The following is a 56,990-nucleotide window of genomic DNA, read 5'->3' as shown; positions in this document are numbered from 1 at the left end:
CAATGTCGTTCTGAATAATCAAGACGGGTCTTACTCCACCTTGTTCAGAACCTACAACAGGAGAAAGGTCAGCAAAATACACATCACCTCGTTTGACAATCAAGCCACTACACCCCGCTTACTAAGCGGTCCACGGTGTGCTCTGCTTCCTCCTCAACAAGAAAGGCTTCTGCTGCAAGGTTCAAATTAATCTTAGCCATCTCCATGTATCCCTGGCGCATGGCGTCACGAATTTGTCGCTTCTTTCGTTCGCGAATATACATTGTCGTGGCCTGTGATATGAACTCGTTACGATCAAGCTGTTCCTGTTGAATAATACCATCCACCTCATTTAAAATATGTTGTGGGAGAGTTACAACAATCGATTTTTTGTTTGCCTCTGACACAAACATACACCTCCGAAGCACTGCTACTCATATTGTATTCCACCATTAATCTTACCATTGCGCGAGACGCATTGCAAAACAACTTTCCACAAGACTATTTCATCATATTCTTGCAAAATCCTTCTTTTATTTTACTATTTTTTTATAATTGTATTCATTACGCCTTTTTTTTCTCCATTTTCGAGAAAAAGTCTCGGAACACGCGGTCCAATCATACAAGGAATTTCATAGTTTATCGTCTCAAGTCGCTCAGCAATGTCATCTATTGTAATTTCTTCTGCACCCTCTGTTCCTATCAGTGTCACCTTCGTACCAACCTCTACTTGCGAAGGCAAGCGAACCATGAATTGATCCATACAAATACGCCCAACGATCGGAGCACGCTCACCGTTTACGAGCACATACGCTTTACCTAGCTTACGTATCCATCCATCAGCATATCCAATCGGAATCGTTCCAATCCATTCACCTTCAGCCGTGTGATACGTAGAACCATAGCTAATCGGTTCTCCAGCCTTCATTTTCTTTACGTGCACAAGCTGACTATAGAGACAAAACGCAGGCTTTAATGCAAAAGGTAGTATTGGCTTCATTTCTTGAGAAGGACTTAGCCCATACATCGAAATGCCTAGACGAATCAGATTGCCAACTCGTTCGGGAACCCGTAACGATCCAGCACTATTTCCAAGATGGATCCACTTTGGTTGCAAACCATTCTCCTTAAGAAAGGAAGTAATGTCTTCAAATTTCTTTATCTGTGTTTCAATAAACGAATTACTAGGCTCATCTGCTGTTGCAAAATGAGTATAAAAACCTTCTATATGAAATGAGGCAAATTTATTCAAACACTCAATGATTTGCTTGGCTTCCTTTTTTCCCTTAATGCCAAGTCGTCCCATACCCGTGTCTATTTTCAGATGAACGTTCAGCAACATTCCGTCCAACACTGCAAAAGCTTCCTCTAACCACTTTTCTTGAAAAACAGTAAGGGTGATCTCATTCACAGCCGCTACTTTAGCATAAATAGGCGGTACCCACCCCAATACTAGAATAGGAGCTTGAATGCCTGCTTCTCGTAGAGCAATCGCTTCGTCTAAAATCGCTACTGCTAAATATTCAGCCCCAGCATGTAAAGCCTTCTCGGCAACTGCAACCGCTCCATGTCCATATCCGTTGGCTTTCACAACAGCCATTATTCCAACCTCATCCGATACGTATCGTTTATAAGACTTCACATTCTCTTCGATAGCATCGAGGTTTACCTCAGCCCATGTCCCACGATAAAACACTTGATTGTCCATTCCAACTTCCTCCCACAACAATACACTCTGCCCTCTATTTTAGGAGATTTTAAGAAAAGCGCAAGCGTATTGTTTATCCCCGACAAGCGCTGGAAGCTTTTGAACGGAACACGTTCTTTGTGTTCTGATCAAAAGTTGAAGCGACTCGAGGGGATAGACGCTGAAGCTAGACAAGAAAAGCGCAAGCGTCTTGTTTAGTTCCGACAAGCTTAAGGCGGATCTCAATGTGGTGGGTTGAGTACTTCCTATTTCCAAAAAAGGTCCAGCCATGTGTCATAGCTGAACCTCATTGAAGTATTATTTAATTTCCGTCATGCCGTACACAGACCTCGCTACGGCAGCCATTTCTTCTTGAGATAAATCATTTGACGCAAGGAAAAAATCAACTCCATTGTGATGCCATGAGACAGTCGTATCAGTCATAACTCCCATCGTGAAACCTAAATCAATGGGTTGCCCGTCACTTACATTAACAGGAGCACTCGTTTCAACAGCAGCCTCGCTTTTCTCTTCAATTAACGTGAAAGATTTTTCTCCAGTAAAACTTAGCATAACTTTGTTGGTTGCCACTTCTTTCTCATCAGTTAAACCAGTTCCTTGCGGCTCATACATCGGATACACAACTTCAAAAGGCTCATTCGTAGTTGCAAGCACCGGCACTTCCAGTTGAGCAGCCGTCATGTTTCGCTCCATATCAAAAGCACCTTTATCAAAAGAAGCATTGAATTTCATATCCGAAAATTCAATATCAACAAGAGGCTTTTGATCTTGATTCATAATGGTGACTTTTTCTGGTGCAAGGTCCTTTTTATTTAATTGAATCGATTGGGTTGATAAGTTCTTGTTTTGGTAATTCGTTTTCGTTGTAAACACATAATCATTTTCTTTCGCTTCGAATTGAGCTCCCGAATCATTTAAAATATCCTGCACGAGCGTATTATACAGATAGGCCTGGCTTCCATTTTCAGGCCAATCACTTTGGAATCGAAAACTTTTATTCAATGCGGGGGTGAGAACAAAAACACCTTCATCATTTCGCAAGATAATTTGACTTTGCTCTTTTGATTCGTTTTTCAATTCAACTCGATAATAAGATGGCTTTTGGTACCAAATCTCTACATCGTAACGCTGTGGTTCTTCTCCTGTTTCAAGCGTCATTTTTGCGTTAACTTTGTACCCTTCCATTTCGTTCAATTTCTTATCAAGAGCATTAACCACGTCTTCCTGACTTTTTTGTCCGCAACCTGCAAGCACCGCAATCAATATCCCAATTAATAAAACTGCACCGAACTTTTTCACTCTATCCCCAACTCCTTTGCCTCATTTAAAACGACAAAGAAGGTTCCTGTATGGTGAAAAACCTATCCGTGGTGTTGCTCGAGAAATGAATGCAGAACGGTTGGTATTGTAGCAATGACGTCAGTTGCCAGTACATCAAGAGTAGAATGAGCGGTTTGCACGAGAGTATCTGCTGATTGACCGTGTATATAAACGGCATTGCTTATCCCCTCTTGAACAGACGCACTGTGCATGACAAACGCAAGAATCATGCCAGTTAAAACGTCACCAGATCCACCCTTAGCGAGCGCAGGATTACCTGTTGTATTCACATATTGACTTCCATCAGGAGCAGTTACAATCGTATAAGGGCCTTTTAAAACAAGATAAACACCGAACTCTTTAGCAAATGCTCGCGAGATATTGAATCGCTTCCTTTGCACTTCCTTGATCGACAGCCCAGTTAACCTCGCCATCTCACCAGGATGAGGTGTCAAAACAGTTGGTGCTTCTCTTGCCTTAAGTCGCTCTTTCAATTCAGCTAAGTGATACAAGGCATCTGCGTCCAAAATGAGGAGCGAATCTGTCGCTAACATCGTTTCAACGATTTGCTTGCACCCTGGTTGTCTTCCAAGACCTGGACCAACCGCGATTCCGTCAAATGAAGCGAGATCGTCGTCAGGCACCTCACCAGAGAAAAATCCATTACGAGATGGATACCCCTGGAAAATCGCTTCAACTACGGCACCAGCTGTCATCGACAGGATTTCCTCTGGAACAGAAACTTGTATTAAACCGGCTCCGCTTCGATAGGCTGCTTTTGCTGTCATAATTGGTGCGCCAACCATTCCTCTTGATCCGCCAATTACCAGACCTTTTCCATGGCTTCCTTTATGAGAGGATGCCGATCGATCAGAAAGCGTGCGATATACGTCTGATTTTTGCCAGAGTGCTCTATCACTTGATGAAAAAGCGGCTTGTGGAAGACCGATATCAACAATCTCCAATTCTCCATAATATTCAGCGTCAGGGTAAAGATAAGCTCCAAGCTTTGGACATTGAATAGTATACGTATAATCAGCACGAATAGGCTCGCACTCTTCTTCGTAACCACCATTTGCCTGTAAACCACTTGGAAGATCAACTGACAAAACAGTCGCACTAGTTTGATTCACTAGCCTAATGACATCATCATATGGTTGACGAACAGCACCAGATAAACCGAGTCCTAGTAAGCAATCAATGATAACACCATACTCGGGAAGTGAGCCTACAAATGCTTTGCCATCTTCATACGCTTTCCACGTGTAGGTCAGATTTTGAAAGATGGCTAGATGGGTTTTAGCATCTCCCTTTACTTTTGAATATGAGGGAATTAACCAAAGATCAACATCATACCCATGCTCTTTCAAATACCTTCCAAGCACAAAACCGTCGCCTCCATTATTCCCTGTGCCGATTAACAGCGCCATACGCTCATTCTTATGAAGTTTGCTTTTCATCGCTTCAAATAGAGATTTTCCTGCGTTCTCCATTAACATCGCACCAGCTATTCCAATCTCCTCCATGGCAAACCGGTCCGCTTCATACATTTCTTCTCCGGATACGATTCTCACAACAGGTCCCTCCTGACCGTGGTAAATTATATGAGGCAAGTCTCCATCATATGCAGACTAGCTTGACGAGCACTCAATAATGATCTGTGCAACAGCATGTTGCTTTGTATGTGAAATAGATATATGTACGATCTCATTTTCCTCTTTTGTTTCGATATAAGGAGCACCTTCAGTTGATTTCTGTACACAAATATCTTGCCAGCTCAGTTTCCCGATACCAGTTCCTCTTGCTTTTGCGTATGCTTCTTTTACAGCAAAACGGCCAGCCAAAAATTCAACACTTCGATGACCATTAAGTAAGTAATAAGTACTTAATTCACTTTCTGTTAGAATGCGCTCTGCAAACGAAGCATTTCGTTGCATGACTTTTTTTATTCGATCAAGCTCAATCATATCAATCCCAATACCTTTAATCATGAGACAACCCCTTCGTACTAAATCATTAAAAGTTAGCATAGTGTTTTCAATAGTGATTTTTCCTATGGCTATGCTAAACTTATAAGCAATAACCATTTCGATTTTATATAAAGCGAGCAGTCAATTCTAACATTTACACTTTGGTTTCCAAGAAAGGTGGTCAACAAATGTTCGTGCGAAATGAAGATTTCCGCTCATTTATTCGTTATTATCCTATCATCTCCATACTTATTGGTATACATATCCTCCTCTTCGTTCTAGTAAACCTATTTGGAATGTTCTCAATACTGAGGTTGGGGGTAGGTTACAACAGAGCGATTGAACTAGGAGAATACTGGAGACTCATCACTCCAATCTTCCTTCATGGTGGATTTGCCCACGTTCTCTTTAATTCCTTTTCACTTTACCTCTTTGGACCTGCTCTCGAGCAAATGCTCGGTAAAGCAAAGTTCTTGATTGGATATTTTGGGGCTGGGATTATTGCGAACATCGCTACATTCTATTTGCAGGATAGTAACTTTAGTCATGTCGGTGCCTCAGGTGCTATTTTTGGATTGTTTGGCATCTATTTTTACATGGCTTTCTATCGTAAAGAATTAATCGACCAGGCAAATTCCCAACTCATACTAATGATCCTCGGAATTGGACTTGTCATGACGTTCATTAGTCCAAATATTAATATTCTTGGACACCTCTTTGGCTTCATTGGAGGAGCGGCACTTGCACCTATTCTTTTAATTGGTGCGAAGCCTTTTATTAATCGAGGGATCGTTCGCGTAAGACGAACAGCTGATAGTGGAGAAATTCGCTTTAAGCCAAATCGATGGCAGCGAAGAAAAATCCGAACTGGACCTTCTGGTGGTGGGAAAATTATCTGGGGGATTTTTATCGGTCTTGTGATACTTGGTTTTATAGCAAGATATTTATAATGAAAATGATAGTATTAAAGACCAGTGATCTCATCACTGGTCTTTTACATGAAAGACTCATTTAAATAGTAGCTAACGGCGTTTTTTAAATTTCCTGTTATATCAAAATGTTGGTGTAACGTAAAGTCATGATTCGCTAGATGTCGGGCATGGCTTGGATTAATCCCACATAAAATCGGAGAAACCCCGACTACTTCGAGCATACTACAAAACGAAATCAGTGCAAGCACACCACTAGCGTGTACTTCACCAATCCCACTAAAATCTAGAATGACACGTTCATAATCGCCATTCTGAAGCGTTTGTAACAGCTGATGCTCATTAACTCGAAACAGGTTTTCCTCAAGCTCGCCAAACAATGGAATAATGCCAAGTGACGTTGAAATGGGGAGGAAAGGGCTAGAAAGCTTTTTCACTTTCACTAAAGCTGCTTCAAGCTCTTCTTTTTTATCCAACAAATCAAAATTTGTATCCGCAAGTCTTTCCTGCTGTTTTTGAAGCGCATTTGATAGTTTTTCCAATCGTTCATCTTGCCTTACACACACAAGCTGTCCTCCACCATTATTGGACCACTTTGCATAAACATGAAAGAGAGAATAAGGAGACTGGGCAGTACCCATAACTAATTCAACCTCTGTTTCTTTCAAAAGCGGATTCAGCATTTTTGCAGCTTTCGTTCGACTATCGATGTCAACTAACTCTAAAAAAGAAGAACGAGGAGAAAAAGCTTCCGTTGCAAGCTTTGATTGCGAAAGAATGTTTAGTTCCTCATCAACTAAAAAAGCAGGGAGTGGATGATCATTTATATCGAACATTATTCATACTCCCTTTCCGCTCATCCAACCATTCACGAACACGATGTAAATCCGGAACCAACGTTGTATGTTCAGAACAATATTTAGACAAGTTGTACTGTGAGGTAAGCCTCCCTCCAACTAAGACTTCAGGAGGATTTTCCAACGCTTCAAGCTCCGTGACATAACGATTTAATCGCTCAGCATGGTACAAGATTGCAACCGAAATACCAACAACTGATGCTCCCCATTTCTCTGTTTTTTCTAAGGCATATTCTAGAGGTAAATTGGCTCCAAACAACTTTGTTTGCCAACCATATTCTTGAAAGAGTAACGATATCATTTTTAAGCCTAAATAATGCTGTTCTTGTTCAATACAAAGAAAAAGGGCTTTCGGGCCACCTTCGTTCTTATTCGTAATTTTCCTAAAATGGGCATATCGTGAAAGAACATAATCACACGTAGTCGTAGCTAAGTGCTCGTCCGCAACTGATATCTCGTTTTCTTCCCATAGCTTACCAATGCGCTGCATGGCTTTCGTAAGAGCTTCAAAAGTTAAATGGCTATTTGCCATCAATTCGTCCTGCTCTGTTATTCTTTCCCACGCTTGATCTTGATCACCTTCAAGAAAATCATCTGTTAACCCTTTTATATCTATCGACACATGCTCACCTCTTTGTATACGAAGAACTATCAACTGTTAATTCTTCCAGCTCTGCAAGACCTATTTTTAACGTTTTAAGATAATCTTCCTTCTCCTCGAACGACTCAGATGCACGCAATTCATTTTCTAGACGCTTAAAATTATCAATTAAGTGCTCGGTTTTCATCCCTCTAGCAGTTAGAATGTTGTTTAACCATAAAACATAGTCAACAAAAAAATCATTCGAATCCAGGTTGCGTGCCGAATTCAAGTGTTTGATGTGATGATAATTATCTTCACGACACTTCACACGCCCCTGCTCCCCGAACTTGTCTAATAGTTCCGGCATATCATGGTAGATACCCTGAACAACCCGGTCAATAATCGCGTCGATTTGATTCATCATTCCGCTACAACCTTAAAACGAGATACTTTTGGTTTTATCGCCGCAAGCTCCTGATCAGGATATTTTTTTTCAAGGTCATGTATTTCTTTATAAGAAGGACTTTTAATCCAAGTTAAAAAAGATTCTTTCGTTTTCCACTTCATTTGAACAGTGAGTTCTGATGGTTTGCTCTCATTTTGGAGAAGTCGAAAAGATTCAAATCCCTCAAACTCATCCACTCGTCGCGAACGTGACTGATAAATGCCAATCACTTCATCTACTTTTTCTTCTGGTACGTTAATTACCGAATTAACAATGTACATATATACCCTCCTTACAGAAATGTTATACCTCTTCTTTTCTATTTTTTTTGGCACAGTAAGAATACCAATTTAAAAGATCTTCTCCATCTGTATGTTCAATATCTTTCACCCTAAATTGTTTTCCGGCAAAGCTTGATAAAATTGATACTTTGAAGGTCGTTAATTGTTTAGGCTCTTGAAGAAATGTTGACTCCATCTCCATGGCTTGAATGTTTTTTCTTGCTACGTATACTCTCGTTTTTGAAATTTGTCTAAATTGCAGAAGAGCGACGTCTTTTTTAATGCCCCAACCTGCATCGCGATAATGGAAATACCCAATGAAAAAGCAAATTGGCAATAACAAGAGTGAGAAAGCTCCGTATGGAACAAAGTAAGTTATTAATCCTACTGGTAATACGGCAGGGAGTAGGGTTCGAATGAAATAACGTCTTTTTGCTCTTAAAGGCAAGGAAGAACATTCTTCATGGATGGCCATCTCAGGTAGGATTTCCCCCAATAATGTTTTCACTCTTTTTCGTTTAACGAGTGGAAATAAAACGGTTGAAAACTGTTCCTCTTTTCCTCCACCGCCGCCACTTTCTACGTAAAGTACCGAATAACCAAAAGGTTGGCGAAGGAGACCTTCCACAATTCGAATCGCCTGAATGCGATGGACAGGAATGGTTAACTGACGCTTTTCCAGAATCCCTCTATTAATAATTAAATCATCCTCATGCCGCTTGAGAACAAACCCACCGTATTTTAGCACTGTACCAACCACTGAGAAAAACCATGATATCAAGAGGAGAAAGGCAACTGCAAGTAATAGAAATGGAAGTGTAGCATCCATCACCCGCTCTGTGAGACTTTCATAGAACTGATCAGGAATGAAATCATCTACTTGTGAGGCAATTGCCGCTACGAAGGAAAGAACAACTCCTATACCACCTGAAGTTGAAGCTGTAATCAGTAATTCTTTCCATGAAAGTTTATAAAGCAGCGGCGGTTTCTCCTCCACTTCTTCCATCAGTTCATTAGTGACCTCATTTTTTTTCTGATAAAGATTGCTTTTTAACAATTCCGCATCAGTCCGTCTTAACGCTGACATGACTACTTCCGGTTCCCCGCCACCCCCGGCAGTCTCAATTTGCACTTTAACGAGTCCAAATGCACGCTGTATTAAACCTTGAGAAAAATCAATCGATTGAATTCTCTCCCTAGGAATGAATCGCTTTTTACGAAAAATAAATCCCTGATGGATGCGTAGCTCATTGTTTTCAATGTGATATGTATAAAAGAACCATCCGAGCACTCCATTTCCTACGGTGAATAGAAGAAGTGCTCCAATCATTAGAAAGTGCCACCACGCGTAGCCATTTCCTCCTCCAACAAAAACAAAGAAAATCAGCGGGATGGCCGCTTCTTTAGCGTACTTTATAAAAGATAGCAACATGGCTGCTGAATGCAGGCGTTTTTTCTCAGACATCATCTTCGGCCACCCTTGCTAGAATCGAGATCCGATTTCTTAGCTCATCAGCAATTTCGTTTGAAAGAGCTGGTATTTCATGCGTCGTAGCTGCAGTTGAAATCGTTACCGATGACAGACGATAAGCTCGTAACAGCGGTCCCTGTCTCGTATCAACATGTTGAACTCGAACCATCGGAATGAGAGTTCGTTTCACAATAATGACGCCATGTTTCAGTTCAATCTCGTGTTCAGTGACTTCATATCTCCATTTTTTCCAGCGAAGTTTTGGTAGCAACCATGTCTGGAGAATGACAAATAGAAGAGCAAGCACACAACCTACCGCTAAAATCCATAAAGAGAGAGGTCGTACGATGACATGAACGACAAACAAACCACTTAGGAGTAAAATGGGAATAAGTGAAACCATTCCCCCTGTAATTTGCCATACTTTCAACCCTTTTGGGTCAATTCGTTTTGAAGGTTCCAGTCGCATCGGCTTCCTCACTTTCTATTGAGTAGTTATCATCTCTTAAGTATGAGAATAATTATATCATTCTTAGGTTATGGCTTCTATTCCTCTGTTTCATAATAAGAAAGGTTGGATAATAAAAAAACACGAGCTATTTTCAGCTCGAGTTTTTTACTCTTATTAAAAGTGATTTGATACGTAAGGACGTTCTGATTCTCTCATACTAACGATTTCTTTTTGTTGATGGTCAAAGATCGATAATATTTTAGTATCTGCATTATAAAAAGTTAAATGCTGCTCTGAACACTGAACTAGTTCACAACTCGGTATCGGGAATTTCTCCTGTCGACCTGTTTTAGAACAAATGTAAACAAGCTGATCACTTTTACCAGTTCTTCTGTTAATCCCATGGACGATTAAACTCCCGTTCCAGGAATGAATCGTTCGCGGTGAAAAATCAAGTTTAAACGTATTTTTAATTTGATACGTATCATCAAGTAAAAGAACCTGATCCTGGTAAGAAGCAGTAATCGATAGAGCAGCAACATAAACGCCCTCTTCAGCAACCATCATGTTTACCGGGGAATAGCCTGCTTCTAAAGGAATCACCTTTTTACCAGAATCACCGAATGTTGTTAACAGGGCCTCATCCCCTTCAACATGGTACGATGATACAATAAGCTGATTTCCTCTTCTTTTTAAATCACAAAAAATACCATTCACGTGCCACTGATGCGTCATTCTTGGGTCTTCCTTCGAAAACTCATAAATCCAACCGTTCCATTCTTCTCCTTCACACGCAATACAAATGGTTTCAGGATACTCATAAAAGCTTGGTTTACCATTTACTTGGAACGTTCTTAGTTGAGCAAGGCTATGAACAAAGACGTAAACCTCGACATGATTAGGCGAAAGTTGCTTGGTAAACCAATAATTTTGGTTTGAATCCCTCACAACATTAGAAAAGCCTTCTTCACTTGCGATTGGTAGTTTGGGTACATTGACCCGCTCAGATGTTTGGGTAGTGTGCTTATGCCCATCAGATTTTAGTGCTTTGCTCCCTTGCTCAAACGGCATTCTAAACGCTCCCTTCGTAATCAGCTGCCTTCTTCCGTTGAGGCAAGTAGGAAAAAGGATAGATGTTTGCAACCGATCCTTGCTGTTATTACTAGTTTAACAAACAATTCGTCAAGGGGGTATTGGGAAATAACAATATCTTTAGTAGGATTATTAGCGTGAATTGTTTCCTACTTTCCCAAGTATTGTGGAAAGTTATAGGTCTTTACTCCTCAGCATTAGAATGAAGCGAATTTCTCTACTGCTCCTTTTCCATTCGACGCTCCTTCAAAAGTAGCACTTTAACCTTGACAGCCACCTTTTACTGCATAACAATGAGTACGAATCCACTAATACGAGGAAGGATGAGATTTGCTTGGCACGTAACCACGATGAGTATATACACCATCTATTCGGAAATGAAGACGAAGCACTGCAATCAGTCAATGAAAGTATTCGTAAAAATGGTATGCCTGCTATCTCAGTTAAACCAGAGGTTGGGCGCTTTCTCTCTTTACTTGTGAGCATTGCTAAGCCACGAAACATTATGGAAATTGGAGCCTTGGGCGGCTATAGTGGTATTATGCTTGCTAGCGCACTTGATAAAGAAGGTTCACTTACGTCGCTCGAATTAGAGGAAGCTTATGCAAATGTCGCGAAAGACAACTTAAATAGGGCGGGTCTTGGCGATAAAGTTAAATATGTAATTGGTCCAGCTCTTCAGAACATGGATTCTCTACATAGTGCTGGTCAACAGTACGATTTTTTCTTTATTGACGCCGATAAAATCAATTACCCAAATTATTTTCAAGCCGCGTTAAAATTAGCTACACCAGGAGCTGTTATCGTAGCTGATAATACACTCCAGGGTGACAACGTTTTTGATGAAAATGTAACCACTGCTCATGTAACCGCTATACGCGAATTCAACGAACAAGTTGCCACTGATGAGAGAGTGGAAGCAATGCTTCTCCCTCTTTGCGATGGCCTTACCATTTGCCGAGTAAAGCCTTAACCGTAATAAATGAAAGGAGGCAGAGCTTTGCTCCGCCTCCCGTTTTAGAATGCAACGATTGTTCTGCCACGAACTTTGCCATTTAAAATGTTGCGTAATACTTCTGGTAGTTCATCAAGAGTAATTTCATTTTGAATAGCTTCAAGATGCTCAGATGGCTTGTATTCATCAGCAGCTTTTTTCCAAATCTCTTTCCGTTTTTCCATCGGACAGTACACAGAATCAATTCCTAATAAATTAACGCCTCTTAGAATAAAAGGAAATACTGTCGTAGGAACCTTTGGTCCGCCTGTAAGACCACTAACCGCCACAGCGCCGCCGTACATCGTGTTACTTAATACAGCTGCAAGTGTTTCTCCACCAACTGGATCCACTACGCCAGCCCACTTTTGCTTACCAATTGGCTTAAACCCTTCTGGAGCTACTTCTTCCCTGCCAACAATTGTAGTTGCGCCTAACTTTTTTAAATAGCTATGCTCAGATTCTTTCCCTGTGCTGGCTACAACTTCATATCCCTTTTTGGCAAGAATCGCAACAGCCATACTTCCAACGCCACCGGTAGCGCCCGTTACAAGGATAGGACCTTTGTCTGGCTTAATTCCTGCTTGTTCAATTTGGTAAACAGATAGCGCGGCCGTAAAACCAGCTGTTCCATAAACCATCGCTTCTTTAAGAGATAAACCATCGGGAAGCGGGACAATCCAGTCAGATTTCACTCTTGCGTATTCACTAAATCCGCCATAATGAGATACGCCTAATTCATAGCTCGTAACGATGACGCGGTCTCCTTCTTTCCAATCTGGATGATCCGATTCAGCCACAACTCCTGCAAGATCAATCCCTGGAACATGAGGGTAGTTTCTTACGATATTACCTTTTGGATGCGCTGCTAATCCATCTTTGTAATTCACGCTTGAATAATGAACTTTGATCAACACATCACCTTCAGGTAGGTCTTCCTTCGTAAATTCCTGAATTGCTATATTTGTATCATCCTCAACTTTATTAACAACTAATGCTTTAAATTGATCCATTTTTACTCCTCCTTGATCTTTCATTCGGTATAAGCTTAACAGAAATTATTCTGACTGGTCAATTAAACTAAATTCTTTAATCCTCATTTGAATTCCTGTATAATAATCTCTGTAAGGAGAGGACTCAAATGAACCGTAAAGCAGAGTTAAAACGGCAACAAATCATTAAAGCAGCTTATCAAGCCGTTTCTGATAAAGGTTACGAAGCCGTGACACTACAAGATATTGCGGATTATGCCAATGTAAGTAAAGGCGTTCCGAATTATTATTTTCAAAACAAAGAAGATGTCCTTGCTCATCTCCTCGCTCAAATTACGGAGCGAATTTATGAGAAAGAAAAAGAAGCGGTTGAAAAAGAAACATCTGCAGAAAGCATGCTTCAAGCTTATATAAATACTGTGTTTGTTAGTGCTGAAGAGAATGAGAAATTCTACCGTGTATATTTAGATTTTCTAGCACAGGCTACAAAAAACAACCGATATCGTGAGATCAACGAACGCTTTTACCAAAATTGCGCTTCAATTTCTAAGCAGATTTTAATGCAGGGAGCGAAGGAAAAAACATTTGTCGTGAACGATTTCGAAACGGCTGGTCGAGCCATACGGACTATGATTGACGGCTATATGATTCAATGGATGATGACCGGCGATCATTCACAACACAGGGCTTACAAACAGGCGTGTTATCAAGCCATTACCTCATACTTAAGCTAATGCGGCTCGTCCAGTCGCATTTTTCAATTCATTCCTTCTCCATTTTTAAGAATCATGTTAGAAGAGCCACTTGCAATGGATAAAACTCGCAGGTTCGGACACGCTAACTTCATGTAAGGAGGAGATATTATGGCAAAAGAAAAAAAACGTGGTATGAAGAAAGAACTTTCTCAGGCAGTTGACCACGCCAATGAAACTAAACCCTCAACAAAACAAAGAAGTAAACGAATCACAGAGTAAAACCGGGCAAAGCATGCCCGGTTTTACTTTATTCTAAATGTAGACCCATCAATGAGTTCGATATCATCTCGCTTCTTAATTTGTCCCATTAATTGAAATAAAGCCGCATCCTTCTGCTTCGCTTCAATCATGCAATCAATTTGCTCGGTACTTCCTTTTACTTTGTTCAAGAATGAAAAGAACCAATCAACATCTACATAATCAGCATGACTACGAAATTCTTGCTCGTTTTTTGGTGAGGAAATATGCATTTTAACAGGGAGTGGCGAGTTCTTCCAAGTACTAACCACTCTTTCCCAATCCTTCTCCCACTCTTTGGTATCATGGCAGGCCATATGGTGGTGATAGTCAAAAACCATTGGAACATTTAACTTCTCACATAAATAGAGCGTATCCAAAAGCGTGAAGGTTGTATCATCGTTCTCTAAAATAATGGTTTCTTGTATTTTCTTTGGGGTATACATCCAATTATGGATAAAGCGTTCAAGCGACAGCTCTTTGTCGTCATAACCCCCACCCACATGCAAGACACATCGATGGGTCGAATCGATGCCCATTCCCTCAAGAAGACGAACGTGCAAAGCGAGCATTTGAACAGAAGCTTGTAAGATTTCTTTTTTGGGAGAATTAAGCAGTACAAAATGATCTGGGTGAAAACCGATTCTCATTTTTTCTTTTTTTGCATAATCACCCAATTCTTTCAACTCATTTTTTAACGGTGTTAAATAATCCCATCCTTCCAGGGCCTCATGGTTAGCAAGAGGAATTAAGCGAGAACTTAACCGAAAGAAGTGGATGTCGTTCCCTTTATTATGTTTTAAAAGTCTGAGACAATTTTCTAAGTTTGATTGAGCGATCCGCTCAAGCTTACGTATCGCGGCCTCTTTGTTTTTGATTTTCTGAAATTGAGCGTAAGTCATCGTCTGAGACGGAGAGCTGTTTACAAGTTCTGTACTCATAGCGACATAGCCAAGTTGAATGATTGTCAATTTGTTCTCACCTCTCAAAAATCTTTCTATTAGGCTGTCCATTTCACTCTTCATACATGAGCAATAACTTCCCCTCGATTAGGAGTGGATGCGTGGTACAATAGACGTAATACCTGGATGCGGGTAATAATAAAAAAGGGGTAATTGTATGGCAACTCGAATCATTACTGACAGCAGTGTTGACTTCCCTGAAGAACTGCTCAATGAATTGAACGTAACGGTCGTTCCACTCAACCTTCTCTTTGGTGACGAAGAATACAAAGCTGGAGTAGATCTTGATACACCGACGTTCTATCAAAAACTCAAAAAATCAAAAGAACTTCCTAAGTCTTCTGCCCCGTCACCCCAGGACTTTCTTACAAAATTTGAAGAAACTAGTCCGGAAGACGATATTCTCGTAGTAGCGCTTTCTGAAGCACTTAGTAGTACGTATGACAACGCTGTTTTAGCGAAAAACATGTTTCATGAGGAACATCCTGACCGAAACATTGAAGTGATCAACTCTAAAACAGCTTCATCCGGGCTTGGGATTATTGTTTATCATGCGGCTGAGATGGCACGCGATGGTCATAGTTTTAATGACATTGTTGAACAAGCACACGAGTATACAGAAGATACGCTCACGATGTTTTTACTTGATACACTTGAGAACGTTATCAAGGGAGGACGCCTTGATCGAGTGAGAGGAACCATTGCTTCTGCCCTTAATATTAAGCTCCTTATGAAAGCAAGTGATGACGATGGCTCGCTTGAAGTCCTTGATAAAATTCGTGGGAATAAACGAGCTGTTCGTCAATTCATTCAGAAGATCGGAGACTATGGCCATAACCTGGAAGATAAAGTAATTGCAGTTGCTCATAGTAACTGTGAAGACAAAGCCCGGGCATTGATTGACCAAATTCAAGAACGCTATCCGTTTAAACAAGTGATTCTCTCAACTATGGGCCCACTTATCGGAACATACGCCGGAGAAGGTGGACTTCTGGTCTCATTTAAGAAAAACTAAAAAGCATGTTTAGAAAGAGCGCCGAGGCGCTCTTTTTTATGTATTATCATCGTTCCTCACAAAAAATAAATAAAAAAAGCGCTTTCTTTACAGGAAATGAATGACCATTCATCGAAATGTGTTCAAAACGAAGAAGTGTGGTGAATGGTAAATGAAGTGGGAAAAATTATTTGAGCCTATTCAATTAAGAAAACTGACCTTGCCGAACAGAGTGATGATGGGGTCGATGCACCTTGGAATGGAAGGAAGTAAAGATCAGGAGGATGCACTCATTTCCTTCTATACTGAACGGTCAGGTGATAACGGTCCTGGACTGATTGTGACTGGTGGCATTTCCGTTTCTCCCGAAGGAGATGGAGGACATCATTTTCTAGGATTCTACAGGGAAGATGATCTTAGAGTGATGAAACGACTTACAGATAGCGTCCATGAGGCAAACGGACGCATTGCTGCGCAACTTTTTCACGCTGGTCGATATGCCTATTCACAAATGAATGGCGTGCCATCCGTCGCCCCCTCTCCTATAAAATCGCCTATACACAGAGAGGTTCCAGAAGAATTAACTGAAATCGATATCCTTAATTTGCTTGAATCCTATGCAGAAGCAGGGAGAAAAGCGAAAGCTGTTGGCTTTGATGCCGTAGAAATTATGGGTTCTGAAGGGTATTTAATTAATCAATTCCTGTCACCGAGGACGAATAAGCGATCAGATAAGTGGGGAGGTAATTTTGAGAATCGCACCCGGTTTGCGATTGAAGTACTGAAATCTGTTCGAAACGCTGTTGGAGACGATTATCCTATTATTTTTCGAATGTCAGGTCTCGATCTTGTGCCTGATTCTTCAACACCTGAAGAAACGATCCAACTTGCAAAGAAGTTAGAAGAGCATGAGGCCGATATTTTAAATATTGGTATTGGTTGGCACGAATCAACTGTCCCAACAATTTCAATGATGGTGCCACGCGCTGGCTTCATTGAACCTGCTCTCAAAATTAAAGAATCCGTTAACATCCCGGTCATTGGTAGCAATCGGATTAATGATCCACTTCTAGCAGAAGAACTGCTTTATAAACTCGATATGGTTTCGATGGCGAGACCATTCCTTGCTGATGCTAATTTACTAGCAAAAGCAAAAGGACAAGCTCTTGATCAAATCAATACTTGTATTGCTTGTAATCAGGCGTGCCTTGATCATGCCTTTGAAGGAAAAGCCGTCTCTTGCCTTGTTAACCCTCGTGCTGGAAGAGAACATAAATGGACAATAAAAAAAGCGGACAAAACAAAAACAGTTGTTGTGATTGGTGGCGGAGTCGCCGGAATGGAGGCAGCGAGAGCCCATGCTGAACTAGGCCATACGGTTACGCTTTACGAAGCGAACGAAGCCATTGGCGGGCAATTTAATCTGGCGAGAAAAATCCCAATAAAAAAAGAATTCGATGAGACCATTCGTTACTACACAACAGAGCTAAACCGATTAGGCGTTCAAATTAACGTTAATCATAAACCGAATGCTGACGACTTGCTAGCCCACTCACCTGATCTCGTTGTACTGGCAACAGGTGTTGTTCCAAGGCTGCCTGTCATCAATGGCATTAAACACGCCATTCCATATCCTGAAATTCTTTCTGGGGACCGAGAAGTTGGAAAAAAAGTCATTATCATTGGTGCAGGTGGAATTGGGTGTGATGTCTCACACTTTCTGATTGAAAAAGGAGTTCATGACATTCTTCTTCTCAGACGAAACGGAAAAATGGGAGAAGGGCTTGGAAAGACGACAAAATGGGCGATGTTGCAAGACTTGAAGCAAAATGGGGTTACGTTCAGAACCAACCTTTCATACGAAGAAATCACGCCTGAAGGGTTAAAGATTACAAACAGCGAGACAGGTGAACAGGAATTCCTAGAAGCTGATACCATCATCCTGGCTGCTGGCCAAGAGTCAAATATACCTGAAGAATTTGAAGATCTATCACAAAGAGGGATCGATATAGCTGTGATCGGTGGTGCACGACTTGCTGGAGAGCTTGATGCTAAGCGAGCGATCTATGAAGGAGCAAAAATTGCTTTTGAACCTGAGACAATTTTTGTTCAGTAACCTTTCATAACAAAAAAGGTGCTTAGAGCACCTTTTTTGTTATTTCTATTTTCAATCAAATTATTTCAATTATCTGTTTAAGAAATGCGCTACTGTACGTTGTTCCTTGAAGCTGATTTTGTATCCAGCCCTCTTCTTCTATGAGCCAATTTCTTATCAATTGCACTGCTTTTTCATGCTCGTGTGTCGTCATATGCTGGAAGATTTCATTCGTTTTTTCAAGGTTCACTTCTTCAAGTGTTTTGTGGAGCGCTTTTAATCCAAGCTGCGCTCTCTCAGGATGGTAATGGTGGAGAACGACTCGTGAATAGTGAACCATGACTTGATTCAATAAGTGAACCGACCAAATATCATTCCCTCTTCTTCTGGACTTTTCATATTGAAACAAGAAGAATGCCGTATCATCAACATGATCAATAAACTCTTGTTTCGATAAAGTTAACTGTTCGTTAAAATGACTTAGACATTGATGTGGATCGTAAAGTACTCTGCAAAAATCTTTTTCAATTAATGTTTCAGCAGTTACTGTAAACAAATCAAGATGCAACAAATTATCAAACACAGCAATCACTTGTGGCGCAATAATAAAGATTTCATCATAGAAAAGAAGACTCCTATAGGCTTCTAAATAGCTTTTTCGTTTCTTTAGGAAAGCCTCCACATCTCCCTCATCAACAAGGCAATAAAGATCAACATCTGAATTATCATCATGCTCGTCCCGTCCCATTGATCCTTTAAGAAACACCGCTTTTACGAGTGGTTCCTCTTTAAGATGATCTGTTATGACTCTTACTGCTTCTTCCTGTTTCAACTCCCCAACTCCAATCCTTCATCAAAATCGATCATTACCTAGCGAAAAAGCTGATGGACAACAAAAAAGAGTGCTAAAGCACACTCCTCATCCTAGCTTATCGCCATTCTTTACTTTTTGATCAGGCTGTATCAAAACAACACCTTTTTCTCCATATATACCAAGAACCAGTATTTCTGACATAAAATCAGCAATTTGCCGTGGAGGAAAGTTTACGACCGCCATCACTTGTTTACCAATTAAATCTTCAATCTCATAAAGATCCTTGATTTGTGCACTAGACTTCTTAATACCAATTTCTTTACCAAGATCAACTTTTAGTTGGTAAGCTGGCTTTTTCGCCTTTTTAAAATCATTGACTTCAATAATCTCGCCTACTCGAATATCAAGCTTCATAAAATCATCAAACGTTGCCATTCTATTCACCCTGCCTTTTACTTCTTTAGGAGCATGATCCTCTTAATCAGATTCTCGTTCTATGAGCGAATTCCTGCTTAAGCGTTTCTGAACAAATTGTTGCACAGCAAATCTGATTTCTTCTTCCGTTCGTTGCTGATGATTATGACCAAATAAAAAGCCCGAATAAAGCTCAACAAGGAAGCGATTGCTCGCCTCTATTTGCATCGAATAGAGTTCTGAAAGTGTTAATGGATATTGAGAAGTGGCGAGAAAGTGTTCAATGCGAAGTATGTACATAAGATCGTTTAGTAATTCGTAAGAGTTGATTGGAGAAACAAACTGCTTTATTCGACTGTCAATCGAGAGCAATAATGTTATGAGACCACTCTTTATTTTATTTCTTGAAGGTAGGACAAATGGTGTCTCTCCGTAGATCTTCAATTGCTCAAAACACGGTGCTACATATTCTTTCGAACCATTGGCTACATCTCTAAAATCTTTCAAGCATACCTCTCTCATATCTAGAGAAATACCCATTAATTCTGGCAAAGAGGGTGATTTTATCAGTGGTTCGTTATAAAAGCACCAAATATCCAAATCGGAATATGGACCCGCTTCTCCTCGTGCAAAGCTTCCAGTAATCACAACGCCCTTTAACAATGGATTTTTCAATCGATCAACAAGACGTTTTGCGTATTTTTCAATCATTAGTGGAGTGATTAGTACATGTCGCATCTCATTTTCTCCTTTTCACCAAGACCCTTAGAAAAAGCTTGCAAGGACGAAGCCGGTCCGTCGTTCTTTTCTACTTATTTATCTTCATTAGTTTTAGTTTCACTTGTTAAAAATCGGTAAACGGAATCAATTACCTCATTACGATCTGCCCCATGACAGATAAGGTGCTTTGAATTCTCCATCACCTTAACCTGTTTCTCTTCTGAACCGATGAGGTTGTATATCGCATCTGCCGTTTTATAAGGAACGAGCCCATCCAGTTTTCCTTGAAGAATCATCGTAGGAGTGAAAACAGATTCAAACGAAGGCTTAAGATGTTGCACCAGCTTACGAAATTCTAGCGAAGCAACAAATGGTGTACTTCTCACCTTTCGACTATAACGAATAAACAATTCGTTTTTGAATAGTTGTCCTCTACATAGGTCCGTTACCATCCCTCCAATGTCTTTAACCATTTGAATGGGATGAATATATTGAAGCGCTGCGCTTAATAAAACTAACTTATTCACTTGATACTTTGTCGCCAAATAACCAGCTAGAACGCCGCCCATAGAAAAGCCTATAACGTATACGGTGTCGCATTGCTCTAGTAAGTGTTGGAGATGAGATTCAGCCGTATCAATCCATTGCTGGAAAGTAATACCGCGAAGCGAATCTTGTTCACCATGCCCTGGAAGCGTTGGAGATGAAACGACCCAATTTGTATGGCTTCGAAAATATTCTGCCAGCGGTTCCACTTCATAAGGTGCACCAGTAAATCCATGTATGAGCAAACAACCGATCATATTCGTTCCCTCACCTTTCCTCCTAAAGTTTACTTTTTATAATACCACCAGGAGAAAAAAGTTAACCGGTTATTGTGCTGTTAATCCAATCCGTTTTTAACGCTTTGTAACTTTTGATCCTTTGCTATAGTGAATTGCTAAAGAAGCTTTCCTTTCATCTTGAAGCGATGTTGAGCAATTGGGGCAAATCACCGCTTTAGAAGGAATGGGTGTACAACAGTACGGACATTCCTTACGAGTCATTGAATTTATTGGATCCTGTCCAGGTTTGCGCCATCTATTTAGTTGTCGAACAACTAGAAAGACGGAGAAAAAAATGATTAAAAAGCGGATGGAAGTCGTTAAAAAAACACCATAATTAATTGTTGCGGCTCCCGCTTCTTTCGCATCGGAAAGGGAAGGATAGTAATGTCCATTCAAACTAATATACAAATCCGCAAAATTAATTTGTGCTAAAACAAGACCGACTGGCGGAAGAATAATGTCCGAAACGAGTGAATCGATAAAACTGCTAAATGCTGCACCGAGAACAATACCTATCCCCATATCAGCTGCATTTCCTCTAATAGCAAAATGGCGGAATTCATTTAATAGACCGATGGGAATTCACTCCTTTAAGCTCACTCTACACAATATGTATGCGGCATTCATACAAGCTATGAATTTTTTTAATGGTTGTAATTTTTCTATAATTTTTTATAAAAGCTTCATAAGCCTGATAGATGATATAATGTTTTTTTGCGACTATAGTCTAACATCAAGGAGTGAACAATCATGACATTTGCCCTAGCCTGGTCAAAGGCTAATCCCTTAATTGAGGATCCGATGGCTGTGTTTGTCTATCTAACAGTTGTCGTTGGATTAATCTTTATGCTTGGCGAATCAAAAAACGCTGTAATGCAAAAGATTTTCCACTACGCCCCTCCATTAATTTGGACATACTTTATTCCAATGCTCTCAACGACCTTTGCTATTATTCCGCAAGAGTCAAGTTTATATGGATTTGTATCCACATATATTCTTCCTGTCGGCTTATTGCTGTTACTGTTATCAGCTAACGTTCCGGCTACACTTCGATTAGGACCAAAAGCACTACTCATGTTCCTTGCTGGTACGATCGGTGTCATTATCGGTGGGCCAATTGCTCTTGCCATTTTCCAACCATGGTTACCAGAGAATGCTTGGACAGGTGTTGCTGCTCTAGCAGGAAGCTGGATTGGTGGATCAGCGAACATGGCAGCAATGATCGAAGCAGTCGGAACACCAAAAGAAATATTATCCCCCATTATCGTTGTCGATACGGTTGTTGGTTATAGCTGGATGGGAATTATGATTTTCCTTGCAGGATTCCAAGATAAATTTAATAAGTGGAACAAAGCAGATGACTCAGTTATTCAAAGCGTGAATAAAGAAATGAATGATATTCAACGTAAGAATGAACGTCCTATTCAAGTTCCTCAGCTATTAGGCTTACTTGGACTTGCCTTTGGTGTCTCTTACATCGTATTAAAAATTTCTGAGAACCTACCACAAACGGCCGTTCTTTCTACAACGACATGGACCGTTATGATTATTTCAGCTATCGGTATTCTGTTCTCTTTCACCCCTGTGAAAAAGTTAGAGGGATATGGAGCTAGTAAAGTCGGCTATACTGCCATATATCTTTTGCTCGCAACAATTGGGGCTAGAGCCGATCTTGCATATGTAGTCGATTCTCCCCAATATGTACTAATGGGTATTGTATGGCTTAGTATTCATATTCTTGTTATTTTTATTGCAGCACGATTACTGCGTGCCCCACTTTTCTTTGTTGCCGTTGGATCACAAGGAAATATTGGTGGAACAAGTTCAGCTCCAATCGTGGCTTCTGTCTTTCAACCCTCACTTGCTCCGGTTGGACTATTGATGGGAATTGTAGGTAACGTTGTTGGTAGCTATGCAGCTGTGCTCTGTGCTCAATTGGCTAGGATGGTCGCCACAATGTTTTAGCTTCTTTTACAAAGAAAAAATCCGTCCTCCTTTAGGGGGACGGATTTTTCTATACCTTTATCCTTGTGAAGTAGGGCGAACAAGAACTTCGTTAATGGACACACTATCAGGTTGGCCAACAGCGTAATAAATTGCATCTGCAATCGCTTGGGGATCGAGTGGATCGAGACCATTTGGACCACGATTGTTTAACTTCTCTTGTACATCTTCATCAGTAATTGTATTCGTTAATTCTGTTGCAACTGCTCCTGGTGAAATGATTGTCGCTCGGATATTTGTAGAAGGAGACATCTCTTTCCGTAGACCTTCTGTAATGGCTCTTACTGCAAATTTCGTACCGCAATACACTGCACCGGCTGGCATAATTTCGTGCCCCGCGACAGAAGAAACATTAATGATATGACCTGATTTTCTTTCTTCCATATGAGGAAGGACGCCAGCAATACCGTAAAGTACGCCCTTTATGTTAACATCGACCATTTTATCCCATTCATCAATTTTAAGTTTGTTCATGAAGGATAGTGGCATCAATCCTGCGTTATTGATGATGACGTCGATCTGTCCATACTGCTCAATCGTTTTATCAGCAAGAGCTTGCATTTGCTCTCTTGACGTCACATCCGTTTTTTGAATGATCGCTTCTCCACCGCTATTAGTGATTTCTTTCTTCAGCTCTTCAAGGCGATCCTCACGTCGCGCTGCAAGAACTACCTTCGCCCCGTCTCCGGCAAGTTTCTTTGCTGTTGCTTCGCCGATTCCACTACTTGCTCCAGTAATAATTACGACTTTTCCATTAATATGACTCATGATAATCCACCTTTCCTTTTATCTACGTCTTTCTAGTTCCCGCTTGACTCACCAATAAACATTAGGATGTGTTCAAACAAAAAAGCACCTGGCATAGGTGCTTTCGCTAGTTACTTATTTTGTTCAATCCATTGTTTAAACGTTTCTTCTGTTTGAGTTCCAACAATGCGATCCACTTCTTTCCCATCTTTAAACCGGACGAGGGTTGGTGTTGATTCAATTTGATAGTCATTCCAACCTTGTTCAAATTCCAGGACATTGTACTTCTTTAGGTCAATATCCATATCTTCTGCGAGTGGCACAAGGATCGGAGAGGTGTTTTTACAATGAATGCAAGTTGGGCTATAGAAATAGACAAATACATCATCTTCGTTAGAAAGTTTTTTATCGAGCTCATCAGGAAGAATTTGATTTTGGTAAAGCGGATCATCGAGCTGATCGATCGTTGCAGGATCTAGTGTGTCTTTCCCATAAGGATTCCCCTCTGCTTTTTCACTATTGCTGTAATTTGTAACAAATGCGAGCGCTCCAAATAATACGATAATGATACCAAGAAAAATAATAGCTTTTTTCATACGTTTTTCTCCTTTTTCGTCTGCTTATTTAAGAAAATCATAAGAATCGTAATGGATAGAAAAGCAATGAATGCTAGAAACGGAATCGTGATAAACCCGGCGTAGTTAATATACTCTCCCGTACAAGGAACTCTCCCGCAAGCGGGCGCTGATTCTGCAAAAAAAGATGTTTTTTGAATCAAATAATGATAAAGAGAAACACATACACCAATGACCGATAACGGCAAGACATATAGCCACTGTGACGCATCTTTTCTTATCATAGCTATTCCAAGGAAAATGACTAAAGGATACATAAGAATTCGTTGATACCAACAAAGCTCACATGGTTCATATTTCATTACTTCAGAAAAATACAAACTTCCAGCAAGGGCAAGGACTGAAGTAGCCCAGGCGCCAAATAACAAATATTCACTTTTTTGCTCAGGTTTCACAGCTGTACCTCTCTTCTTTTCAAACCAAAATGTAGTTCCATTATACACCACAGCAATCGACTTTTAAAAAGATGAAACGTGACAATACGATTACAAAGCCGACTCCTTATCAGAGTCGGCCTTGGTTTTTCACTTATTCAATAATCTGTAATTCCTTCGGATACTTCGTTAACGTCTCATACCCATTCTCCGTAACAAGCACATCATCTTCAATCCTTACCCCACCAACGTCCGGCAAGTAGATGCCCGGCTCAATCGTGTAGGTCATGCCTTTTTGTAGCAGACTATCGTTTTTCTCACTCAAAGATGGAAACTCGTGTACTTCAATTCCGATACCATGACCGATCCGATGCGGAAAATAATCTCCGTATCCTGCATTTGAAATAACATTTCGAGATGCAAGATCAATATCGCCAAGTCTAGTTCCTGGCTTTGAGATATGAAGTGATTCCGTTAGAGCACGCAAAACGGTATCATAAATTTCTTTTTGTTTCTCATTCACTTTACCGAACGCCACTGTCCGCGTTATATCAGAGCAATACCCGTTAAGAACAACGCCAAGGTCAAATAAAACGAGGTCCCCTTTCTTCAACTGACGATCGCCAGGATTACCATGAGGTTGGCCAGATTTCTCTCCAAACAAAACCATGGTTGAAAAAGACATTTCACGAATACCTTTCTTTTTCAATTCAAATTCGATTGTAGCGAGTACTTCCATTTCAGTAATTCCTTCGCGTAAAGCCTTTACCCCCGTCTCTACACCGAAATCAGCAAGTGCGGCTGCTTCACGTAATACTTCAACTTCCTTCTCATCTTTAATAAGACGAAATTGATTCAGTCCAAGTTCTGCAGAATGATACTGAAGGTTCGGATAGCGAGTTTGCAATTCTTCAGCGCGCTCATAGGCAAGCGTTCCTTTCTCAATTGAAGCACTAGTTGGTTGATGCACACCGCGTTCTTTCAATGCCTCATGAATAAAGTCAAAAGGATCTTCTGAATCGCTATAGCCAATGATCTCATATTCCCATCCTGCGTCACGCGCTTGTGAAGCTTCCATCCCTGGTACTACAAGGAATGGTTCATGATGAGGTACGATAAAAAGACCAAGTAACCTTTCATGCGGTTCACAATGGAAATTCGATAAGTAAAAGACATTTGAAGGGGAATGAATATAAGCAAAGTCTTGTTTTTGTTCAGTAAGCCAATCTGTCATTTTTGATAAACGTGTGTTCATAGTGACACTTCCTTTATATAAATTAAGCTTTTTTCTACTTTCCCTCTCCTAGCTTATCATAAGTGAATTCTGTTCACTTTATTAACACACAAAAAACCCCTGCAATACATGCAGGAGTCTGTCGTATCTATTGTAACTCTTTCGCAAAACTTGGCTTAATCAGACCAGTCTCTTCAAAAACCTTACCCATTTTATCTTCAAACTTGGTAAATTGCTCTAACGCCTTCTCCTGTACAGAAGGATCATCAATGTCCGCTTGTTCTGCGCGAATGGTATATGCTTGTATTAAATCGTCAAATGCACTCTCAATTTCCTCTTTAGAGTCGTCTAGTTCAGCTGGAACAGATAGACCTTTGATACCTTCTACTGTTGCTTTACTAGCTTCAGTAGCACTTCCTTTTAACTCTTCAAGCTCTTCTGTTGAAGGCTTGTCTGCATCAGGTGTTTCACTGTCATGAAAAGCAGCTTTTGCTGATTCATAAGCGACGATTGCGTCATTATGTTTCTTAAGAACACTGACCACTTCTGATTGAAAATCTAGTAGAACACTTTTCGTATCAGCTTGCTCTGTTTCTCCACTTGTGTCACTTTCGCTGTTTGTATTTGAACCGCATGCTGCTACGATTAGAAGCATGGATAAACTTAAAACAGATAATAACTTCTTCATATGTCAAACCCCCTATTGATGTGTACTTCCAAAAAATAGTTTAGCACTAAATCCAAATTTGTAAATGATAATAAATGGATAAAAATTTCTTTTGAATGCTGATATAATAAGGGTTTTGTATAATTATAAAATTTGGCAAATAAAAATAGCTGCCGGCGTTGGCAGCTACGATTATCAAACAATTGGAGAAGGGGGAACTTCTTTGGCTTTGTTTGAATGATATAGAACAATTTGTGTCGGGGAACACCATGTCTATTCTCTTTTATGATGATAATGATAATCTTTATCAATTACAAAGTCAATAACTTTTCTTAAATGAAATCGAAGGTGTTGATTCAAATGCGCTTGCTTTCTTCTCGCGTAATCCACTTTTAACCGCTTCTGCTCTTAAAACTAGCGCAAATGCTGTGAAAGACAAGAGCAAAATGAACAAAAACATGGATATCTGTAACGTTTCAACCATTTTATCCACCTCTTATTTTGAATGTTTTTATCATTATAACACGGCTTAATGATAATGAGAAGCATTATCATTAACGTCAACCACATTTCACAGAAGACTCAATAGTTGTGCAAGCGGTTTAATTCCTCTATTATAAGAAAAGCACATAAAAAATAGGGGGACTATCCATGCAACGTGTTCATTTAACAGAAGATTTATCTTTTTCTCGTATTATTCATGGTCTTTGGCGACTGGCAGATTGGAATCAAACAAGTAAAGAAACCCTTTCACTCATTGAACATAACCTTGATCGTGGCATTACTACCTTCGATCATGCTGATCTTTATGGAAGTTACGAGTGTGAAGAGCTTTTCGGAAAAGCTCTCGCTCTGAAACCTTCCTTACGTGACCAAATGGAAATCGTTACAAAGTGCGGAATTGTGATTGAATCACCAAACAGACCAGCTCACCAATCACATCATTACAATACAAGTAAGGAGCACATTATCACTTCTGCTGAACAATCGCTCACCTCACTAGGTATTGATCATATTGATGTTCTTCTCATCCACCGTCCAGATCCATTTATGGACCCTGAACAAGTGGCTGAAGCCTTTTCTACATTAAAAAAAGAAGGAAAAGTTCGTCATTTTGGCGTTTCTAACTTTAAACACCACCAATTTAACATGCTTCAATCGTATGTGGAGCAGCCCCTCATTACAAACCAGCTTGAGCTTTCTGCTTACAACCTTGAGAACTTTGAGGATGGTACCCTTAATCTCTGTCAAGAAAAACGAATGAAGCCAATGGCATGGTCTCCTCTTGCAGGTGGGAATGTATTCACCTCAAATGACGAAAAAGCCATACGTCTTCGCGAAACGGTTAAGAAAGTCGCTTCTGAAATCGGTGCTGAAGGAATGGATCAGGTTCTATATGCTTGGCTCCTCAACCATCCGGCAAACATTATGCCAATCGTTGGATCAGGTAAGCCTGAGCGCATCGATAGTGCAGTTGATGCCCTCACGTACTCATTAACTCGTGATCAGTGGTTCGAAATCCTTACAAGTTCAATGGGGTATGATATTCCATAAATAGTCGTGATTTTCGAGATCTATTCCTTTTTTGCTTAAATAGACTAAAACGCCCTCTCATTTGAGAAGGCGTTTTTTGAATTAATAAAATAAAACAAACGTTTATTTAACACTATCAAAAGACTATTATGGCATACTCTCATCAATCATTTCGAATCCTGGGATCATTTGAGATAGTGGTACAATTTTCGCTTCATTCTTATACATAGGAATAAACTCGTTTAAAACCGCAACCATTTTTTCACCGGCAATCCCGACATGCCCGATGGCAATATGTGCCTGATCATCTTTAAGCTTTACTGCAAGCTCTTGAGCCTTTTTACTCATATGCTGAATCGTATAGACGTCATCAAAAAAAAGTTCATTTTCAAGATAAGGAACCCCGATTTCTTCTGCAAGATCCGGAATGACACTTTTCCCTGTCGTTTTGCTATCTAGATAATAAAGACCTTTTTCTCGACATGCTTCAAGAACGATTTTCATCACTCGTTTATCAGCTGTCGCTTTTGACCCCATATGATGATTCATACCAACTGCATGAGGCACAGCGTCAATTGCAGCCATGACCCGCTTCTCAATTTCATCATCAGATAAGTCCGTTGTAATCGCTCCTGGTCCAAGCCAGCTCTTCTTTCCTTTCAATGGCTCCATTGGAATATGCACAATCACTTCGTGTCCAAACTTATGCGCTTCTTCGGCATCTTTTTCAGTTGTTTCAAGAAATGGCATAATTGCAACGGTTAATGTTACAGGAAGTCGTAGCATTTCTTCCGTACCCCCCATGTCATTTCCGAAGTCATCAATAACGATAGCCAGCTCACGATTTTCTTCTGCACCTACCTGGGCTGGAAGGTACATAACTAATAACATAAACAAAACCCACATCTTCACATTTTCACACCCTTTTTCACTTTATTATTCCCTAAGGAAAATGCTTCATGACTACATAGGTAAATTCATTGCGTAATGAGCCGATCTGCACGAAAATAGAAAATGAAGAGAAAGGAGGGTTTGTATGAATGTTGAGAAGTATCTTAAACGAATTAGCACAAAGCAGATGCAGGTTAATTTTCATTCTCTTCAATTACTTCAGAGAAATCACATGCATAAAATTCCGTTTGAAAACCTCGATATTTCTAGAAAAAGATGGATTGATTTAGATATTGAGAGTATATATGCAAAAATCATTGAAAACAAGCGCGGAGGACTCTGCTTTGAACTAAATCCTCTCTTTAACTGGCTTCTTACACAAATTGGATTTACAACAGTTATGGTTACTGGTACTGTTGCAATTGATGAAAAGAATTGGGGAAAAGAAAATACACACTTAACTAACCTTGTCGAACTCGAAGGAACGACTTACCTAACCGATGTAGGCTTTGGAAACTCGAGTCAAACGCCAATTCCTCTCTCGGGTGAAATTGTTGATGATGGGTTTCATCGATATAAAATTGTCCATCGTTCAAACGATATGTATGATCTTCAACAAGCAGTTAGCAACGACACATGGAAAACTCAAATAAGATTCTCAACCGCGCCCCGAACGTTGGCTGAATATGAACCATTAAGCTCATTTATTCAAACTCACCCTAATTCACCATTTACAAATCATACAATAGTGACGATTGCGACAAACAATGGACGGATCACTCTTACAGATGATTCACTTGTCATCACTCAGCATCATTATAAAAATGTCTTTAACGTAAACGATGATGAATGGAATTATCTCTATAACAGCTATTTTTGATACCCTCTTCGCTTCTTCGTAAAGACAGAGGTTTTTCACCTCTCAATCAAGGGCATAGTAAAGATAGACTACAAGAAAAGCATACTAAGGAGAGACAACTATGGAATCTAAATATATTCGTGAGTCACGTGTAGTAAAAACAAGCCACGTATTCCCAGAAGCAACCAACAACCACAACACTTTATTTGGCGGCCAACTGATGAGAGACATTGATGATATTGCATCAATTGCAGCTATGCGACACTGTCGTAGTGAAGTTGTAACAGCCTCAACGGACTCTGTTGACTTCTTACACCCAATTACACCAGACGATTCCGTTTGTCTCGAAGCATACGTGACATTCACCGGAAAGTCTTCTATGGAAGTATTTGTGAAAGTCATTGCGGAGCATCTCTTATCAGGCGAACGACATATCGGAGCAACAGCATTTCTTACTTTTGTCTCACTGGATGAAAATAAAAAACCACTTCCCGTCCCAAAAGTAATTCCAGAATCAGAAGAAGAAAAAAACCTACACGAAACAGCACCAGCACGAGCAGAAAAGCGAAGGGAACACAGACAAGCCAGTAAAGAACTAGCTGGCCTCCTAACCACAGAAAAACCCTGGGAATAACAAAAGCGGAAGTGACCGTTTAGTCCCGACAAGCGCTGGAGGCATTTCAAAAGAACACGCCCTTTGTGTTCATTTGAAATGGTGAAGCGATCGAGAGGCTGGTCACTCCAGCTAGATGAATCAAAAGCGGAAGTGACCGTTTAGTCCCGACAAGCGCTGGAGCCATATGAAAAGAACACGCCCTTTGTGTTCATTTCATATGGTGAAGCGATCGAGGGACTGGTCACTGCAGCTAGATGAATCAAAAGCGGAAGTGACCGTTTAGTCCCGACAAGGATAGAAAAAGCGACGTCCCGTAAACGGAACGTCGCTTTTTGGTATTAAATCCAGTTGTACCCGATTGAAATAATGACTAAAATTAGAACAATGCACGCGATCCAAAGCATCTTTGTTGATTCGCCACGCTTCTTTCTTCCTACAATCATTTCCATAACACCGATTAACACAATCGCCAGAATTCCTTTTAGTACATAAATCAGTGGAAAACCAAGAATAAAGAGCATTCCGATACCTGTACCAAGCATAATTAGATAAAATAAGCGTTGAATCATCAGCGAGATCTTTTGCTTAGGTGCAAAATAACTAATCACTAAAAGCAAAACAAGAATCGCCCATGAACCTGAGTGAGACTGTAATAAAATATTAAACATTCGTGTTCCCCTTCCCATTAAAAATGGATATGACTCATGTCATACTCTAATAGTAGAATTGTATTGAGTTTGGCACAAGTCCTAATGCAAAATCGTAACAAAAATATACGAAATATACCAAAAAAAGAGAAGCCCTATATGAGCTTCTCCATTTTAATAGCTGATTGACATTTCTTTATAGTGCTTGCTAATTAAATCAAACAAAATCTCGCCCTCATTTATTCCTGTAAAAGCAGTAATCGCACTTGAAATTCCCTCATTCTTGATTTTGCTTTGAATCTTAACTGCATCTTCATCTTCTAAGGGATCAAATCGCAATGCTGCTGCAATTCCTTTCGCAAGATAGTTTGGTTCTTTGTTTAATTCCGCGAGCTGACGTGCCGGTCCAACAAGACGGTCGTCGGGTCCAATTTTACGAATTGGAGCTCGGCCAACGCGAGTAACTTCATCCACTAGATGTGGATTTAGAAAACGACCAAGAATTTTTGTAATATAAGCCGCATGCGCCTCCTTTTCAAAACCGTGCTTATGCTGAAGCAATTCACCAGACTCTTCAAGAGCATTCTTAACATCATGATAGATATCTTCAGTGTCTAGTGCTTCCTTTATTGTCTCATACCCTGCTTGATAACCAAGGTAAGCTGTCACGGCATGTCCTGTATTAACGGTGAACAACTTCCGCTCTATATAAGGAGCAAGATCTTGAACGTACGTAAGGCCGGCTATTTCCGGAACTTTTCCAGCCATCATCGTTTGATCGACGACCCATTCATAGAAGGGCTCAACCGTAACCATTAATGGATCTTCATGCGTTTGATTTGGAACAATACGATCCACTGCGGCATCTGGGAAACCAGCATATTGATCAAGCACTTTACGATCCGCTTCATCCATTTTTTCTTCAACAGCATTTCGAAGCATTGTACTGCCACCGATCATATTCTCACATGCTATGACGTTAACGGGAGCTTTTCCATCTGCGATACGTTTTGAGATGCCTTCTTTGATAGCAGAAGAAATCAATTTCAATACGGTAGGACCAACAGCTGTCGTAATAAGGTCAGCTTGATAGATCGCATCAATTACTCCTTCAGGATCTTGTTGGCTGTTAATACCTCTTACGCCTTCAACAACAATCTGTTCCCTATCCTGACCTAATATTTCTACCGTATAACTCTTTCGTTCATTAAGCTCATTAATCACAGTCTCATTGATATCTACGAAGCATACTTCATATCCTGATTGAGAAAGAAGCTTTCCAATAAATCCTCTTCCAATATTTCCAGCACCAAAATGAACGGCAAGCATGATTAATTCACCTCGTTAAACATGGAGATTAACGTTTCTTTGGAATCCGCTTGAATCAACTCTTCCACATTTTCTTCTTCAGAACAAACAATCGCAATTTGAGAAAGGATCTCTAAATGCTCATTATCCTTACCAGCAATCCCAATGATAATCTTCGCAATATTTCCATCTCCGAAATCAACGCCTTCTCGCAATTGGATGATGGATAGTCCAGAATGCTTCACAGCTTTCTTAGCATCCTCCGTACCGTGAGGAATAGCAACAGAATTGCCCATGTAAGTCGTTGTGATTTTTTCACGTTCTTGCATTTGCTCAAGGTAGCTTTCATCCACATAACCGTTGTCGACAAGGATTTGACCTGCCATACGGATAGCCTCTTCTTTTGTTGCAGCCGTTTCGTTTAGTAATACGTTCTCAGTTGATAGAATTTCTTTTGCCATTTTAATCGTCTCCTTTAATTCCTAATTGTTTTTCTACATAACTTTTCATTTTGTTAGCGAGGTACAACCCAATTGATTCTTGATTGCTCTCCGAGAAAAGCGCGATGCTTTCATTTGATTCAATAATTAGAGAACTGATGTAGCTCATGATTTCGATACTTTCCACAGGTGAATCCTCTGGTGCCAGTTGTAAAAGAACAGTATCTATTTCAATGAGTGAACCATCCATTGCCTTTCGCTGAATCGGTTCTATCAATCGACCAATTGTAAATACTGGTTTTTTAACTTCAGGTGTCCGCGTATGAAACAATGCAAGTGAAGTCTCAGGAATACCCACTCCACTTATGGCTTCACGCTTCAGAAGCGCATCTTTAACTTCTGGTGAATAGCTGATCGCATTAAGTTTTTCTAGACGCATACACTCTTCTTCTAAGAGTTTCTCGACCTCTTTGTGTTCAGATTGATTTACTCGAAATAATTCTATTACCGAAGATACAGTCGTGCTATATATTCCAGCTTTACGAAACCAGATGTTTGCTTCATCGTTTGAAATAAATAAAGATTCCTTGTCCTTCTTAGGTTTCTCTACCGTACTTCTTTTTTTCATCAGCGACTTCTTTTGTAGTGTCGAGCGGATGCGCGTTGCCTCTTCCTCCGTTAAAAAAGGATTTACCCTAATATACTCGCCTTCATAATCTGGAAGAGGAATGGTTGAAACAATGAGGTCATAGCTTTCAGGATCTTCATCTTGCAATTCAAATAATGAAGCACTTTTGATGGTATGAATTTCTGGCAACTCCTGTTTTAACCGAGTAGCCAGCATTTTGGATGTCCCGATACCACTTGAGCATACGGCAAGAATATTCACTTCGTTATGTTGAAAGCGACCTTCAAGAGCTGAACCAAAGTGGAGAACGAGAAAACCAACTTCTTCATCAGGAATGGGTATCCCCGGAAAAGTATCTTTTAACGCTTCTTCAAGCAGTTGGAATAATTCAGCATAATCTGCTTTTATTTTTGTAAGTAAAGGATTATGGATATTCATGTTCTGCCTAACGCGATGCGTAGCAGGACCGAGGTGTGTCACTAATCCTTCTAAAAGTGATTCATTCGTTACTAAACCCGCATTAAGGTGGTTATCTACATAGCGGATTAACTCCTTTGTTTTAACGAGAATCGGATAATTCGTTTCTTCCAAATAGTAATCTCCGGTATTTCTCAATTTCGCTCCGCGTAAATGCATGGTGATATAACCAATCTCAGCTTCAGGTATTAAGACATTAAAAGATTCTTCAAGTTTTGTACCGATTATTCTAGCAAAACCAAACTCTTTCGTATTCACTAGGGTACTTAAATACTCTTCATCTATCTCGATTTTTTCACCCTTTTGAATTCGTTCAACAGCTAGGGTCAGATGGACGATTAAACCAATATATGCACTATCAGCGATCATATAGGGTAGCTCATTGTTAACATCATCAACGATTGTCTCAACCTTCAAAAGCTTAGTTCGATCAACTAACCCTAGCAATCGTTCGGAAGCAGATTGGAGAGCAGTAGTTTGAGATTTCTTTTGGATCGACTTCTTTAACAATGTAAAAAAGTCTGAATCATTAAACTCTTGCGCAAGCAAGGAGCTCATGGCGTGTCTCTTCAAGGCTTCAGCCCCATCAACTTGCACGCCATACCCCCGCTTTCTTATTAATGAAAGCTGCATTTTTTCAAGCCATTCTTCCGCTTTGTCTAAATCATGACTGACAGTAGCAACTGTCACTTTCAAGTCATTCGCTAGCCCAACTAACTTAATAGGGTCAGCTGATTCCAATAGCTTGCATAGAATCAACGTCTCCCTCTCCTGTTGCGTATATTCTGTAATGGTTAGATCAACTAGATAGCTTTTCAACTCAGCTCGTCTAGATTCTTGACCATCAATTTGAACGCCTACTCCAGCTTTCTTTTGTAAGAATAAATCATACTGAGTAAGAATATCCTCTACGCCGACTAAGTCACGGTGAACCGTTCGCTCGCTTACCTCAAGTTCTTGAGCAATCCCTTTGACCGTATAATAGTCATCATTCTCTAATAGAAGCTGAAGAATCCTTCGTTCCCTTGCTGAAATAAACACGTGGTTCACCTCGAATTCTGGCTATAACTATTTTTTAAGTCTATCAACAAGCTCTTCGTATTTCGGGCTATTCATAAAGTTTGCAACTGAGATATGTTCAGCATCAGGGCGTTTCGCTTTTGCTCGATCTGTTAAGTCCTTGTGCGTTATGATTAAATCAGCATCATCTGGTAAGTTACTAATAGCCGTATTTGTTACATGAATGTCTTGAAGTCCAGCTTTCTTGAACTTATTGCGAAGAACAGATGCTCCCATTGCACTTGAGCCCATTCCAGCATCACATGCAAAGACTACTTTATTAATTTTTTTCTGCTCTGCTTGTTCTAGTTTTGTCTCTTCTTTCACTGGCGTTTCACCAGTGGAATTTAACTCAGCAACAAGCTCATCGTATTTTGGACTATTCATAAAGTTTTTAACCGAGATATGATTCGCTTCTGGAAGCTTATCCTTCGCACGATCCGTTAAATCCTGGTGCGTTACGACTAGGTCAGCATCATTGGGTAGGTTGCTAATCGACGTATTCGTTACTTCAATGTCTGTTAACCCAGCTTTTTTGAATTTGTTACGAAGTACGGATGCGCCCATTGCACTTGAGCCCATTCCAGCATCACATGCAAAGACTACTTTAGCGATGTTACCATAAGAAGATGCTTCTACTTTTGGCTCTTCCGCATTCGTTTTTAGATTAGACGATACGCTACTCTTCTTCCCTTTCATTACTTCCATTTTTTCAGTTGCTTCTGAAATATTTTCTCCGCTATCTTTTGAGCGTTTTAGGATAACGAATGAGACTAGGAAAGAAATAGCAGTTGCTACAAGAACACCTGCAATAACGCTTAGATAGCCACCTCGTGGTGACATAATCATAAGAGAGACGATACTACCTGGTGAAGCCGCTGCTAACAGTCCTGCATCTAGAAGTGTAAATGTGAATACACCACCCATCCCACCAAGAATGGCAGCAAGTACAAGTGCTGGCTTCATCAAAATGTAAGGGAAGTAAATTTCATGAATTCCCCCAACGAAGTGAATCAGTGCAGCTCCTGGTGCTGATTGTTTTGCAGATCCTTTCCCAACAATCGAATAGGCTAGAAGAATTCCTAGACCTGGTCCAGGGTTCGCTTCAACTAAAAAGAGCACTGATTTACCAGTATTCGCTACTTGTTCAAGTCCAAGCGGGGTAAAAATCCCATGGTTGATAGCATTATTTAAAAAGAGCACTTTACCAGGTTCAATTAGAATACTTACTAAAGGGAGTAGACCTGCAGCGATAATCGCTTCTACACCAGCAGCAAGTGCTTTGTTTAGTCCCAATACCACTGGTCCAATTGCTAGAGAAGCAATAATTGTTAACGCTCCACCGATAATTCCTGCTGAAAAATTATTAACGAGCATTTCAAAACCTGATTTAATCTTGCCATGAATGGCCTCGTCGAATTTCTTAATTAAATATCCTCCAAGTGGTCCCATTGCCATAGCTCCAAGGAACATCGGAATGTCTGCGCCTACAATAACACCGATCGTAGCTGTTGCACCGACCACTCCACCACGACCGCCGTAGACAATTTTACCTCCAGTATATCCAATCAGTAGTGGCAATAGGTAGTAAAGCATTGGTTCTACTAATTCTGCTAGACTTGCGTTTGGTAAATAACCATCTGGTATGAATAGAGCAGTGATTAACCCCCAAGCAATAAACGCACCAATATTCGGCATGATCATACTGCTTAAGTAACTTCCGAACCGCTGAACTTTTACTTTGAATCCAGATTTCTCTGTGTTCTGTTCACTCATCGTATTTCCTCCTTTTCACTCGCACGTTAAAAGCGTTTTCATTTTGTTTGTACGTTTCTTATTTAAATCAGTTAATATGAAAGCTTATATAGGATCCTTATCCCAGTGCGACTTTCTGTAGTTCTTATCATACGAGCGTTTTCAGTCATATACAATGAAATCCAAACGCGAATTCGGCGCAGTACTTGTTGACATGATTAAATAAACACCTTTAACTCCCTATAATTTAGGCAAATTCCCCAAAATACACATAAAGAAAAACCTCTGGACAACCAGAGGTTTTACGAATGCTGGGGTTCAGCTTCTTTCTTTATCGTTGGCTTTTCTTTTTCTTTCCGTTCCCATAAAATCGTTAAACTAATCAAGGTGACAAGAATCGTTGCACCCATATCCGACAATATTGCAATCCATAGGGTCAATAATCCAGGAATAGTAAGGAGTAAGGCAATGAGTTTCAAACCAAGGGCTAGTGCAATATTGACTCGGATCGTTCGATTCACGCGTTTGGCGATCGAGACCGCTTCTGGCAGCTTACCGAGATGGTCCTGCATCAATACGATATCGGCAGTTTCAATAGCGCTATCCGTCCCTTTCCCCATTGCAATTCCAAGATCAGCTGAAGCAAGAGCCGGTGCATCGTTAATTCCGTCACCAATCATGGCTACTTTGCCTTTCGCTGTTAATTCTTTTACTTTAGAGACTTTGTCTTCAGGTAAGAGACCACCGAAATAAGATCGAACACCAACACGGTTTGCCACTTTCTCAGCTGTTTTCTCATGATCACCTGTTAACATCACCGTATTCTTAATACCTGCTTGATGCAAATCACGTATAACAGACTGGCTTTCTTCGCGGATTTCATCCGCAATACCAAACATACCAAGTATCTTTGTTTCATCGGCTACAATGACAAGCGTTAGCCCATCTCGTTTCATCGCATTAATTGATGATTGAACATTCTCAGGTATGGTAACATGACATACGCTTTTTTCATTTCCTACCCAATGTCTCTTTCCATTAACCTCTGCAATGATGCCTTGCCCTGAAACCGTTTCGACATTGGTTGCTTCGAGTTCTCTATAAGGAAAATCAGCTACTTTCTTCATAATTGCTTTGGCTAGTGGATGAGAAGAATGCTTCTCGACCGCTGCTGCTACAGATAGGAACTTCTCATCGTTATAGCTTTCATATGTCTCAACATAAGGGAACCCTTTTGTCAGTGTCCCTGTCTTATCAAAAGCAAGCGTATCGATTTTACCCAGTTGCTCAAGATAAACCGAGCCTTTTATAAGGATGCCGTTACGCGCATTCCTTGTAATACCGGAGATGTTCGCAATAGGTGATGACAGTATAAGAGCACATGGACAACCGACAATTAATACAGCAAGCCCTTGATAAAACCAGTCACCCCAAATCCCACCAAACAATAACGGAGGAACAAGCATAACTAGGGCTGAGATGACCATGATAATTGGTGTATAGAATCTTGAAAAACGATTAATAAATAACTCCGTTGGTGTCTTCGTTTCTTGAGCTTCTTCAACTAAATGCAATATTTTTGCGAGCGAAGAATCCTCATAGGCCTTTGAGATTTTCACGTGCAGAATGCCCTCATTATTAATGCTTCCGCCAAAAACAGATTCACCAACTCCTTTTTCAACCGGCATGGCTTCTCCCGTGATCGCAGCTTCATTCACTGAGCTATTTCCAGCTGATACAATTCCATCTGAAGGAATTTTAGCGCCAGATTGAACGAGAACCAGATCGTCTACTTTAAGGTCGTTAATTGAGACCACTTCTTCTTTTCCATCTCGGATAAGAAGCGCTTCTTTCGGTGCGATTTGAAGAAGGGATTCCATCGACTTCCTGGCCTTCTCCATGCCAAGTCCTTCTAAGTATTCATTCAATCCAAACAAAATCGCAACAAGCGTTCCTTCTTTCCACTCTCCAATGGAAACAGCCCCGATTAACGCAATCGTCATCAAGGTTTCAATATTAAACGTTAACTTCGTTAAATTTCGAAGACCTTTCATAAACGTTTGATAACCGCTTAAGATAATCGCAGTAAGATAAAACGGAACAGCCGGAACAGCTGTGGCGAAATCTAATAGCAGAGCGAATAGAAAAATACCAGTTGAAATGCCTAGGAGCCACTTCATACTAGCGTGAGCGTGTGTATGTCCATCCTCTTCCTTCATTATAGAAGCATGATCGGAATCAAGGATTTTCTCGACCTGTTCAATGTTAACTCTTTTATCTACTTTTAGCTTAGCTGAATTGTACTGAATTTGAGCTGATTCGCCGTACTCAAGTTTTTGAATCTGTTGCTCCATGCCAGCAGCACAGTTGGGACAAGATAAGCCCTTAAGACGATATTCTTCCATCGTATTTTACTCCTTTCTTCGTTCCTTAATCTATTGTATTCAATATATGAGCATGTGTTCATATTAATCTATGTACAATTTTACTGAATCTTTTGCACGTTGTCAAAAGATTTCGTGAGCCACCTGTAGGTAGAGTGATAACAAAAGTATTCCCAAACATGTATACAAGTACAACTCTCTTTTTAAAACTTTCCCGACAACTTGGCCGATCATTTCATGAAGCGCTACATAGCCTAAAGAGCCGATTGCAATGCCCAAAAATATGCCGTTGATAAGAATAGATTGACTCGACACCATACCAAACCACGCTGCCACTGTTAAAACAATCGTTACGAAGCTCCCACCGATGATAACAAAAATGCGTTTAACCCCATTCATTCTCATTAAAATATAGAGTGCGACCCCTTCTGGTAAATGATGAATAAATAGAGCAATAAGCAACGATATGCCGATACCTTCACCTAATGTCATTCCTAGCGCGATTCCTACAGGGATATTATGAGAAATAATGGCTAGCACGAAAGCGAACACAGGAAGATAGCTTTTATCACGAAACATCCCGTGTATGGTGTGATCCGTAAACACACACACAAAGACCGATAACGATACTCCTGCCACGAGGGCCCAAAACGGATAAGTACGTATGCTTTCGGGTATTAATTCAAACATAATGACACCAATGAGCATTCCTCCGCAAATAAGGTAAAGAGCTTCTAGACGATGTTGATAATATGTAAATGCCATTCTCCCTGCGAACGAGCCGATCATAAGTCCTCCAAAGCCAATCATAAAAAGAGTTAACAATGATGTCATCATGACTGCATTCCCTCCTAAATAAATTGAAGAGGCTCTCTCTTCTACCCACTTGTCCTATTAGCGCATTCTATTATTGGAGTGGTGAACTTATGTATCATAAAAAAGGCCGAAGAAAGGATTGCTTCCTTTCTTCAGCCTTTTTAGTTAGACAATATCATATCCCTGTTCTTCAACCGCTTCATTCATTTCTGAAACAGAAACACTTCTAGAGTCGTAAGAAACTTTTGCCGTTCCTTCTTTTATATTCACATCTACTTGTGCTACACCATCAAGCTCTGTTAATGCATTAGTTACTGCTGCTTTACAATGATCACATGTCATACCTTCGATTTTTAACGTTGTTTGTTCCATTTTCATTCTCCTTTCATTTCTTAAAGTTTGACTCGCTTCAAACGGAGGGAGTTTGCTACGACAGATACGGAGCTAAATGCCATAGCCGCTCCAGCAACCCATGGGGCTAGTAGACCGAGCGCAGCAATTGGAATACCAATTGAATTATAGAATAGCGCCCAGAATAAATTCTGGCGAATATTCTGCATCGTTTTCTGACTTAAATGAATCGCCTTTGGAATATTGTGAAGGTCGCCACCAACGAGAGTAACATCTGCTGTTTCAATAGCTACATCTGTTCCTGTTCCAATAGCCATTCCAATATCAGCTGTCGCAAGAGCTGGGGCATCGTTAATTCCATCTCCTACCATCGCAACCCGTTTACCTTCTCGCTGTAACTCTTTCACCTTACTAGCCTTTTCCTCAGGGAGCACCTCAGCAAACACGCCATTTAAATTTACTTGTTTTCCAATTGCCTCAGCTGTGCGTTGGTTGTCACCTGTAATCATATACACATCGATGCCAAGCGCACGCATTACTTCGATCGCTTTCTGAGACGTTTCTTTCACAGTATCAGCGACAGCAATAATTCCTTGCACACTGTTATCAAATGCAATAAACATAGCCGTCTTCCCGTCTAATTCGTACGTAGTCATTTGCTCTTCATATGCAGAAACGGAAATATGTTCCCGCTCCATCAGCTTGCGCGTCCCAACCAGAACTTGCTTTTCTTGCACAGTTGCCACAATCCCATGTCCTGGAATAGCTTGAAACTGCTCTGCCTCAGCTACTTCAATCTTCTGGTTCAAACCGTACTCTACAATGGACTTGGCCAGAGGATGTTCAGAAGCCTTCTCAGCCGCTACCAATTTTTCCAGCACACTCTTCTCATTACTTTGAAAAGCAACAAAATCTGTTACTTCTGGCTTTCCTTTTGTAATAGTCCCTGTTTTATCAAGTAAGATCGCATCAATTTTGTGAGTGGCTTCTAGAAATTCGCCACCTTTATAAAGAATACCTTGCTCAGCACCTTTGCCTGTCCCAACCATAATTGATGTCGGTGTAGCCAAACCTAGTGCACAAGGACATGCAATAACAAGAACGGCTATTCCAACCTCAAGCGCCTGTGGTAAATTGTATGGATCAACCAGAAAATACCAAATTAAAAACGTAACGGCGGCAATAGCGACTACTATCGGTACAAAAACACCTGAAATGACATCGGCTAACCGCTGTATTGGTGCTTTAGACCCCTGAGCATCTTCTACAATTTTAATGATTCCGGCCAGTGCTGTGTCTTTTCCGACCTTTTCAGCGCGAATGGTTAACGTACCGTTTTCATTAATTGTAGAACCAATTACACTCTCTCCTACTTCTTTCTCTATTGGGATGGATTCCCCTGTGATCATAGACTCATCAACGAATGAATTGCCTTTTTCTACGATACCGTCTACAGGTATTTTCTCTCCAGGACGAACAATGATATGATCTCCTACCTGTACTTGATCAACAGGTACTTTTACTTCTTCCCCATCCCGAATGACACTTGCTTCTTTCGCCTGGAGGTTAAGCAATTTTGTAATCGCCTGTGTTGTTCTGCCTTTCGCAAGATCTTCAAATAGCTTTCCGACTAAAATAAGCGTTATTAGAATAGCACTTGTTTCAAAATAAAGAGACGGATTGTAGCTTTCCGTTAGATAACTTCTAATGCCCTCAATCACACTGTAAAAATAAGCTGCAGATGTCCCAAGCGCAACAAGGACATCCATATTTGCGCTCTTATTAACCAGTGCTCGATAAGCGCCAGAATAAAATGGTGCGCCAATGACAAACTGAACCGGTGTAGCTAGAAGAAATTGAAACCAGGGCTCCATGAGAAGATGGGGCACCGAGAGTGCTAACCCGCCAGGTAGATGACCTAGCATTGTTAAGAGTAGCGGTAACGAAAGAAGCGCTGAGATAAACAAACGACGTTTTTTCTTTTTAACTTCTTCATCTTTGTGAGATTGCTGCTCTTCTCGATCCTTTTTGACTACCGCTTCATAACCGAGCTTTTTCACCTTTTGGAGAATTTCATCTAACGTTACTTCTCCAGGCTGATATTCGACTACGCCAGACTCTGTTGTTAAGTTCACGGAAGCAAGCTCAACACCTTTTGTACGGTTTAAGCCTTTTTCTATTCTTGTCGAGCAGGCGGCACATGTCATCCCGTGAATATCGAGCTCAACTTTCTCTTTGCGTACACCGTATCCAAGCTTTTCAATTTTCCCAACAATTTCTTCCGCCTTTACTTTATCTTCATCATAAGCGACACTTGCTTTTTCCATCGTTAAATTAACGTTTGCATTTACTCCGTCCATTTTATTTAATACCTTTTCAATTCTTGTTGAACATGAAGCACACGTCATCCCTGTAACATGAAGGGAGATCTGCTTCTGTGATTCCATTTCGTTCACCTCCTACTTAGAGAACTGCTGAATGACTTTCATTAACTCCTCTATCTGATCATCACCCGTACCTTCTTTAATTGAATTAGCTACGCACGTTTTCGTATGACGTTCTAGAAGCGTATAACCAACTTTTTTTAATGCTGCCTGAATCGCAGAAAGCTGAATGAGAATGTCTACACAATAGCGGTCTTCTCCAACCATTTTTTGAATACCACGGATCTGGCCTTCAATGCGTTTTAAGCGGTTTTGAAGCTGCTGCTTTTCTTCTTCGGTTCGCGGTTCAGTGGGCTTCTTCTCCGGCTGTAGGGGAATGTTCAAGTCATCCATTCGAATCAACTCCTCTAAATTTCTTAAGTTCAATATACCCCCCTTAGGTATGTGTGTCAACTGAATCGTATCATAAAAAAAACCTACAACATGTAGGTTTTTTTCACTCTCTTTCCAAAGGCAACGTCATACACCGGATACCGCCGCCCCCTTTTTCTAATTCGTTTACTTCTATTTCAATCAGCTTTTTCTTTTTAAGAATAGAATGGTTTTTAAAGATTGATTTATTAGCTTTTGTACTGATTAACAGGGTCTCTGGATTAAGATTTAGGAAATTGATATCTGCCACGGTATGTTTAATGTCAGAAGTCCACTCCGTTTCAAACCCATGTCGCTTTAAAAAAACTTCTGGCATTTCATAAGTAAACCCTTTTGCTGTTATAACTTGAATCGGTAAATAGTTCATGTAGCTTTTCCCAATAAAAAGTTTTCCCCCAACTACGTTACAATTCATATCAAGGTGCATTGTATCTGGTCGACGGGGTAAATCAATGACGCCTATTTCTGAGAAACCAGCCTTGAACAAATCATTCTGCAAAGCTTCTACACTTTCAATGCTTGTCCGAATGCCTGCATTTATTAAAATAGCATCTTTACTCAGGATCATCACATCTCCATATTCGAGCGCCTTCAAATCATTATTTACTTCCAAACGAAACGTCTCGTTATCAAACCATTGTTGAAATAACGTGTGACTTTGGAAATATTCAGGTCTCCTCATAGACGTCCCAGCTGCCCCGGGAAGAATCATTTGTCCAAACACACATGCAAGATCACGGACGAAAATACGATTAATTAATTTTTCATTTAATAAAAGTTCCTCTCGTGATAAATGAACGGAGTAATCAATCACATTTACTCCTTCTTCCTCCATCGCTTCAATCATTATTTGATGATTTTCTCTCGCCTTTTTTTGTCTCACTGCCTTTTCCCATTGCACATCTGTCGCTGTCTGTTGATCAGGTACATCTAAAATCGACGGAGAACAAACGATAACCGATTTTAATTGTCCGTATTCATTCCAACAATTTGGTTGGATGTTCATCTCACTAAACCCCTTTATATTCATGGTCTTCTTACTTTCTCCTCAACTAAAAAAATGATTCTACAATTTTATAAACACATAAACCTTGTCTTCGAGCCTCAAACTAGGCTGGAGGAGGTGGTAGAATGGGTAAACCGACAGCTCAGGGAAAAAAATTAAGCTGGTGGCAAATGTCATGCGTTGGTGTTGGCTGCATCATAGGAACAGGCTATTTTCTCGGGTCCAGCATCGTCATTGAAAAAGCAGGCTATCTCATTTTAGTAGCATATTTTTTAGCTGCGATTGGAACCTGGATCGTTTATGACGCTCTTTCAAACCTAACAGCTAAGCATCCAACAAAAGGATCATTTCGTACATATGCGAAACAAGCTTTCGGGGCATGGGCTGGATTTAGCAATGGTTGGGTCTACTGGTCTTCTGAAATGCTTATCATGGGAAGCCAGTTAACGGCACTTGCTCTATTCGCTCAATTCTGGTTTCCAAGTACTCCTCTTTGGCTCAATGCCTCCGTATTTGCTTCGCTTGGGCTACTCATCATCTTTATAGGGGTCCAGCTCGTCGAAAAAATGGAGAACGTGTTTGGGATAATGAAAATTGCTGCCATCGTCATGTTTCTCGCAATCGGTGCCGCTGCCTTACTTGGATGGCTTGATCCTAAACAAGAGCACGTGACCGTTCAAGTGACGTCAAATGACTTCTTTTCAGGTCATGCAATGGGACTCTGGGTTGCTCTTGTATATGCTTTCTATGCATTTGGTGGGATTGAAGTAATGGGACTGATGGCAAATGAGCTTGAAGATCCAAAAAACGCTCCTAAAGCTGGAAAAGTGATGCTGATCGTCTTAACCATTCTATATATTCTTTCGTTCATCGTTGTTTTAAAGCTTATTCCTATCAAAAGCATTACCCAGAATGAAAGCCCGTTTTTAACAGCACTCACTCAATTTCAACTCCCATGGATCCCTCACGTATTTAATGCGATTTTAATTATCGCTGGATTTTCAACAATGGTCGCTTCTCTCTATGCCGTTACAACCATGCTTGTAACACTCGCTGAAGAAAATGATGCGCCTGCGATTTTCGCAAAAAAAAGCAGGAAGATTTCCCTTCCCGCCTTTGGTCTTACAACCCTAGTTGTCATACTTTCAATTGGTGTTGCTCTCTTATTACCTGAAAACATCTTTGAGTATTTAACAACTGCCGCTGGTTTAATGCTGTTATACAATTGGATGTTTATCCTTTTTTCTTATCGTAAATTAACTCAGACCACGTTCAAAGATAAAATAAAACTCGTCATTGGTATTCTGCTAATAAGTACAGCTGTTTCAGGAACGTTATTTGATCGCATTAGTAGAGCAGGTTTTTTTGTCAGTCTATGCTTTCTTCTACTCATTGCTTCGGCTACCTTTTTTAAAATGAAAAGGAAACAGCACTAGGAACGGATGCTCTTCCACTTCTGTTTCATCGCCATGAAAGGACATTTAGAAAGCGAAGAGTCATCATCTGATAAAAAATATTGTTCCCACTCATAGTTATCTTGCTGACCGTACCACTTCAAAGCGGGGTGGGCTGGAATCCCATCGTAAGAAACCAAACGCTGCCGAATGGCTTTCTTAAGCTTTTGGCCAAAAGTGGTTTCCGAATTGATTTCATCAAAAACCCATCTTGGTTGAAACGCAATTAGAAAACAAGGGAAGTGACGACTTTGTCGAACAACATGAGCTGGGGTCGCACAGAAAGCAAAATACGGTTCTCCATTGAAGCAAAATTCCCATTTAGGATCATGAGGATCTTTAGGAATATGCTCCGGCCACTTTTCCTTATCCAGTTCATGTACTCGGTTCAATAGCGACCAAAAAAGTGATTGATACTGCTCGACCTCAACATTTTGTTGCTGTAACCTCCTTGAGTCAAAAAAAACGACAAGAGAGGCATATTTACCTGTGCCCCTGGCTAATTTTCCGTAATCTTCTAACAAAGCAGCTAACTGAGTACTTGCGCTATCTGTTGTTGGATCATCTGCAAACCCGTAACGCAAATGATCTTGATAAAACCCCTGTTTTCCAGGAATACAAGGATAAGGTTTTTCACGGTCTCCTAACATTGCCTCCAAGTGATTAAACGCAGTATGCTTCCATCCTTCCATTTCTTCTTCGTGTTCATCAATCCATGATTTCGTATATAGTTCCAAATGGAATCCCTCCTTAACACGACACGCGTTATTTTATTAGGAGGGACAGAAAGTGGTGCCAGTCTATCCGATGAACAACTTGATCGCTTGTATTCCAAAATAAATACCAAAACCGATTAATGTTATTCCTGATAGGATCGATATTCGTTTCAACATACTTGGATTCACCCATGCACGCGCACCTGCTGCTGCACTTGCCATGGTGAGATCCCATAAAGTGATGCCTAGAAAAATGCCTGTACTATAAAGCAACAGCTGCTTCCCATCAACCATGCTAGATGTTTGAGCTAGAATAGAGCCATAAATCCCAAGCCAGAATAAAATATTTAGCGGATTTGATATCGCAATAAAGAAACCTGTTTGAAACGATTTACGGTTTGAACCATTTCGGTTACTCGTTTCCTTCCCTCCAATGGAATTAGCCTTAGCGATATTTTCAATGCCGGTATACGTTAAAACAAAAAAACCAAACAACCACAAAAATGTTTTCATAAATGGCGTATCAATAAATTGAGCAAGTCCAAAGTAAATCAGCATCATGAAGACACCATCTGCTACCATCGCACCAAACCCTACCAACCAAGCATTCATAAATCCAAATCGTATTCCCCTGTCGAGCTGCGCAGCATTAATCGGCCCCATTGGAGCTGACAGTGATAGTCCTAAAAAGATGTAGCTAATAAAGATACTCATACGCCTCCACCCTTCGTCGTATTCGTATCATTATATTCGGACATGCTTGTAAGTAGTCGAAGGAAAGTCCCAGTCCTCTATCTGCCATTGTTATTAAGAAAAAACGGCCTTTTCCAATTGGAAAAGGCCGTTCTTATCGATCAATGTTTATTCAACCGTTACTGATTTAGCAAGGTTTCTTGGCTTATCAACATCACATTCTCTGTGCAGCGCTGCATAGTAGGCAAGCAACTGAAGCGGCACAACTGAAGCGAGTGGCGTAAGGTGCTCATGCACTTCATCTAGGACAATGGTGTCGCCTTCTTCTTCAAGTCCTGCAAGAGAGATAATGCATGGCGATGCACCACGGGAAACCACTTCCTGTACGTTGGAACGGATGCTTCCATTCACATGCTTCTGTGTTGCAAGTGCAATCACAGGCGTGCCTTTTTCAATAAGTGCAATCGTACCGTGTTTCAACTCACCACCAGCAAATCCTTCTGCTTGAATGTATGAGATCTCCTTAAGCTTAAGGGCTCCTTCAAGGCAGACGTAGTAATCTACGCCGCGGCCAATAAAGAACGCATTACGTGTTACTGAAAGGAAGTTACGAGCAACTGTCTCAATCATTTCTTTTTGATCAATCATGGATTCCATTGCTGTAGCAACGATTCCAAGCTCTTGAATTGGGTTGAAGTCAAGCTTCATGCCTTTCGCCTGTGCTGTATCAACAGCAAGCAATGTTAGTACAGCCATTTGTGCCGTATAAGCTTTAGTAGATGCAACCGCAATTTCTGGTCCTGCATGCGTGTGCAGCGTGTAATCCGCTTCACGAGACAATGTGGACCCAGGAACGTTCGTGATTGTAAGAGACTTAAACCCTTTCTTTTTCACATTCACAAGAACGCCACGGCTATCTGCCGTTTCACCACTTTGTGAAATAAAGATAAAGAGAGGTTTCTCTGAAACAAGCGGCATATTGTATAAGAACTCACTTGCGATGTGCACTTCAACCGGCACTTCTGCAATGTTCTCAATTAATTGTTTACCAACAAGACCCGCGTTGTAACTTGTGCCACATGCAATAATATAAATACGATCCGTTTCTTTCATCGCGTCACGAATATCTTCATCTAGTTTGATATTATCGTTGTCATCTTTGTACTTCGTAATAATGTTACGGATTGCAAGCGGCTGCTCGTCAATTTCTTTCAGCATGTAGTGAGGATAAGTCCCCTTTTCAATGTCGCTTGCATCTATTTCAGCCGTGAATGGCTCACGCTCCATTACGTTTCCATTCATATCTTTAATTGTAACTGAATCACGCTTCACGATGACAACCTCTTCATCCATTAGCTCGATGAATTTACTTGTCACTTGAAGCATAGCCATTGAGTCACTTGCTACTACGTTGAAATCGTCGCCGATACCAACGAGAAGCGGACTCTTATTCTTCGCTACATATAGCGTTTCTGGATTATGATTGTCTATAAGTGCAAGTGCGTAAGAACCGTGAAGTTCATTCAATGTTTGATGAAAAGCATCTTCAACAGACATGTTTTTTTCTTCAACAAGACTTGCGATCAGTTGAACAACAACTTCCGTGTCTGTTGCACTTACAAAATCAACTTCGGATAAGAAGTCACGTTTGATTTGTTGATAGTTTTCAATTACTCCGTTATGAACAAGAGTGAAACGTTCAGTTTTGCTCTGATGTGGGTGAGCGTTTACCTGACTTGGTTCACCGTGTGTTGCCCAGCGTGTATGGCCGATACCCGCTGTCGCTTCCACACTAGTATCCACCTTTTTTCTTAGATCAGCAATGCGACCTTTTTCTTTAAAAAGGTGAAGACCACCGTCGTTAAGAAGCGCAATACCCGCTGAGTCGTACCCTCGGTATTCAAGCTTCTCTAGACCTCGTAATAGAATTTCTTTAGCGTCTTGATTTCCAATATATCCAACAATACCACACATGTAAAAGTCCTCCTTCAATGGAAGGAGCAGGTGTACATCGGGGCATACCTGCCCCTTCTTTTCCGATTAATTGCTATTTTGTCACCATAGTTTTGCTTTTGTTCAGAAAGTCACCTCTCTGTTTTTCACAAAACCATCCGATTGTGGTGAAGCAATCGAGAGGTATCCGCCGATGATCGATAAACCTCTTCCTCGTCAACTGTTTTCTTCCGTTCGAAAAACAGTCCAGGCGCTTTTTTTTCAAAGTAACCCAACTTCCCTCACTTTCCCTTCTAGAATAAAAACCAAACATACTTCTATATTATATCAATTGTAAAAAGATGGTCAATTCTTTTTTCTTAGAATAAGTTGCTCTTATTCTCGATAGCTCTATTTTGCCTCATCTTAGTAGAAAAAAATTCTCTATATAAAAAAGTATGCACGTGCAGCTATTTTGTGCTGCACATGCATACCATTCGTACAAAATCTTCATTTTTGTCAATTACGCGCCAAGTTCTTCTTTCACCATGGATACAACACGATTAACGTACTCATCACAAAGCTCTTTCGTAGGAGCTTCGGCCATTACTCGTACAAGCGGCTCTGTACCAGATGGACGAACGAGAATACGACCCTCACCGTTCATATCGCTTTCTACTCGTTGAATGGTTTCTTGAATGCGGTTATTCGAATCGACTTTGTTTTTATCTGTAACCTTTACGTTCACAAGAGATTGAGGATATTTTTTCATTTCCCCAGCAAGCTCTGACAACGGTTTGTTTGTTACTTGCATAATGTTAGCAAGCTGAAGCGCAGACAGCATACCATCACCTGTCGTAATATGATCAAGGAAAATAATGTGCCCAGACTGCTCTCCCCCAAGGTTATAGCCTTCTTTACGCATTTCTTCCATTACATAACGATCGCCTACTTTTGTTTGCAATGACGTAACGCCTGATTCTTCCATCCCTTTGTGGAAACCAAGATTACTCATGACAGTTGAAACAACCGTATCATGACGCAAGCGCTTTTGATCTTTCATAAATTTAGCACAGATGAACATAATCTGGTCACCATCAACAATGTCACCATTTTCATCAACAGCGATAAGACGATCACCATCACCATCAAAAGCAAAGCCTACATTAGCATTCTTTTCTTTCACAAATTCAGCGAGCGTTTCTGGGTGGGTCGATCCAACACCGTCATTAATATTCGTACCTGTTGGGTTCGTACCGATCGTAGAAATGTCTGCTTCAAGATCAGCGAATAAGTGTGCTGCAAGAGATGATGTAGCACCGTGTGCACAGTCAAGCGCAATATGAAGACCCGAAAAATCTTCGTCCACTGTTTGCTTCAAATATTGAAGGTATTTCTGGCAACCTTCGAAATAATCACTTACAATACCGAGATCAGCACCAGTAGGACGCGGAACTTGATCTTCGTCACTATCAATAAGGGCTTCGATTTCGGCTTCCTGCGCATCCAATAATTTAAATCCATCCGGCCCAAAAAATTTAATTCCATTGTCACCAACTGGATTATGAGAAGCAGAAATCATCACACCTGCTTGTGCGCTAAGTGCTTTCGTTAAATGAGCAACACCAGGTGTTGAAATCACACCAAGACGCATGACTTCTGCTCCAATTGAAAGAAGACCAGCAACTAAAGCTCCTTCAAGCATGTATCCTGAAATACGTGTATCGCGTCCAATTAGAATCTTAGGTTTTTCCGCATCTTTCGTTAAAACATGACCACCAAAACGGCCTAATTTAAATGCAAGTTCTGGGGTAAGCTCAGTATTCGCTATCCCTCTTACACCGTCAGTACCAAAATATTTACCCATCGTTTTACTCTCTCCTTTATTATGACGCAGTTCCCGTTAGGACGAACTATTCTCTATTTTCAGCTTAATCTTTTTATCTGAACCTGACCAGCGAACATAAGATGGTCCGTTCCATTGTAATTCAAGTTCATGCTCTCCTTCAGATAGGCCGCTTGCATCAATATAAGCCTGAAAATCCCCATTCTGAATCGTATCAAGCACACTCGATACACCGTAAAGTGTCATATTTGTTGAACCTTGCTCCGGTTCTGAGATATCCGCCGCTAAGCCTTCAGATATTCCGGTAACTTTAATGGGAACATCTTCAAATGCTTTTTCATCCTCTTTACCGACTGTAATCTTTGCTTTTACTGTCTCTGGATCTACTTTCTTCATTCCATCAGGCACCGGCACATCAAGTTCAATGGTTGTATCCTTCGTAATTTCAGATAAATCTAGCGGAATACCATCAAGAAATTCTAACTTTCCAAGTTCCTCTTCTGGACCAAAAACAGATACCTCTTTTGGCTCAAGTTCAATCGACGAGATGCTGGTGCCTTCAGGAAGCTTGCCTGTTTGATCAAGCTTAATTGGCACCTTCTTAAAAGGGGCTGTAACTGGTACTTTTACATCAACTACGGCAGGATCAATCGATAGCCCCTGTATTTCTTCCATATTCGCATCGTACACATTTAGTGTAATTCTTTCGTTTACTTCTTCCTTTGCATCGCTAACATTCACGTATCCTCTAACGAAGGCAACTTGTTCAAGTTTGGAACTAGCACCTGTCACCGTAACGGTTTTTGGAGAAACAATTGGTTCTTCTGTTGAATAGCCTTCAGGGAGCTCTTCTGCTTTCAATAAATTGATTCCAGCTTGGAACGTGTTCGATTTTTTCTCTTCGATCGTAACAGACACCCGAACCGGATCAATCGTCACATCCACGTTTTCTGGGAAATCTCTATGCTTTACTGTCACAAGATGCTGACCTGGAGTGAGATTTCGTAAATCCACATAAATTTCTTTGTTTGTTAGCTTTGATAGCATTAAGCCATCTGTCCGACCTTCAACCAGAACATCTACAGTTTCAGGTAAATCAGATACAACCACGTTCTCCTCATCATAAAGTACTTCGAGCTCCATGTTTGGAATACGTTCTGATTCAGCCTGTGGTTGAAGAACGTCGTTCGTAGTTGACGTTGAGGCATCAGGCATGGCAACAATCGTATAAAGCATAAGAGCGAGAAGAAAAGAGATGATTTTGACAAACCAGTTACTCGTCAATAATTTATCCATTACTTTTTCCCCCTCCAATTACTGAAACGGTTGGAAGACTCGGTTTTTGATACGGATGGGTTTAATTCTGCATTCAGCAGATCTCGTAAAGCCTCTTCTGATAAATTTCGATGTAGCTCCCCATTCTTTGTCAGGGAGATACTTCCCGTTTCTTCAGAAACAACAAGTGTTAAGCTATCTGTAACTTCACTTATACCTAGTGCTGCCCTATGCCTCGTTCCAAGCTCCTTAGAAATAAAAGGGCTTTCTGATAAGGGCAAATAGCAGGCGGCAGCTAGAATTTCATCTTTTTTCAAAATCACTGCCCCATCATGAAGAGGGGTATTAGGGATAAAAATGTTAATTAAAAGCTCCGAAGTCAGTTTAGCATTCATTGGAATTCCTGTCTCTACATAATCGTTCAGTCCCGTTTCACGCTCAATAGAGAGCAACGCACCGATTCTTCGCTTCGCCATGTAGGATGAGGACTTAATGATCGCTTCAACCATTTTATTCGTTTCTTCCTCTTCTACTGCCGAACGAGCAAACAGCCGACCACGTCCTAATTGTTCAAGTGCCCTTCGAAGCTCCGGTTGGAAAATAATAATAATGGCAAGAAGTCCATAGAGCACGACTCGCTCCAAAATCCAATGCAACGTATTGAGTTCGAAAAAGCTACTTAAAAACCAGGCTGCAATAATGACGGTTATTCCCTTTAGAAGCTGAACGGCCTTCGTGCCGCGAATAAGCATTATAATTTTATATATCACATACGTAACGAGTAAGATATCAATAATCTCAGTTATGTAATCAAGTACATTTACATTTCCGACAGGCAGCACGGCTCTTCCTCCAAACATATTGTATTTAGCCTGAAGTTCACTTCAAATGCATCGCTAAAATACATTTGTAACTTTTTAATTATATCATATTTTTGACAACTTCAAAAAAGCAACTACCTCCTCACTAAATCACTCTCCTTGATTGTCCAATAAGGATGCCATATGCGTTTGATAGAATTACCTCCATAAAAAAAAGTAAATCGCCTATTAGGCGATTTACTTTTTTTCTTCTTCACTAGAAAAAAGATTACCAACATCTTGTAAAAGGTTTTTAATTTGATACCAAGTCCAGTCTAGAATATGGTCGACTTCTTCAATCTCGCCGGTTACCTGTCCCGCAGAGGCCATGTACTGTTCTCCGTTAATGACAAGCACATCCCCTTTAACTTGACCTTCTATTTCAAGGTTGCGATTTTTTACTGTTAAATCGCCCTCAATCACTTCACCTTCAGGCACAATAACTGTATTTGTATCCTGCTCAAATCTTAAATTCCCAGAAAGAGCAGACAATTGATCCTCACTCGTCCACGATGAATAAACGGATCCTGCCATCAAAACAAGGAATAGGACAGCAGCCGTTACAAATGGATGTGATTTCATCCAGCGTTTCATCCAAACAGTACGCTTTTCATGAGGTAGCTGATCCATTACCTTTGATGTAAAACCATCGGGCGCCTTCATAGAAGGCGAGCTGAGGAGAAACGATTCCGTTTTTTTCAATTCTTCATAATGCTCTTTGCAATCATCACATGTTTGCAAATGATCAAATAGCTCGCGACGTTGTTCATTCGTAGCTTCTTCATCAAGTACTTCATGCATGAGCACAATTATTTCTGCAGGGCATTTCATAGCTTCTCCCCCTTTCTCACTGCTCCCGAAGTTTCTTCCTAAGTGTTTCTCTCCCTCGATGAATACGGGTTTTGACTGTACCTACAGGCAAATCGAGAATTTCACTAATCTCCTTGAGCGATAGTTCTTGGATATACTTTAACGTTATAGCACTTCGATATTTAGCTGGCAAGCTTAAAATCGCCTGATGGATCCCTTCTTGCGCTTCCAAAGACACCACTTCTTCTTCAGGTAATGGTTCATCTGTCGAAATTTGAGAATACATTGTTAACCCTTCTGTACCTGATACTTCAGCATCAAGGTAATAATCCGGTTTCTTTTTACGCATTCGATCAATTGATAAGTTTGTGGCGATCCGGTATAACCAAGTAGAGAATTTCCGGTCGATCTGATAGCGATCTATATTCGTATATGCACGAATAAACGCCTCCTGAGCCACATCCTCAGCCTCCTGCCTGTTTCCTAGCATTCGATAGGTGAGAGCAAAGACTCGATCTTTATAGAGCTCTACCAGCTCCCCAAACGCATTATGATCCCCTTTTCTTACTTTTAGTACGATTCGCTTTACTATCGCGTCCATATTTTCTCAACCCCCGCTGATTCCTGCGGCTATTATAGTTACGTATCAGGAAAAACAAAGTTTCATTAATTCAAAAAAAATTATATTATCCTTTCTTATTCTATCACGTTTGAATTGGTCTTTATAATGGAAATACATAATTTTCTAGCAAAAACGGTTTATCTCTTAAGTAATTTGGGTAATAAGGGTATAAATTATTGTAAAGGTGGTTCGACTCATGGAAAGGGTGAATCGAAAGATAAGCTTTCAAATCGGATCGGAAAAAGACCTTTTACTAAAAGAAATTGAAGCTTCACGTAATAAAATGAATTTGTTAGCACGAAACAAGCCACTTAGCTCTAATGAAATTATAGAAATTAGCACTTATCTTGATTATCTTTTAAACGAATACGATCAGCGTCGAAATAAAAAAACCGCTGCTTTCTAATGAAGAAAGCAGCAGTTTTTTATATTATTTTAATTTTTCCCCGAATAAAGACCCCATTAGTGCAACAGCCACTGTAGCCGTTTTATTTTTTTCATCCAAGATAGGGTTCACTTCAACAAATTCTGCTGATGTTAAAATATTGGCTTCTGCAAGCATTTCCATCGCAAGGTGGCTCTCACGATAGCTGATTCCTCCAAGCACTGGCGTTCCTACACCAGGTGCATCGTGTGGATCCAGTCCATCTAGATCAAGACTTAAATGCACACCATCTGTATCCTTTGATACATACTCAATCGCTTCTTCCATTACTTTTGTCATACCCATGCGATCTATTTCATGCATCGTATAAACTTTAATTCCTTTTTCTTTAATCAGTTCTCGCTCTCCTTCATCAAGTGAACGAGCGCCAATAATTACAATGTTCTCTGGCTTAATCTTAGGAGTGTATCCTGAAATACCCGTTAAAGACTCATCGCCAATTCCTAGACTTACAGCAAGTGGCATACCATGTATATTTCCAGATGGTGACGTTTCTGAGTTGTTTAAATCTCCATGGGCGTCATACCAGATAACCCCTAAATTATCGTAGTTACGCGCAACTCCCGCAAGAGTACCGATTGCAATACTATGATCTCCCCCAAACACTAACGGAAAACGCTTTCGATTTACGACATCATTAACAACGTTAGAAAGCTTCTCACTAGCATCAGCCACTTCTTTTAAGTTCTTCAGCTGATGATCTTGATCCTCAGGTCGCTTTTCTGGTCTACCAATTTCAATATCTCCAAGATCTTCAATATCATAATTCAATTTTGTTAACCGTTCGACTATTCCTGCATATCGAATGGCACTTGGTCCCATATCGACACCGCGTCTCATTTGCCCAAGATCCATTGGTACACCGATAATTGAAAGTTCATGATTCATATGTAGTCCTCCTCGTATCCTAGTCTAGCTCTATTTTACCCAGATCTCGACAAATGACTCAACCGGACATAAAACCCGAATAAATATTCATACAATTACGTAAATTGAACCTTTTTGCGGATAAATATAAGTGGAGGAATAAATAACTGTAAGGAAATGATGTAAAAGTTAAACTTGAAGGTAACAGGAAACTTGGAATAGAACGAAATGGAGGATGTGAAGCATTTTAAACATAAAAAAAACCCTAAACATGGTTTAAGGAAATTGGTGGAGCCTAGCGGGATCGAACCGCTGACCTCCTGCGTGCAAGGCAGGCGCTCTCCCAGCTGAGCTAAGGCCCCATTTGGAGCGGGTGATGGGGATCGAACCCACGACATCAGCTTGGAAGGCTGAGGTTTTACCACTAAACTACACCCGCATATAAAGTTTGGAGCGGAAGACGGGATTCGAACCCGCGACCCCCACCTTGGCAAGGTGATGTTCTACCACTGAACTACTTCCGCATATGGTGAGCCATGAAGGACTCGAACCTTCGACCCTCTGATTAAAAGTCAGATGCTCTACCAACTGAGCTAATGGCTCTTACTGGTGGAGGGGGACGGATTCGAACCGCCGAACCCTGAGGGAGCGGATTTACAGTCCGCCGCGTTTAGCCACTTCGCTACCCCTCCACAAGTGAGAAAAAATGGTGCCGGCCAGAGGACTTGAACCCCCAACCTACTGATTACAAGTCAGTTGCTCTACCAATTGAGCTAGGCCGGCGAAGAATTTTTAAAAAATCAATCTAACTTACAAATAAAAAACAGTGTACTCGATTGAGTACTCCTGAAAGGAAGTTAATTATTATTAGAAAAATGGTGGAGGATGACGGGCTCGAACCGCCGACCCTCTGCTTGTAAGGCAGATGCTCTCCCAGCTGAGCTAATCCTCCACAGAGTAAAAAATAATATTGGTGACCCGTACGGGATTCGAACCCGTGTTACCGCCGTGAAAGGGCGGTGTCTTAACCGCTTGACCAACGGGCCATGTCCTGGAGCTTCCAACCGGATTCGAACCGATGACCCCTTCCTTACCATGGAAGTGCTCTACCTGCTGAGCTATGGAAGCATAATGGCTCCACAGGTAGGATTCGAACCTACGACCGATCGGTTAACAGCCGATTGCTCTACCACTGAGCTACTGTGGAATATTGGTCAGCCTGGCAACGTCCTACTCTTGCAGGGGGAGATCCCCCAACTACCATCGGCGCTGAAGAGCTTAACTTCCGTGTTCGGCATGGGAACGGGTGTGACCTCTTCGCCATCATTACCAG

57 protein-coding genes, 10 tRNA genes, 1 rRNA gene and 2 pseudogenes (1 of these 70 running past the window's edge) are annotated in these 56,990 nt (G+C 40.6%); 11 read left to right on the top strand and 59 right to left on the bottom strand.

Going from position 1 to position 56,990, the window contains the following annotated elements; genetic code table 11:
• From ndoA to acpS, 6 genes are all read right to left on the bottom strand, one after another.
• Positions 1-103, bottom strand: the 5' portion of a protein-coding gene (ndoA, locus tag LCL91_RS20160) for a type II toxin-antitoxin system endoribonuclease NdoA (RefSeq protein ID WP_048312992.1). 248 nt of this gene lie to the left of the window's left edge; only the first 103 of its 351 coding nucleotides appear in the window; it begins with the start codon at positions 101-103; its stop codon lies beyond the left edge, outside the window.
• 4 nt (positions 104-107) lie between these two features.
• The gene (locus tag LCL91_RS20155) at positions 108-392 is read right to left on the bottom strand and encodes a CopG family ribbon-helix-helix protein (protein WP_048312993.1); all 285 of its coding nucleotides are present in this window, start codon (positions 390-392) and stop codon (positions 108-110) included.
• A gap of 128 nt (positions 393-520) precedes the next feature.
• Positions 521-1,687 (bottom strand): alanine racemase, encoded by a 1,167-nt coding sequence (gene alr, locus LCL91_RS20150; protein ID WP_224885129.1) that lies wholly within the window; start codon positions 1,685-1,687, stop codon positions 521-523.
• A gap of 297 nt (positions 1,688-1,984) precedes the next feature.
• Complete coding sequence (locus LCL91_RS20145; protein WP_224885126.1) at positions 1,985-2,986, bottom strand: LolA family protein; 1,002 nt, start codon at positions 2,984-2,986, stop codon at positions 1,985-1,987.
• Between the two features lie 62 nt (positions 2,987-3,048).
• Positions 3,049-4,581 carry an NAD(P)H-hydrate dehydratase gene (locus LCL91_RS20140; RefSeq protein ID WP_224885124.1) on the bottom strand — a complete coding sequence of 511 codons (1,533 nt, stop codon included), beginning with the start codon at positions 4,579-4,581 and terminating at the stop codon, positions 3,049-3,051.
• 57 nt (positions 4,582-4,638) lie between these two features.
• A complete protein-coding gene (acpS, locus tag LCL91_RS20135) occupies positions 4,639-4,998 on the bottom strand; it encodes a holo-ACP synthase (RefSeq protein ID WP_224885122.1) in 360 nt (119 codons plus the stop codon).
• A gap of 167 nt (positions 4,999-5,165) precedes the next feature.
• On the opposite strand from acpS, the gene LCL91_RS20130 reads away from it, so the two are divergent.
• Positions 5,166-5,927 carry a rhomboid family intramembrane serine protease gene (locus LCL91_RS20130; protein WP_098446057.1) on the top strand — a complete coding sequence of 254 codons (762 nt, stop codon included), beginning with the start codon at positions 5,166-5,168 and terminating at the stop codon, positions 5,925-5,927.
• 44 nt (positions 5,928-5,971) lie between these two features.
• Here LCL91_RS20130 and LCL91_RS20125 read toward each other — a convergent pair whose 3' ends face one another.
• From LCL91_RS20125 to LCL91_RS20095, 7 genes are all read right to left on the bottom strand, one after another.
• Positions 5,972-6,742 (bottom strand): STAS domain-containing protein, encoded by a 771-nt coding sequence (locus tag LCL91_RS20125; protein ID WP_224885120.1) that lies wholly within the window; start codon positions 6,740-6,742, stop codon positions 5,972-5,974.
• Positions 6,726-7,385, bottom strand: a complete 660-nt coding sequence (locus tag LCL91_RS20120) for a cobalamin B12-binding domain-containing protein (RefSeq protein ID WP_224885118.1) — start codon at positions 7,383-7,385, stop codon at positions 6,726-6,728. The genes LCL91_RS20125 and LCL91_RS20120 overlap by 17 nt, the downstream gene beginning before the upstream one ends.
• Positions 7,386-7,389: 4 nt before the next feature.
• On the bottom strand, positions 7,390-7,770 hold the full coding sequence (locus LCL91_RS20115; RefSeq protein WP_224885116.1) for a hypothetical protein: 381 nt from the start codon (positions 7,768-7,770) through the stop codon (positions 7,390-7,392).
• Positions 7,767-8,072 carry an antibiotic biosynthesis monooxygenase family protein gene (locus tag LCL91_RS20110; protein ID WP_098446053.1) on the bottom strand — a complete coding sequence of 102 codons (306 nt, stop codon included), beginning with the start codon at positions 8,070-8,072 and terminating at the stop codon, positions 7,767-7,769. Before LCL91_RS20110 ends, LCL91_RS20115 begins: the two co-directional genes overlap by 4 nt.
• 22 nt (positions 8,073-8,094) lie before the next feature.
• Positions 8,095-9,537 carry a PH domain-containing protein gene (locus tag LCL91_RS20105; protein ID WP_224885115.1) on the bottom strand — a complete coding sequence of 481 codons (1,443 nt, stop codon included), beginning with the start codon at positions 9,535-9,537 and terminating at the stop codon, positions 8,095-8,097.
• Entirely contained in the window at positions 9,530-10,012 is a 483-nt protein-coding gene (locus tag LCL91_RS20100; protein WP_224885113.1) for a PH domain-containing protein, read from the bottom strand. The genes LCL91_RS20105 and LCL91_RS20100 overlap by 8 nt, the downstream gene beginning before the upstream one ends.
• A 156-nt stretch (positions 10,013-10,168) precedes the next feature.
• Positions 10,169-11,065 carry a hypothetical protein gene (locus LCL91_RS20095; RefSeq protein WP_224885111.1) on the bottom strand — a complete coding sequence of 299 codons (897 nt, stop codon included), beginning with the start codon at positions 11,063-11,065 and terminating at the stop codon, positions 10,169-10,171.
• Positions 11,066-11,420: 355 nt separating this feature from the next.
• Between LCL91_RS20095 and LCL91_RS20090 the strand changes: the two genes are divergently transcribed.
• On the top strand, positions 11,421-12,059 hold the full coding sequence (locus tag LCL91_RS20090; RefSeq protein WP_224885109.1) for an O-methyltransferase: 639 nt from the start codon (positions 11,421-11,423) through the stop codon (positions 12,057-12,059).
• A 44-nt stretch (positions 12,060-12,103) separates the two neighbouring features.
• Here LCL91_RS20090 and LCL91_RS20085 read toward each other — a convergent pair whose 3' ends face one another.
• Positions 12,104-13,093 (bottom strand): NADPH:quinone oxidoreductase family protein, encoded by a 990-nt coding sequence (locus tag LCL91_RS20085; protein ID WP_224885107.1) that lies wholly within the window; start codon positions 13,091-13,093, stop codon positions 12,104-12,106.
• A 128-nt stretch (positions 13,094-13,221) separates the two neighbouring features.
• On the opposite strand from LCL91_RS20085, the gene LCL91_RS20080 reads away from it, so the two are divergent.
• A complete protein-coding gene (locus tag LCL91_RS20080) occupies positions 13,222-13,806 on the top strand; it encodes a TetR/AcrR family transcriptional regulator (RefSeq protein ID WP_224885105.1) in 585 nt (194 codons plus the stop codon).
• Positions 13,807-14,069: 263 nt separating this feature from the next.
• Here the strand turns inward: LCL91_RS20080 and uvsE are convergent, their stop codons facing one another.
• Positions 14,070-15,077, bottom strand: a complete 1,008-nt coding sequence (uvsE, locus tag LCL91_RS20075; RefSeq protein ID WP_224885103.1) for a UV DNA damage repair endonuclease UvsE — start codon at positions 15,075-15,077, stop codon at positions 14,070-14,072.
• A gap of 106 nt (positions 15,078-15,183) precedes the next feature.
• On the opposite strand from uvsE, the gene LCL91_RS20070 reads away from it, so the two are divergent.
• Positions 15,184-16,041: a DegV family protein gene (locus LCL91_RS20070; RefSeq protein ID WP_224885100.1), complete on the top strand. Its 858-nt coding sequence runs from the start codon at positions 15,184-15,186 to the stop codon at positions 16,039-16,041.
• Between the two features lie 151 nt (positions 16,042-16,192).
• The gene (locus LCL91_RS20065; protein WP_224885098.1) at positions 16,193-18,136 is read left to right on the top strand and encodes an FAD-dependent oxidoreductase; all 1,944 of its coding nucleotides are present in this window, start codon (positions 16,193-16,195) and stop codon (positions 18,134-18,136) included.
• 55 nt (positions 18,137-18,191) lie between these two features.
• Here LCL91_RS20065 and LCL91_RS20060 read toward each other — a convergent pair whose 3' ends face one another.
• The 5 genes from LCL91_RS20060 to mscL form a co-directional block, all read right to left on the bottom strand.
• Entirely contained in the window at positions 18,192-18,947 is a 756-nt protein-coding gene (locus tag LCL91_RS20060; protein WP_224885096.1) for a nucleotidyltransferase domain-containing protein, read from the bottom strand.
• An 87-nt stretch (positions 18,948-19,034) separates the two neighbouring features.
• Positions 19,035-19,364, bottom strand: coding sequence for a tRNA-binding protein (locus LCL91_RS20055; protein WP_224885094.1), 330 nt, complete (start codon positions 19,362-19,364; stop codon positions 19,035-19,037).
• Between the two features lie 42 nt (positions 19,365-19,406).
• Positions 19,407-20,081 carry a nucleotidyltransferase domain-containing protein gene (locus LCL91_RS20050; protein ID WP_224885092.1) on the bottom strand — a complete coding sequence of 225 codons (675 nt, stop codon included), beginning with the start codon at positions 20,079-20,081 and terminating at the stop codon, positions 19,407-19,409.
• 74 nt (positions 20,082-20,155) lie between these two features.
• Complete coding sequence (locus tag LCL91_RS20045) at positions 20,156-20,866, bottom strand: alpha/beta hydrolase (protein WP_224885090.1); 711 nt, start codon at positions 20,864-20,866, stop codon at positions 20,156-20,158.
• 96 nt (positions 20,867-20,962) lie between these two features.
• Positions 20,963-21,466 carry a large conductance mechanosensitive channel protein MscL gene (mscL, locus tag LCL91_RS20040; protein ID WP_224885145.1) on the bottom strand — a complete coding sequence of 168 codons (504 nt, stop codon included), beginning with the start codon at positions 21,464-21,466 and terminating at the stop codon, positions 20,963-20,965.
• Between the two features lie 174 nt (positions 21,467-21,640).
• Between mscL and LCL91_RS20035 the strand changes: the two genes are divergently transcribed.
• Positions 21,641-22,855, top strand: a complete 1,215-nt coding sequence (locus LCL91_RS20035; protein WP_224885088.1) for a DUF819 domain-containing protein — start codon at positions 21,641-21,643, stop codon at positions 22,853-22,855.
• Between the two features lie 57 nt (positions 22,856-22,912).
• Here LCL91_RS20035 and LCL91_RS20030 read toward each other — a convergent pair whose 3' ends face one another.
• The 6 genes from LCL91_RS20030 to LCL91_RS20005 form a co-directional block, all read right to left on the bottom strand.
• A complete protein-coding gene (locus LCL91_RS20030) occupies positions 22,913-23,662 on the bottom strand; it encodes an SDR family oxidoreductase (RefSeq protein WP_224885086.1) in 750 nt (249 codons plus the stop codon).
• A 110-nt stretch (positions 23,663-23,772) separates the two neighbouring features.
• Positions 23,773-24,237: a thioredoxin family protein gene (locus LCL91_RS20025; RefSeq protein WP_224885084.1), complete on the bottom strand. Its 465-nt coding sequence runs from the start codon at positions 24,235-24,237 to the stop codon at positions 23,773-23,775.
• The gene (locus LCL91_RS20020) at positions 24,234-24,671 is read right to left on the bottom strand and encodes a disulfide oxidoreductase (RefSeq protein WP_224885082.1); all 438 of its coding nucleotides are present in this window, start codon (positions 24,669-24,671) and stop codon (positions 24,234-24,236) included. The genes LCL91_RS20025 and LCL91_RS20020 overlap by 4 nt, the downstream gene beginning before the upstream one ends.
• 133 nt (positions 24,672-24,804) lie before the next feature.
• Positions 24,805-25,905, bottom strand: a complete 1,101-nt coding sequence (locus LCL91_RS20015) for a M24 family metallopeptidase (protein WP_224885080.1) — start codon at positions 25,903-25,905, stop codon at positions 24,805-24,807.
• 127 nt (positions 25,906-26,032) lie between these two features.
• The gene (locus LCL91_RS20010; RefSeq protein ID WP_224885077.1) at positions 26,033-26,572 is read right to left on the bottom strand and encodes a hypothetical protein; all 540 of its coding nucleotides are present in this window, start codon (positions 26,570-26,572) and stop codon (positions 26,033-26,035) included.
• A gap of 298 nt (positions 26,573-26,870) precedes the next feature.
• Entirely contained in the window at positions 26,871-27,035 is a 165-nt protein-coding gene (locus LCL91_RS20005) for a hypothetical protein (protein WP_224885075.1), read from the bottom strand.
• Positions 27,036-27,202: 167 nt separating this feature from the next.
• Between LCL91_RS20005 and LCL91_RS20000 the strand changes: the two genes are divergently transcribed.
• Positions 27,203-28,105 (top strand): aldo/keto reductase, encoded by a 903-nt coding sequence (locus tag LCL91_RS20000; protein ID WP_224885073.1) that lies wholly within the window; start codon positions 27,203-27,205, stop codon positions 28,103-28,105.
• Positions 28,106-28,231: 126 nt separating this feature from the next.
• Here the strand turns inward: LCL91_RS20000 and LCL91_RS19995 are convergent, their stop codons facing one another.
• Entirely contained in the window at positions 28,232-28,990 is a 759-nt protein-coding gene (locus LCL91_RS19995; protein ID WP_425589706.1) for a divergent polysaccharide deacetylase family protein, read from the bottom strand.
• Between the two features lie 130 nt (positions 28,991-29,120).
• Here LCL91_RS19995 and LCL91_RS19990 point away from each other — a divergent pair, with 130 nt between their 5' ends.
• Entirely contained in the window at positions 29,121-29,855 is a 735-nt protein-coding gene (locus LCL91_RS19990) for an arylamine N-acetyltransferase family protein (RefSeq protein WP_224885071.1), read from the top strand.
• A 100-nt stretch (positions 29,856-29,955) separates the two neighbouring features.
• Entirely contained in the window at positions 29,956-30,468 is a 513-nt protein-coding gene (locus LCL91_RS19985) for an acyl-CoA thioesterase (RefSeq protein WP_224885070.1), read from the top strand.
• Positions 30,469-30,788: 320 nt separating this feature from the next.
• On the opposite strand, the gene LCL91_RS19980 is transcribed toward LCL91_RS19985, so the two are convergent.
• The 12 genes and pseudogenes from LCL91_RS19980 to LCL91_RS19930 all read right to left on the bottom strand — a co-directional run bounded on the left by LCL91_RS19980 (position 30,789) and on the right by LCL91_RS19930 (position 44,137).
• On the bottom strand, positions 30,789-31,118 hold the full coding sequence (locus LCL91_RS19980) for a DUF1516 family protein (protein ID WP_098446026.1): 330 nt from the start codon (positions 31,116-31,118) through the stop codon (positions 30,789-30,791).
• Positions 31,119-31,271: 153 nt separating this feature from the next.
• Entirely contained in the window at positions 31,272-32,426 is a 1,155-nt protein-coding gene (locus LCL91_RS19975; protein WP_224885068.1) for a mannitol-1-phosphate 5-dehydrogenase, read from the bottom strand.
• Positions 32,427-32,428: 2 nt separating this feature from the next.
• Entirely contained in the window at positions 32,429-32,866 is a 438-nt protein-coding gene (locus tag LCL91_RS19970) for a PTS sugar transporter subunit IIA (protein WP_160921705.1), read from the bottom strand.
• 1 nt (position 32,867) lies between these two features.
• Positions 32,868-34,991 (bottom strand): BglG family transcription antiterminator, encoded by a 2,124-nt coding sequence (locus tag LCL91_RS22300; RefSeq protein ID WP_224885065.1) that lies wholly within the window; start codon positions 34,989-34,991, stop codon positions 32,868-32,870.
• A gap of 27 nt (positions 34,992-35,018) precedes the next feature.
• Positions 35,019-35,276: pseudogene (locus LCL91_RS22355) on the bottom strand (PTS mannitol transporter subunit IIBC); the annotation flags it as partial.
• 81 nt (positions 35,277-35,357) lie between these two features.
• Positions 35,358-36,785, bottom strand: a pseudogene (locus tag LCL91_RS19960) (PTS mannitol transporter subunit IICB); the annotation flags it as partial.
• 281 nt (positions 36,786-37,066) lie between these two features.
• Positions 37,067-39,169, bottom strand: coding sequence for a heavy metal translocating P-type ATPase (locus LCL91_RS19955; RefSeq protein WP_224885061.1), 2,103 nt, complete (start codon positions 39,167-39,169; stop codon positions 37,067-37,069).
• A 102-nt stretch (positions 39,170-39,271) separates the two neighbouring features.
• Entirely contained in the window at positions 39,272-39,985 is a 714-nt protein-coding gene (locus tag LCL91_RS19950) for a ZIP family metal transporter (RefSeq protein WP_224885059.1), read from the bottom strand.
• A 144-nt stretch (positions 39,986-40,129) separates the two neighbouring features.
• Positions 40,130-40,336, bottom strand: coding sequence for a copper chaperone CopZ (gene copZ / locus LCL91_RS19945; RefSeq protein ID WP_224885057.1), 207 nt, complete (start codon positions 40,334-40,336; stop codon positions 40,130-40,132).
• Between the two features lie 20 nt (positions 40,337-40,356).
• Positions 40,357-42,762 (bottom strand): heavy metal translocating P-type ATPase, encoded by a 2,406-nt coding sequence (locus LCL91_RS19940; protein ID WP_224885055.1) that lies wholly within the window; start codon positions 42,760-42,762, stop codon positions 40,357-40,359.
• 12 nt (positions 42,763-42,774) lie between these two features.
• Complete coding sequence (locus LCL91_RS19935; RefSeq protein ID WP_224885140.1) at positions 42,775-43,092, bottom strand: metal-sensing transcriptional repressor; 318 nt, start codon at positions 43,090-43,092, stop codon at positions 42,775-42,777.
• Between the two features lie 103 nt (positions 43,093-43,195).
• Complete coding sequence (locus LCL91_RS19930; RefSeq protein ID WP_224885053.1) at positions 43,196-44,137, bottom strand: arginine deiminase family protein; 942 nt, start codon at positions 44,135-44,137, stop codon at positions 43,196-43,198.
• Positions 44,138-44,262: 125 nt separating this feature from the next.
• On the opposite strand from LCL91_RS19930, the gene LCL91_RS19925 reads away from it, so the two are divergent.
• A complete protein-coding gene (locus LCL91_RS19925; RefSeq protein WP_224885051.1) occupies positions 44,263-45,573 on the top strand; it encodes an amino acid permease in 1,311 nt (436 codons plus the stop codon).
• On the opposite strand, the gene LCL91_RS19920 is transcribed toward LCL91_RS19925, so the two are convergent.
• The 8 genes from LCL91_RS19920 to sigW form a co-directional block, all read right to left on the bottom strand.
• Positions 45,570-46,328, bottom strand: coding sequence for a YqcI/YcgG family protein (locus LCL91_RS19920; RefSeq protein ID WP_224885050.1), 759 nt, complete (start codon positions 46,326-46,328; stop codon positions 45,570-45,572). The genes LCL91_RS19925 and LCL91_RS19920 overlap by 4 nt on opposite strands.
• Before the next feature lie 63 nt (positions 46,329-46,391).
• Entirely contained in the window at positions 46,392-47,021 is a 630-nt protein-coding gene (locus tag LCL91_RS19915) for a LysE family transporter (protein ID WP_224885048.1), read from the bottom strand.
• A gap of 147 nt (positions 47,022-47,168) precedes the next feature.
• The gene (gene glmS, locus LCL91_RS19910) at positions 47,169-48,974 is read right to left on the bottom strand and encodes a glutamine--fructose-6-phosphate transaminase (isomerizing) (protein ID WP_224885046.1); all 1,806 of its coding nucleotides are present in this window, start codon (positions 48,972-48,974) and stop codon (positions 47,169-47,171) included.
• A 481-nt stretch (positions 48,975-49,455) separates the two neighbouring features.
• The gene (gene glmM / locus LCL91_RS19905; protein WP_224885044.1) at positions 49,456-50,799 is read right to left on the bottom strand and encodes a phosphoglucosamine mutase; all 1,344 of its coding nucleotides are present in this window, start codon (positions 50,797-50,799) and stop codon (positions 49,456-49,458) included.
• 36 nt (positions 50,800-50,835) lie between these two features.
• The gene (locus LCL91_RS19900; protein ID WP_224885042.1) at positions 50,836-52,074 is read right to left on the bottom strand and encodes a CdaR family protein; all 1,239 of its coding nucleotides are present in this window, start codon (positions 52,072-52,074) and stop codon (positions 50,836-50,838) included.
• A complete protein-coding gene (gene cdaA / locus LCL91_RS19895) occupies positions 52,074-52,892 on the bottom strand; it encodes a diadenylate cyclase CdaA (protein ID WP_098446598.1) in 819 nt (272 codons plus the stop codon). The genes LCL91_RS19900 and cdaA overlap by 1 nt, the downstream gene beginning before the upstream one ends.
• A 219-nt stretch (positions 52,893-53,111) precedes the next feature.
• Positions 53,112-53,744: an anti-sigma factor family protein gene (locus LCL91_RS19890; RefSeq protein ID WP_224885040.1), complete on the bottom strand. Its 633-nt coding sequence runs from the start codon at positions 53,742-53,744 to the stop codon at positions 53,112-53,114.
• A gap of 16 nt (positions 53,745-53,760) precedes the next feature.
• The gene (gene sigW / locus LCL91_RS19885; protein ID WP_098446010.1) at positions 53,761-54,324 is read right to left on the bottom strand and encodes an RNA polymerase sigma factor SigW; all 564 of its coding nucleotides are present in this window, start codon (positions 54,322-54,324) and stop codon (positions 53,761-53,763) included.
• Between the two features lie 217 nt (positions 54,325-54,541).
• Here sigW and LCL91_RS19880 point away from each other — a divergent pair, with 217 nt between their 5' ends.
• Positions 54,542-54,751 carry an aspartyl-phosphate phosphatase Spo0E family protein gene (locus LCL91_RS19880; protein WP_098446009.1) on the top strand — a complete coding sequence of 70 codons (210 nt, stop codon included), beginning with the start codon at positions 54,542-54,544 and terminating at the stop codon, positions 54,749-54,751.
• Positions 54,752-54,775: 24 nt separating this feature from the next.
• Here the strand turns inward: LCL91_RS19880 and rocF are convergent, their stop codons facing one another.
• The 12 genes from rocF to rrf all read right to left on the bottom strand — a co-directional run bounded on the left by rocF (position 54,776) and on the right by rrf (position 56,990).
• Positions 54,776-55,678, bottom strand: a complete 903-nt coding sequence (gene rocF, locus LCL91_RS19875) for an arginase (protein ID WP_224885038.1) — start codon at positions 55,676-55,678, stop codon at positions 54,776-54,778.
• 265 nt (positions 55,679-55,943) lie between these two features.
• Positions 55,944-56,019 (bottom strand) — tRNA-Ala (locus tag LCL91_RS19870).
• 3 nt (positions 56,020-56,022) lie between these two features.
• Positions 56,023-56,096 (bottom strand) — tRNA-Gly (locus LCL91_RS19865).
• A gap of 10 nt (positions 56,097-56,106) precedes the next feature.
• Positions 56,107-56,181 (bottom strand) — tRNA-Gly (locus tag LCL91_RS19860).
• Between the two features lie 3 nt (positions 56,182-56,184).
• A tRNA-Lys gene (locus LCL91_RS19855) sits at positions 56,185-56,260 on the bottom strand.
• A gap of 4 nt (positions 56,261-56,264) precedes the next feature.
• Positions 56,265-56,349: transfer RNA gene (locus LCL91_RS19850), tRNA-Tyr, on the bottom strand.
• A 15-nt stretch (positions 56,350-56,364) separates the two neighbouring features.
• A tRNA-Thr gene (locus LCL91_RS19845) sits at positions 56,365-56,440 on the bottom strand.
• Positions 56,441-56,533: 93 nt separating this feature from the next.
• A tRNA-Val gene (locus LCL91_RS19840) sits at positions 56,534-56,609 on the bottom strand.
• A 19-nt stretch (positions 56,610-56,628) separates the two neighbouring features.
• A tRNA-Glu gene (locus LCL91_RS19835) sits at positions 56,629-56,703 on the bottom strand.
• A gap of 6 nt (positions 56,704-56,709) precedes the next feature.
• A tRNA-Thr gene (locus LCL91_RS19830) sits at positions 56,710-56,785 on the bottom strand.
• 4 nt (positions 56,786-56,789) lie between these two features.
• Positions 56,790-56,864, bottom strand: a tRNA-Asn gene (locus LCL91_RS19825).
• A gap of 10 nt (positions 56,865-56,874) precedes the next feature.
• Positions 56,875-56,990: ribosomal RNA gene (gene rrf, locus LCL91_RS19820) — 5S ribosomal RNA — on the bottom strand.

The organism is Guptibacillus hwajinpoensis (assembly GCF_020171785.1).
Lineage (GTDB): Bacteria > Bacillota > Bacilli > Bacillales > Guptibacillaceae > Guptibacillus > Guptibacillus sedimenti.
Note: the sequence above shows the minus strand (reverse complement) of the source record. Positions and strands in the feature narration are given on the sequence as shown.

Excerpts from the sequence above, each read along its gene's own strand:
- LCL91_RS20050 (WP_224885092.1), bottom strand. The coding sequence starts at position 20,081 with ATGCGACATGTACTAATCACTCCACTAATGATTGAAAAATACGCAAAA.
- LCL91_RS20070 (WP_224885100.1), top strand. The coding sequence starts at position 15,184 with ATGGCAACTCGAATCATTACTGACAGCAGTGTTGACTTCCCTGAAGAA.
- LCL91_RS19915 (WP_224885048.1), bottom strand. The coding sequence starts at position 47,021 with ATGAGTATCTTTATTAGCTACATCTTTTTAGGACTATCACTGTCAGCT.
- LCL91_RS19980 (WP_098446026.1), bottom strand. The coding sequence starts at position 31,118 with ATGTTTAATATTTTATTACAGTCTCACTCAGGTTCATGGGCGATTCTT.
- LCL91_RS20055 (WP_224885094.1), bottom strand. The coding sequence starts at position 19,364 with ATGGCAACGTTTGATGATTTTATGAAGCTTGATATTCGAGTAGGCGAG.
- LCL91_RS20005 (WP_224885075.1), bottom strand. The coding sequence starts at position 27,035 with ATGGTTGAAACGTTACAGATATCCATGTTTTTGTTCATTTTGCTCTTG.
- LCL91_RS20080 (WP_224885105.1), top strand. The coding sequence starts at position 13,222 with ATGAACCGTAAAGCAGAGTTAAAACGGCAACAAATCATTAAAGCAGCT.
- LCL91_RS19935 (WP_224885140.1), bottom strand. The coding sequence starts at position 43,092 with ATGGATGACTTGAACATTCCCCTACAGCCGGAGAAGAAGCCCACTGAA.
- LCL91_RS19990 (WP_224885071.1), top strand. The coding sequence starts at position 29,121 with ATGAATGTTGAGAAGTATCTTAAACGAATTAGCACAAAGCAGATGCAG.
- LCL91_RS20025 (WP_224885084.1), bottom strand. The coding sequence starts at position 24,237 with ATGAAAAAAGCTATTATTTTTCTTGGTATCATTATCGTATTATTTGGA.
- LCL91_RS19900 (WP_224885042.1), bottom strand. The coding sequence starts at position 52,074 with ATGGATAAATTATTGACGAGTAACTGGTTTGTCAAAATCATCTCTTTT.
- LCL91_RS20065 (WP_224885098.1), top strand. The coding sequence starts at position 16,193 with ATGAAGTGGGAAAAATTATTTGAGCCTATTCAATTAAGAAAACTGACC.
- LCL91_RS20045 (WP_224885090.1), bottom strand. The coding sequence starts at position 20,866 with ATGATCGGTTGTTTGCTCATACATGGATTTACTGGTGCACCTTATGAA.
- LCL91_RS19930 (WP_224885053.1), bottom strand. The coding sequence starts at position 44,137 with ATGAACATCCAACCAAATTGTTGGAATGAATACGGACAATTAAAATCG.
- LCL91_RS20110 (WP_098446053.1), bottom strand. The coding sequence starts at position 8,072 with ATGTACATTGTTAATTCGGTAATTAACGTACCAGAAGAAAAAGTAGAT.
- LCL91_RS19925 (WP_224885051.1), top strand. The coding sequence starts at position 44,263 with ATGGGTAAACCGACAGCTCAGGGAAAAAAATTAAGCTGGTGGCAAATG.
- LCL91_RS20095 (WP_224885111.1), bottom strand. The coding sequence starts at position 11,065 with ATGCCGTTTGAGCAAGGGAGCAAAGCACTAAAATCTGATGGGCATAAG.
- glmM (WP_224885044.1), bottom strand. The coding sequence starts at position 50,799 with ATGGGTAAATATTTTGGTACTGACGGTGTAAGAGGGATAGCGAATACT.
- LCL91_RS20035 (WP_224885088.1), top strand. The coding sequence starts at position 21,641 with ATGACATTTGCCCTAGCCTGGTCAAAGGCTAATCCCTTAATTGAGGAT.
- LCL91_RS20100 (WP_224885113.1), bottom strand. The coding sequence starts at position 10,012 with ATGCGACTGGAACCTTCAAAACGAATTGACCCAAAAGGGTTGAAAGTA.
- rocF (WP_224885038.1), bottom strand. The coding sequence starts at position 55,678 with ATGAATCATGAACTTTCAATTATCGGTGTACCAATGGATCTTGGGCAA.
- LCL91_RS19880 (WP_098446009.1), top strand. The coding sequence starts at position 54,542 with ATGGAAAGGGTGAATCGAAAGATAAGCTTTCAAATCGGATCGGAAAAA.
- LCL91_RS19950 (WP_224885059.1), bottom strand. The coding sequence starts at position 39,985 with ATGATGACATCATTGTTAACTCTTTTTATGATTGGCTTTGGAGGACTT.
- LCL91_RS19970 (WP_160921705.1), bottom strand. The coding sequence starts at position 32,866 with ATGGCAAAAGAAATTCTATCAACTGAGAACGTATTACTAAACGAAACG.
- LCL91_RS19975 (WP_224885068.1), bottom strand. The coding sequence starts at position 32,426 with ATGCTTGCCGTTCATTTTGGTGCTGGAAATATTGGAAGAGGATTTATT.
- LCL91_RS20010 (WP_224885077.1), bottom strand. The coding sequence starts at position 26,572 with ATGAAGAAGTTATTATCTGTTTTAAGTTTATCCATGCTTCTAATCGTA.
- copZ (WP_224885057.1), bottom strand. The coding sequence starts at position 40,336 with ATGGAACAAACAACGTTAAAAATCGAAGGTATGACATGTGATCATTGT.
- sigW (WP_098446010.1), bottom strand. The coding sequence starts at position 54,324 with ATGGACGCGATAGTAAAGCGAATCGTACTAAAAGTAAGAAAAGGGGAT.
- LCL91_RS19955 (WP_224885061.1), bottom strand. The coding sequence starts at position 39,169 with ATGGAAGAATATCGTCTTAAGGGCTTATCTTGTCCCAACTGTGCTGCT.
- LCL91_RS19890 (WP_224885040.1), bottom strand. The coding sequence starts at position 53,744 with ATGAAATGCCCTGCAGAAATAATTGTGCTCATGCATGAAGTACTTGAT.
- LCL91_RS20015 (WP_224885080.1), bottom strand. The coding sequence starts at position 25,905 with ATGAACACACGTTTATCAAAAATGACAGATTGGCTTACTGAACAAAAA.
- glmS (WP_224885046.1), bottom strand. The coding sequence starts at position 48,974 with ATGTGTGGTATTGTTGGATATATTGGAAATCAAGACGCTAAAGAAATT.
- LCL91_RS20030 (WP_224885086.1), bottom strand. The coding sequence starts at position 23,662 with ATGAGTCATATTAATGGAAAAGTCGTAATTATTACTGGAGCAAGTAGT.
- LCL91_RS20085 (WP_224885107.1), bottom strand. The coding sequence starts at position 13,093 with ATGGATCAATTTAAAGCATTAGTTGTTAATAAAGTTGAGGATGATACA.
- LCL91_RS20000 (WP_224885073.1), top strand. The coding sequence starts at position 27,203 with ATGCAACGTGTTCATTTAACAGAAGATTTATCTTTTTCTCGTATTATT.
- LCL91_RS20130 (WP_098446057.1), top strand. The coding sequence starts at position 5,166 with ATGTTCGTGCGAAATGAAGATTTCCGCTCATTTATTCGTTATTATCCT.
- LCL91_RS19985 (WP_224885070.1), top strand. The coding sequence starts at position 29,956 with ATGGAATCTAAATATATTCGTGAGTCACGTGTAGTAAAAACAAGCCAC.
- acpS (WP_224885122.1), bottom strand. The coding sequence starts at position 4,998 with ATGATTAAAGGTATTGGGATTGATATGATTGAGCTTGATCGAATAAAA.
- LCL91_RS20125 (WP_224885120.1), bottom strand. The coding sequence starts at position 6,742 with ATGTTCGATATAAATGATCATCCACTCCCTGCTTTTTTAGTTGATGAG.
- LCL91_RS19940 (WP_224885055.1), bottom strand. The coding sequence starts at position 42,762 with ATGGAATCACAGAAGCAGATCTCCCTTCATGTTACAGGGATGACGTGT.
- LCL91_RS20105 (WP_224885115.1), bottom strand. The coding sequence starts at position 9,537 with ATGTCTGAGAAAAAACGCCTGCATTCAGCAGCCATGTTGCTATCTTTT.
- LCL91_RS20155 (WP_048312993.1), bottom strand. The coding sequence starts at position 392 with ATGTTTGTGTCAGAGGCAAACAAAAAATCGATTGTTGTAACTCTCCCA.
- alr (WP_224885129.1), bottom strand. The coding sequence starts at position 1,687 with ATGGACAATCAAGTGTTTTATCGTGGGACATGGGCTGAGGTAAACCTC.
- LCL91_RS19995 (WP_425589706.1), bottom strand. The coding sequence starts at position 28,990 with ATGTGGGTTTTGTTTATGTTATTAGTTATGTACCTTCCAGCCCAGGTA.
- uvsE (WP_224885103.1), bottom strand. The coding sequence starts at position 15,077 with ATGGACAGCCTAATAGAAAGATTTTTGAGAGGTGAGAACAAATTGACA.
- LCL91_RS20115 (WP_224885116.1), bottom strand. The coding sequence starts at position 7,770 with ATGATGAATCAAATCGACGCGATTATTGACCGGGTTGTTCAGGGTATC.